This is a genomic window from Gluconacetobacter aggeris (assembly GCF_014174395.1).
Taxonomy (GTDB): Bacteria; Pseudomonadota; Alphaproteobacteria; order Acetobacterales; family Acetobacteraceae; genus Gluconacetobacter; species Gluconacetobacter aggeris.
The window spans coordinates 1-56,090 of the sequence record NZ_JABEQD010000017.1; the positions used below are offsets into that span (position 1 = coordinate 1).

At 66.5% G+C, this 56,090-nt stretch carries 55 protein-coding genes (1 of these 55 running past the window's edge); 26 read left to right on the forward strand and 29 right to left on the reverse strand.

Annotation, left to right across the window (positions count from 1 at the left end; all coding sequences use genetic code 11):
* Window positions 1–1,935 precede the first annotated feature (1,935 nt).
* The 4 genes from HLH36_RS17330 (at window position 1,936) to spt (ending at window position 6,515) form a co-directional block, all read left to right on the forward strand.
* Window positions 1,936–3,069, forward strand: coding sequence for a sensor domain-containing protein (locus HLH36_RS17330; RefSeq protein ID WP_182987608.1), 1,134 nt, complete (start codon window positions 1,936–1,938; stop codon window positions 3,067–3,069).
* Window positions 3,070–3,135: 66 nt separating this feature from the next.
* Window positions 3,136–4,872, forward strand: coding sequence for a fatty acyl-AMP ligase (locus HLH36_RS17335; protein WP_182987551.1), 1,737 nt, complete (start codon window positions 3,136–3,138; stop codon window positions 4,870–4,872).
* 190 nt (window positions 4,873–5,062) lie between these two features.
* A complete protein-coding gene (locus HLH36_RS17340) occupies window positions 5,063–5,314 on the forward strand; it encodes an acyl carrier protein (protein WP_182950899.1) in 252 nt (83 codons plus the stop codon).
* Window positions 5,315–5,318: 4 nt separating this feature from the next.
* Window positions 5,319–6,515 (forward strand): serine palmitoyltransferase, encoded by a 1,197-nt coding sequence (gene spt, locus HLH36_RS17345; RefSeq protein ID WP_182987552.1) that lies wholly within the window; start codon window positions 5,319–5,321, stop codon window positions 6,513–6,515.
* A gap of 54 nt (window positions 6,516–6,569) precedes the next feature.
* Here spt and HLH36_RS17350 read toward each other — a convergent pair whose 3' ends face one another.
* Together HLH36_RS17350 and HLH36_RS17355 are read right to left on the reverse strand one after the other, a co-directional pair.
* Window positions 6,570–7,529, reverse strand: coding sequence for a hypothetical protein (locus HLH36_RS17350; protein WP_182987553.1), 960 nt, complete (start codon window positions 7,527–7,529; stop codon window positions 6,570–6,572).
* A 5-nt stretch (window positions 7,530–7,534) separates the two neighbouring features.
* Window positions 7,535–8,506, reverse strand: coding sequence for a diacylglycerol kinase family protein (locus HLH36_RS17355; RefSeq protein WP_182987554.1), 972 nt, complete (start codon window positions 8,504–8,506; stop codon window positions 7,535–7,537).
* Window positions 8,507–8,627: 121 nt separating this feature from the next.
* On the opposite strand from HLH36_RS17355, the gene HLH36_RS17360 reads away from it, so the two are divergent.
* From HLH36_RS17360 to HLH36_RS17385, 6 genes are all read left to right on the forward strand, one after another.
* Window positions 8,628–9,524 carry a metallophosphoesterase family protein gene (locus HLH36_RS17360; RefSeq protein ID WP_182987555.1) on the forward strand — a complete coding sequence of 299 codons (897 nt, stop codon included), beginning with the start codon at window positions 8,628–8,630 and terminating at the stop codon, window positions 9,522–9,524.
* Between the two features lie 25 nt (window positions 9,525–9,549).
* On the forward strand, window positions 9,550–10,746 hold the full coding sequence (locus tag HLH36_RS17365; RefSeq protein ID WP_182987556.1) for an LptF/LptG family permease: 1,197 nt from the start codon (window positions 9,550–9,552) through the stop codon (window positions 10,744–10,746).
* Window positions 10,743–11,849, forward strand: coding sequence for an LptF/LptG family permease (locus HLH36_RS17370; protein WP_182987557.1), 1,107 nt, complete (start codon window positions 10,743–10,745; stop codon window positions 11,847–11,849). The genes HLH36_RS17365 and HLH36_RS17370 overlap by 4 nt, the downstream gene beginning before the upstream one ends.
* Complete coding sequence (locus HLH36_RS17375; RefSeq protein WP_182987558.1) at window positions 11,846–12,628, forward strand: sterol desaturase family protein; 783 nt, start codon at window positions 11,846–11,848, stop codon at window positions 12,626–12,628. Before HLH36_RS17370 ends, HLH36_RS17375 begins: the two co-directional genes overlap by 4 nt.
* A gap of 74 nt (window positions 12,629–12,702) precedes the next feature.
* A complete protein-coding gene (locus HLH36_RS17380; RefSeq protein WP_182987609.1) occupies window positions 12,703–13,413 on the forward strand; it encodes an NTP transferase domain-containing protein in 711 nt (236 codons plus the stop codon).
* A 159-nt stretch (window positions 13,414–13,572) separates the two neighbouring features.
* Window positions 13,573–14,658 (forward strand): glycosyltransferase family 4 protein, encoded by a 1,086-nt coding sequence (locus tag HLH36_RS17385; RefSeq protein ID WP_182987559.1) that lies wholly within the window; start codon window positions 13,573–13,575, stop codon window positions 14,656–14,658.
* Between the two features lie 3 nt (window positions 14,659–14,661).
* On the opposite strand, the gene HLH36_RS17390 is transcribed toward HLH36_RS17385, so the two are convergent.
* Window positions 14,662–15,573 (reverse strand): glucosamine inositolphosphorylceramide transferase family protein, encoded by a 912-nt coding sequence (locus HLH36_RS17390; protein WP_182987560.1) that lies wholly within the window; start codon window positions 15,571–15,573, stop codon window positions 14,662–14,664.
* A 120-nt stretch (window positions 15,574–15,693) separates the two neighbouring features.
* Here HLH36_RS17390 and HLH36_RS17395 point away from each other — a divergent pair, with 120 nt between their 5' ends.
* The 3 genes from HLH36_RS17395 to HLH36_RS17405 all read left to right on the forward strand — a co-directional run bounded on the left by HLH36_RS17395 (window position 15,694) and on the right by HLH36_RS17405 (window position 17,942).
* Complete coding sequence (locus tag HLH36_RS17395; RefSeq protein ID WP_182987561.1) at window positions 15,694–16,191, forward strand: MmcB family DNA repair protein; 498 nt, start codon at window positions 15,694–15,696, stop codon at window positions 16,189–16,191.
* Between the two features lie 41 nt (window positions 16,192–16,232).
* Window positions 16,233–17,024: an inositol monophosphatase family protein gene (locus HLH36_RS17400; protein ID WP_182987562.1), complete on the forward strand. Its 792-nt coding sequence runs from the start codon at window positions 16,233–16,235 to the stop codon at window positions 17,022–17,024.
* 93 nt (window positions 17,025–17,117) lie between these two features.
* Window positions 17,118–17,942: a lipid-binding SYLF domain-containing protein gene (locus HLH36_RS17405; protein WP_182987563.1), complete on the forward strand. Its 825-nt coding sequence runs from the start codon at window positions 17,118–17,120 to the stop codon at window positions 17,940–17,942.
* Between the two features lie 2 nt (window positions 17,943–17,944).
* Here HLH36_RS17405 and mltG read toward each other — a convergent pair whose 3' ends face one another.
* The 11 genes from mltG to HLH36_RS17460 form a co-directional block, all read right to left on the reverse strand.
* The gene (mltG, locus tag HLH36_RS17410) at window positions 17,945–18,937 is read right to left on the reverse strand and encodes an endolytic transglycosylase MltG (RefSeq protein WP_182987564.1); all 993 of its coding nucleotides are present in this window, start codon (window positions 18,935–18,937) and stop codon (window positions 17,945–17,947) included.
* Between the two features lie 103 nt (window positions 18,938–19,040).
* Window positions 19,041–20,327 carry a beta-ketoacyl-ACP synthase II gene (gene fabF, locus HLH36_RS17415; protein ID WP_182987565.1) on the reverse strand — a complete coding sequence of 429 codons (1,287 nt, stop codon included), beginning with the start codon at window positions 20,325–20,327 and terminating at the stop codon, window positions 19,041–19,043.
* Window positions 20,328–20,375: 48 nt separating this feature from the next.
* Window positions 20,376–20,615, reverse strand: coding sequence for an acyl carrier protein (locus tag HLH36_RS17420; RefSeq protein WP_012227163.1), 240 nt, complete (start codon window positions 20,613–20,615; stop codon window positions 20,376–20,378).
* A 276-nt stretch (window positions 20,616–20,891) separates the two neighbouring features.
* Entirely contained in the window at window positions 20,892–21,641 is a 750-nt protein-coding gene (gene fabG, locus HLH36_RS17425) for a 3-oxoacyl-[acyl-carrier-protein] reductase (RefSeq protein ID WP_182963986.1), read from the reverse strand.
* A 43-nt stretch (window positions 21,642–21,684) separates the two neighbouring features.
* On the reverse strand, window positions 21,685–22,656 hold the full coding sequence (fabD, locus tag HLH36_RS17430; RefSeq protein ID WP_182987566.1) for an ACP S-malonyltransferase: 972 nt from the start codon (window positions 22,654–22,656) through the stop codon (window positions 21,685–21,687).
* A gap of 68 nt (window positions 22,657–22,724) precedes the next feature.
* Window positions 22,725–23,255 (reverse strand): ElyC/SanA/YdcF family protein, encoded by a 531-nt coding sequence (locus tag HLH36_RS17435; RefSeq protein WP_182963988.1) that lies wholly within the window; start codon window positions 23,253–23,255, stop codon window positions 22,725–22,727.
* Window positions 23,252–24,136, reverse strand: a complete 885-nt coding sequence (locus HLH36_RS17440) for a hypothetical protein (protein ID WP_182987567.1) — start codon at window positions 24,134–24,136, stop codon at window positions 23,252–23,254. Before HLH36_RS17440 ends, HLH36_RS17435 begins: the two co-directional genes overlap by 4 nt.
* A gap of 4 nt (window positions 24,137–24,140) precedes the next feature.
* Entirely contained in the window at window positions 24,141–24,899 is a 759-nt protein-coding gene (locus HLH36_RS17445) for a glycine betaine ABC transporter substrate-binding protein (protein ID WP_182987568.1), read from the reverse strand.
* 118 nt (window positions 24,900–25,017) lie between these two features.
* Window positions 25,018–27,135, reverse strand: a complete 2,118-nt coding sequence (locus tag HLH36_RS17450; protein ID WP_182987569.1) for a M13 family metallopeptidase — start codon at window positions 27,133–27,135, stop codon at window positions 25,018–25,020.
* Between the two features lie 45 nt (window positions 27,136–27,180).
* Window positions 27,181–27,801: a Dabb family protein gene (locus tag HLH36_RS17455; protein WP_246377012.1), complete on the reverse strand. Its 621-nt coding sequence runs from the start codon at window positions 27,799–27,801 to the stop codon at window positions 27,181–27,183.
* Between the two features lie 27 nt (window positions 27,802–27,828).
* Window positions 27,829–28,653, reverse strand: a complete 825-nt coding sequence (locus HLH36_RS17460) for an acyl-ACP desaturase (RefSeq protein WP_182987570.1) — start codon at window positions 28,651–28,653, stop codon at window positions 27,829–27,831.
* Window positions 28,654–28,867: 214 nt separating this feature from the next.
* Between HLH36_RS17460 and sucC the strand changes: the two genes are divergently transcribed.
* Window positions 28,868–30,070: an ADP-forming succinate--CoA ligase subunit beta gene (gene sucC / locus HLH36_RS17465; protein ID WP_182987571.1), complete on the forward strand. Its 1,203-nt coding sequence runs from the start codon at window positions 28,868–28,870 to the stop codon at window positions 30,068–30,070.
* Entirely contained in the window at window positions 30,070–30,951 is an 882-nt protein-coding gene (gene sucD / locus HLH36_RS17470; protein WP_182987572.1) for a succinate--CoA ligase subunit alpha, read from the forward strand. The genes sucC and sucD overlap by 1 nt, the downstream gene beginning before the upstream one ends.
* A gap of 607 nt (window positions 30,952–31,558) precedes the next feature.
* Here the strand turns inward: sucD and HLH36_RS17475 are convergent.
* Window positions 31,559–32,116, reverse strand: coding sequence for a hypothetical protein (locus tag HLH36_RS17475; RefSeq protein ID WP_182987573.1), 558 nt, complete (start codon window positions 32,114–32,116; stop codon window positions 31,559–31,561).
* A gap of 350 nt (window positions 32,117–32,466) precedes the next feature.
* Here HLH36_RS17475 and HLH36_RS17480 point away from each other — a divergent pair, with 350 nt between their 5' ends.
* Genes HLH36_RS17480 through HLH36_RS17490 form a run of 3 tightly spaced genes read left to right on the forward strand, consistent with a single transcriptional unit; the run spans window position 32,467 to window position 34,405 of the window.
* Window positions 32,467–33,105, forward strand: coding sequence for a GNAT family N-acetyltransferase (locus HLH36_RS17480; RefSeq protein ID WP_182987574.1), 639 nt, complete (start codon window positions 32,467–32,469; stop codon window positions 33,103–33,105).
* On the forward strand, window positions 33,102–33,980 hold the full coding sequence (locus HLH36_RS17485; protein ID WP_182987575.1) for a carbon-nitrogen hydrolase family protein: 879 nt from the start codon (window positions 33,102–33,104) through the stop codon (window positions 33,978–33,980). Before HLH36_RS17480 ends, HLH36_RS17485 begins: the two co-directional genes overlap by 4 nt.
* Window positions 33,981–33,988: 8 nt before the next feature.
* Window positions 33,989–34,405 carry a ketosteroid isomerase-related protein gene (locus HLH36_RS17490; protein ID WP_182987576.1) on the forward strand — a complete coding sequence of 139 codons (417 nt, stop codon included), beginning with the start codon at window positions 33,989–33,991 and terminating at the stop codon, window positions 34,403–34,405.
* Between the two features lie 65 nt (window positions 34,406–34,470).
* Here the strand turns inward: HLH36_RS17490 and HLH36_RS17495 are convergent, their stop codons facing one another.
* Window positions 34,471–35,145, reverse strand: a complete 675-nt coding sequence (locus HLH36_RS17495) for a TetR/AcrR family transcriptional regulator (RefSeq protein WP_182987577.1) — start codon at window positions 35,143–35,145, stop codon at window positions 34,471–34,473.
* 271 nt (window positions 35,146–35,416) lie between these two features.
* Here HLH36_RS17495 and bioB point away from each other — a divergent pair, with 271 nt between their 5' ends.
* Window positions 35,417–36,427 (forward strand): biotin synthase BioB, encoded by a 1,011-nt coding sequence (gene bioB / locus HLH36_RS17500; RefSeq protein ID WP_182987578.1) that lies wholly within the window; start codon window positions 35,417–35,419, stop codon window positions 36,425–36,427.
* A gap of 19 nt (window positions 36,428–36,446) precedes the next feature.
* Here bioB and HLH36_RS17505 read toward each other — a convergent pair whose 3' ends face one another.
* Window positions 36,447–36,935 carry an OsmC family protein gene (locus HLH36_RS17505; RefSeq protein ID WP_182987579.1) on the reverse strand — a complete coding sequence of 163 codons (489 nt, stop codon included), beginning with the start codon at window positions 36,933–36,935 and terminating at the stop codon, window positions 36,447–36,449.
* Between the two features lie 126 nt (window positions 36,936–37,061).
* Between HLH36_RS17505 and queE the strand changes: the two genes are divergently transcribed.
* Genes queE through HLH36_RS17525 form a run of 4 tightly spaced genes read left to right on the forward strand, consistent with a single transcriptional unit; the run spans window position 37,062 to window position 40,445 of the window.
* Window positions 37,062–37,697, forward strand: coding sequence for a 7-carboxy-7-deazaguanine synthase (gene queE / locus HLH36_RS17510; protein ID WP_182987580.1), 636 nt, complete (start codon window positions 37,062–37,064; stop codon window positions 37,695–37,697).
* Between the two features lies 1 nt (window position 37,698).
* Window positions 37,699–38,436 carry a 7-cyano-7-deazaguanine synthase QueC gene (gene queC / locus HLH36_RS17515; RefSeq protein WP_182987581.1) on the forward strand — a complete coding sequence of 246 codons (738 nt, stop codon included), beginning with the start codon at window positions 37,699–37,701 and terminating at the stop codon, window positions 38,434–38,436.
* Window positions 38,429–38,956 carry a 6-pyruvoyl trahydropterin synthase family protein gene (locus HLH36_RS17520; RefSeq protein WP_182987582.1) on the forward strand — a complete coding sequence of 176 codons (528 nt, stop codon included), beginning with the start codon at window positions 38,429–38,431 and terminating at the stop codon, window positions 38,954–38,956. The genes queC and HLH36_RS17520 overlap by 8 nt, the downstream gene beginning before the upstream one ends.
* Before the next feature lie 7 nt (window positions 38,957–38,963).
* The gene (locus tag HLH36_RS17525; protein WP_182987583.1) at window positions 38,964–40,445 is read left to right on the forward strand and encodes a SulP family inorganic anion transporter; all 1,482 of its coding nucleotides are present in this window, start codon (window positions 38,964–38,966) and stop codon (window positions 40,443–40,445) included.
* An 81-nt stretch (window positions 40,446–40,526) separates the two neighbouring features.
* Here HLH36_RS17525 and HLH36_RS17530 read toward each other — a convergent pair whose 3' ends face one another.
* The 10 genes from HLH36_RS17530 to HLH36_RS17575 form a co-directional block, all read right to left on the reverse strand.
* Window positions 40,527–41,372 carry a hypothetical protein gene (locus tag HLH36_RS17530; protein ID WP_246377013.1) on the reverse strand — a complete coding sequence of 282 codons (846 nt, stop codon included), beginning with the start codon at window positions 41,370–41,372 and terminating at the stop codon, window positions 40,527–40,529.
* Window positions 41,369–42,325, reverse strand: a complete 957-nt coding sequence (locus HLH36_RS17535; RefSeq protein WP_182987584.1) for an MlaD family protein — start codon at window positions 42,323–42,325, stop codon at window positions 41,369–41,371. Before HLH36_RS17535 ends, HLH36_RS17530 begins: the two co-directional genes overlap by 4 nt.
* Window positions 42,325–43,020: an ABC transporter ATP-binding protein gene (locus tag HLH36_RS17540; protein WP_182987585.1), complete on the reverse strand. Its 696-nt coding sequence runs from the start codon at window positions 43,018–43,020 to the stop codon at window positions 42,325–42,327. Before HLH36_RS17540 ends, HLH36_RS17535 begins: the two co-directional genes overlap by 1 nt.
* Before the next feature lie 3 nt (window positions 43,021–43,023).
* Window positions 43,024–43,893, reverse strand: a complete 870-nt coding sequence (locus tag HLH36_RS17545) for an MlaE family ABC transporter permease (protein ID WP_182987586.1) — start codon at window positions 43,891–43,893, stop codon at window positions 43,024–43,026.
* Window positions 43,890–46,211: an adenylate/guanylate cyclase domain-containing protein gene (locus tag HLH36_RS17550; RefSeq protein ID WP_182987587.1), complete on the reverse strand. Its 2,322-nt coding sequence runs from the start codon at window positions 46,209–46,211 to the stop codon at window positions 43,890–43,892. Before HLH36_RS17550 ends, HLH36_RS17545 begins: the two co-directional genes overlap by 4 nt.
* A gap of 108 nt (window positions 46,212–46,319) precedes the next feature.
* Window positions 46,320–47,000, reverse strand: a complete 681-nt coding sequence (gene dnaQ, locus HLH36_RS17555) for a DNA polymerase III subunit epsilon (RefSeq protein WP_182987588.1) — start codon at window positions 46,998–47,000, stop codon at window positions 46,320–46,322.
* Window positions 46,997–47,623, reverse strand: a complete 627-nt coding sequence (coaE, locus tag HLH36_RS17560) for a dephospho-CoA kinase (protein ID WP_182987612.1) — start codon at window positions 47,621–47,623, stop codon at window positions 46,997–46,999. The genes dnaQ and coaE overlap by 4 nt, the downstream gene beginning before the upstream one ends.
* Window positions 47,624–47,625: 2 nt before the next feature.
* Window positions 47,626–48,534 carry a shikimate dehydrogenase gene (locus tag HLH36_RS17565; RefSeq protein WP_182987589.1) on the reverse strand — a complete coding sequence of 303 codons (909 nt, stop codon included), beginning with the start codon at window positions 48,532–48,534 and terminating at the stop codon, window positions 47,626–47,628.
* A gap of 7 nt (window positions 48,535–48,541) precedes the next feature.
* Entirely contained in the window at window positions 48,542–49,318 is a 777-nt protein-coding gene (locus HLH36_RS17570; protein ID WP_182987590.1) for an N-formylglutamate amidohydrolase, read from the reverse strand.
* 74 nt (window positions 49,319–49,392) lie between these two features.
* Window positions 49,393–49,980 carry a TlpA family protein disulfide reductase gene (locus HLH36_RS17575; RefSeq protein ID WP_182987591.1) on the reverse strand — a complete coding sequence of 196 codons (588 nt, stop codon included), beginning with the start codon at window positions 49,978–49,980 and terminating at the stop codon, window positions 49,393–49,395.
* Window positions 49,981–49,983: 3 nt separating this feature from the next.
* Here HLH36_RS17575 and argH point away from each other — a divergent pair, with 3 nt between their 5' ends.
* Both argH and HLH36_RS17585 read left to right on the forward strand, forming a co-directional pair.
* The gene (argH, locus tag HLH36_RS17580; RefSeq protein WP_182987592.1) at window positions 49,984–51,414 is read left to right on the forward strand and encodes an argininosuccinate lyase; all 1,431 of its coding nucleotides are present in this window, start codon (window positions 49,984–49,986) and stop codon (window positions 51,412–51,414) included.
* Window positions 51,411–51,563 carry a hypothetical protein gene (locus HLH36_RS17585; RefSeq protein WP_182987593.1) on the forward strand — a complete coding sequence of 51 codons (153 nt, stop codon included), beginning with the start codon at window positions 51,411–51,413 and terminating at the stop codon, window positions 51,561–51,563. Before argH ends, HLH36_RS17585 begins: the two co-directional genes overlap by 4 nt.
* A gap of 197 nt (window positions 51,564–51,760) precedes the next feature.
* Here the strand turns inward: HLH36_RS17585 and HLH36_RS17590 are convergent, their stop codons facing one another.
* Window positions 51,761–54,601: a DUF4175 domain-containing protein gene (locus HLH36_RS17590; RefSeq protein ID WP_182987594.1), complete on the reverse strand. Its 2,841-nt coding sequence runs from the start codon at window positions 54,599–54,601 to the stop codon at window positions 51,761–51,763.
* A gap of 7 nt (window positions 54,602–54,608) precedes the next feature.
* Entirely contained in the window at window positions 54,609–55,967 is a 1,359-nt protein-coding gene (lysA, locus tag HLH36_RS17595) for a diaminopimelate decarboxylase (protein ID WP_182987595.1), read from the reverse strand.
* A 118-nt stretch (window positions 55,968–56,085) separates the two neighbouring features.
* Here lysA and HLH36_RS17600 point away from each other — a divergent pair, with 118 nt between their 5' ends.
* Window positions 56,086–56,090, forward strand: the 5' end (the start) of a protein-coding gene (locus tag HLH36_RS17600; RefSeq protein WP_220792906.1) for a cytidine deaminase. 400 nt of this gene lie beyond the right edge of the window; only the first 5 of its 405 coding nucleotides appear in the window; the start codon lies at window positions 56,086–56,088; the stop codon falls past the right edge of the window.

Consider the following 56,090-nt stretch of genomic DNA (forward strand, 5'->3'; position numbering starts at 1 on the left):
AAACTCGAAAGCTATAAAAACGCATAAATCAAAGAAATATGCCCCACAGCGTCCAAGCAGGCTCAATCAAACCCAGGCTAAACCCAGATAAAACCAACCCCTAACAACCCATTCTCACAGGCCGTCAGAACGCCGCCAACATATCCCTTCCATTCCATTATTCTATTGTCAAAGAACAACTTCTAATCCCATCCGCCCCCAGAAGGGCCAAAGAAACTAGCAGGTCCAAACCACCAGGTCAAGAACCTCAGCCCCGGCGGTGAACAGCGATCTACACCCCACCCCTAATACCGTCAACACAGGAGTTCAAAAAAAATCAAAAAAGTTGCTCGGGCCGACGAAATATCCCGGAAAACCGCCATTCCTGATTTAGCCTCTCCAGATCGGCAGGACCTGTCCTGCCACTGCAAAGAGTGATTTTGCATCGCCGCCACCTTTCATATTCTTACTCCGCCGCCTTATCTGAGCAGGCGCCGGCCGCTTTCACGCGGCCTTCTTCATCCACATCGATAAAGCAGGCTCTATCTTCTCGTGTCCGCCGCTTCACCGAACCAATCGCCCCCCAACGAACGACGCGGCCTTCGGCGCGCATTCCGCAATCTGGGGGTTTTGCTTGGCGGAAGGGCCCTCAATGCTCCGCTCAGTTTGCTGCATGCTTCCCTCGCCATCCACCTGCTGGGCAGTTACGGCTTCGGCCTGGTGGTCATGCTTTACGCCTTCGCCCGCACTATCGGCGATCTGGTGGATTTTCAGTCATGGCAGACCCTGCTGCAGTATGGCTTTCGCCCCTTGGGCGATAGGGATCTGCCGCGCTTCCATCGCGTCCTGCGCTTCAGTCTGACCCTGGATCTGATCGGAGGCATCGCAGGCTGCGTGATCGCTGTCATTGCCAGCCTGACGATGGGGCAGATCCTGGGCTGGCCGCCGGTCCTGCACCCTATCGGCACATTCTACAGCCTAACCCCCTTGTTCATGGCCGCCGCCACGCCGACGGGCGTGCTGCGTATCCTCAATCGCTTCGATCTGCTGGCCCTGCAGGGCAGCACGGCGACGCTCGTGCGTCTGCTTGGGACATTGGCCCTGCCGATGATCGGCCTCTCTTTCGAACATCTGGCACTGGTCTGGATGCTGGCCGAGATCCTGTCCTTTACGCTGCTGTTCGGCCTGGCATGGCATGAACTGCACAAGAGGGAACTGATGGCAGGCTTCTGGACAGGGATGGCAGACATCATCCCTGATCTGATGAAAGGCAGAATCGCCATCGACTTTCCCGGGATCTGGCGCTTTGCCTTCATCACCAACGCCAACGCCACCCTGTCCCTGGTCTTCAGCCATGTGACGACACTGATCGTCGGCAGCGTGCTCGGCCCCGTCAGCGCCGGCTATTATCGTATTGCCAGCCAGATCGCCGCCGGCATCGCCAAGCCTGGAACGATGATGCAGCAGACCCTCTATCCCGAAATGGCCTCCCTGTGGCGGGAGGGCGCGACCGAACGGATGTACCGTCTGGCATGGCAGTCAAGCCTGGCAGCCGGAGGGATCGGATGCCTGCTGATAGCCTTTGCGCTCCTGCTGGGACGCCCGCTGCTGGGGCTGGTCATAGGCACACAGGACCAGGCGGCCGTCAGCATCATGCTGTGGATGCTCGGTGCCGAGATCGTGGCGATTTGCGGCCTGCCGCTGGAGCCGTTGCTAATGACATTCCGCCGTGCGGGCGCCGTTGTGATCGCACGCTGTGTGGATGTCGTTTTCTTCCTGCCGGCTCTGATGATTCTGATCCATTTCTATGGACTGGAAGGCGTAGGCCCGGCCAATGTCGGTGGAGCGATTGTCCTGGTTCTCATGCAACTGGCCATGGCATTGCATGCACGCCGAACGCTGACGCCCAACACCGCCTCCCCCAGCGCATCCAACCCCGGGGCAGGCCTGATCCCAATGCGTATCGTCTTTCCCTATATCGCCCAGCTCCACCAAATCGCCCATTCCCTGCCGGTCGCTCTGGAAATCGCGCGCCGATATCCAGAGATCGCGGTCCATATCGCCTGCCTGACAGACGAGCAGGAAGCCTATATACGGCGCCTGGCCAGCCTCTATCCGGATTCGCAGGTCGCTTATGAACGGCTGACCCTGCCCGGACCTTTATGGCGGCAATTGACTCGTCGCGGGCCCAGCGTCCTGACCAAACTGGCAACCCTGCTTTTCAACAAGAATTATTTCGAGACATTTCAGGCGATTGTCGTTCCCGAGCGCACATCTCTCTATCTGCGCAGGATCGGGCTGCGCGCACCCCGCCTGATCTGGACCCGACACGGTGCCGGAGACCGCGCAGTGGGTTTTGCCCGGGATGTCCGACATTTCGATTTTATCCTGATGGCAGGAAGAAAGCTGGAAAATCGCCTTCTGACCCAGGGCTCGCTGCGCCCCGGACATTACGTCACAGGGGTCTATGCCAAATTCGATCTCGTGCGCCTGATGCATAGCACCGCCCCACCATTGTTTGGCAACAGGCGCCCGACAGTCCTCTATAATCCGCATTTCAATCCCAAGCTGACATCATGGTATAAGTTGGGTACTCAAGTTCTCGACTATTTTGCCAATCAGGACCGATACAATCTTGTTTTCGCGCCGCATTACCGGCTGTTTGACGCACATCGCGACAAAGCTGCGAGCATCCTGCGCGCCTATAAGGGAATACCGCACATGCTCATCGATCCGGGCAGCACCAGGAGCGTCGACATGACCTATACCATGGGTGCCGACCTCTATCTGGGCGATGTCAGCAGCCAGGTGGCCGAATTTCTGATCAACCCGCGTCCCTGCCTGTTTCTTGACGCGCATGAGACGAAATGGCACGACAATCCCGACTATCTGTTCTGGTCCCTGGGGCCGGTGATCGACACGGCGGCCAGCCTTGGCCAGGCCCTGGATGGCGCTGTTGCCGAGCACCCGGATTTCCTTGACCGGCAGAAATCGTATATACGCGAGACCTTCGGCCTGGCGGATATCGGGCCAACGGCGCCGATTGGCGCGGATGCCATCGTAGAATTCCTCCGAAAGGCGCGTTCGTGAGCGCCTTCGCCATCGCTTTGAACCTGCCTTGATTACATGCTCCAGGTGGAAGATTCGTTACCTGAAATGACACTCTCTCCGACTCCGACAGATTCCGGTCAGACGCGACGCCTCGGCGATTTTGCCACGTTTCCGGAAGCTCTGGATTACGCTGCCCTCGGGGAAGCGGGATTCAACATTTATTCCGGTCGTGGCCAACTGCTGGAGTCCCTCCCCTACCGCACACTGCGCGAACAGGCGCTGGATGTTGCGCGACGGCTGCTGACACTGGGGCTGCGCCCGGGTGAGCGGGTCGCAATCGTCGCGGAAAGCGATGGCGATTTCGCCCGAATCTTTTTCGGCTGCCAATATGCAGGGCTGGTACCGGCACCGTTGCCGCTGCCAGTCGCGTTCGGCGGACGCGAAGGCTATGTGACAACCCTACGCGGCATGATCGAGAGCGCCGGCGCCGTCGCCGTCATCGTGCCCGACATCATTGCCGGCTGGACGGGCGAAATCGTCGAAGGCTTCGATCTGCGTTTCGGCGGGCGTCCGGCCGACCTGATGGCCCTGCCGGTCGGTCCGGTCGCGCTGCCGACCGTCTCCCCCGACGATCTGTCCTATCTCCAATTCTCCTCGGGCAGCACCCGCTTTCCGATGGGGGTCGCCGTCACCCAGCAATCAGGCATGGCAAACGCCCGCGCAATCGCCCGCGACGGCCTGAAGGTCCGCGAAACGGGCGACCGGTGCGTGTCATGGCTGCCGCTGTATCATGACATGGGCCTCGTTGGCTTCTTCCTCACACCGGTCACCTGCCAGTTGACCGTCGATATGCTGCCAACGCGCGAATTCGCCCGTCGTCCCCATGTCTGGCTGGATCTGATCAGCCGCAATCGCGGCACCATTTCCTACAGCCCCTCCTTCGGTTTCGAATTGTGCGCGCGCCGTGCCTCGACGGTCACGCTCGAACTGTCGTGCTGGCGTGTCGCGGGAATCGGTGGCGACATGATCCGTCACCATATTCTCGAGGAATTTGCCGAACGCTTCGCGGCGTCCGGATTCGACGGGCGGGCGTTTACAGCCAGCTACGGCATGGCCGAGGCCACGCTGGCCATCAGCTTCGTGCCGCTCCATAGCGGCATCCAGACCGATACGGTCGATCTGCGTTTCCTGGAGACGCAAGGGGTGGCACGCCCCTCAAACGACCCTTCGCATGCTCTGAGAACATTCACCCTATGCGGCAAGGTTCTGCCCGAGCATGAGCTGGAGGTTCGCGACCCTGCGGGGCGGCCCCTGCCGGACCGCAAGGTCGGCACCATTTTCGTCCGTGGCCCCAGCCTCATGCGCGGCTATTTCAACCAGCCCCAGGAAACCCAGCGCGTTCTGGATGCCAGTGGCTGGCTGAATACCGGCGATCTCGGCTACATGATTGACGGGCAGGTGGTCGTGACCGGCCGCGCCAAGGATCTGATCATCATCAACGGTCGCAATATCTGGCCGCAGGACCTGGAATGGTCCGCCGAAACCGAAATCGGTGCCCTGCGCAGCCGCGATGTCGCCGTCTTCTCGATCGACCAGGAGAAGGGCGAAAAGGTCGTGGCCCTGATCCAGTGCCGCGCGTCCACCCCCGAGGCCCGCGAAACCCTGCGCAATGAAGCTGCCAGCCTGTTCCGCCGCCAGCATGGGGTCGATGTCTCCGTGATCCTGGTCCCACCCCATACGCTGCCGCAGACTTCGTCGGGCAAACTGACCCGCGCACGGGCCAAGGCCATGCTGCTGTCGGGCGCCTTCGATGCCGTCAGCGAGACCGCATCGGTCGCATGATTCGCTGGGGCCCGCCTCGCGGCAGGCCCCAGCTTCAATACTGGCCAATCGACCGGATTTCGATATAAGGACATCCTCTTTGTTGAGAGGGGGCGCAAGCAGTCCGCCGGGCTGCTCCGCTCCCCGATATGGCAGGCGGGGTTCGGGCACGTCACATGGGGACGGCTCCCGCAATAAGGATGCATTTATAATGAGTGAAACGGTCGCGGACGTCTCTGCCCTGATCATCCAGACGCTGCTGGCGAATCCCAAGGTTCCCCGTGACATCAGCGGCAGCAGCAAGATCGTCGAGGATTTGGCCTTCGATTCACTCGCGGTCATGAATTTCGTTATGGAAATCGAGGATTCCCTCGACGTATCCGTTCCGCTCGACCGGCTTGCCGACATCCGCACCATCGACGACCTGGCCAACTGCATCGTGTCGCTGAAGCAGGGCGACTGACTCCATGTCGATCTTCACCAAATACGAGCCGCTGGCCCGTTCGCTGGCGGCCGTGACCAATGGCGGAGGCCGCAACCCGTTTTCCGTCGTGATCGACCACCCCGTGTCCTCGACCGTGGGCGTGATCGAAGGGCGTGAGACCCTGCTGTTCGGCACCAACAATTATCTGGGCCTCAGCCAGAGCGAAGCGGCGATCGATGCCGCGATCGGCACAGTGCGTACCCACGGGGTCGGCACCACCGGATCGCGCATCGCCAATGGCACCCAGGGCCTGCACCGCCAGTTGGAAGAACGTATCGCCGCTTTCTTCCGCCGTCGGCATTGCATGGTATTCTCGACGGGCTACCAGGCGAATCTGGGCATGATCTCGGCCTTGGCCGGCAAGGACGATTATCTGCTGCTGGATGCCGACAGCCACGCCAGCATCTACGACGGCAGCCGGCTCAGCCAGGCGCAGGTCATCCGCTTCCGCCATAACGACCCCGAGGACCTGCACAAGCGCCTGCGCCGCCTGGACGGCACGCCGGGCGCCAAGCTGATCGTCGTCGAAGGCATCTACTCAATGATGGGCGACGTGGTGCCGATGGCCGAGTTCGCGGCAGTGAAGCGCGAAACCGGCGCCTGGCTGCTGGCGGACGAGGCCCATTCCGTCGGCGTCATGGGCGAACACGGGCGCGGCGTCGCCGAAGCCTGCGGGGTCGAGGACGATGTCGATTTCGTCGTCGGCACCTTCTCCAAGAGCCTGGGCACGGTCGGCGGCTACTGCGTTTCGGACCAGGACGGGCTGGACCTGATCCGGCTATGCTCACGGCCCTATATGTTCACCGCGTCGCTTCCGCCGGACGTCATTGCCGCCACCATGGCAGCATTGAGCGAGTTGGAGCGGCGGCCGGAGCTGCGGCACAGGCTGATGGACAATGCCCAGCGCCTGCATGCCGGCCTGAACGCGATCGGCCTGCGCACCGGTCCGCAGGCCAGCCCCGTCGTATCGGTGGTGCTGGACGAGGTCGCCCAGGCGGTACAGTTCTGGAACCGGCTCCTGGATCTGGGCGTGTATGTCAATCTCAGCCTGCCGCCCGCAACCCCCGACCAGCACCCGCTGCTACGCACCTCGGTGATGGCAACGCATGACGCGGCGCAGATCGACCAGGCCATCGAAATCTTCGCCACGGTAGCCCGCGAAATGGGAGCCGGCCGCTAAACGCCCAGCCCCGTCCCCGTCGTCCTCAGGCGACGGGGAAGCCCCCGACGCTCTTCAGCGCCGGAATATCCCAGTCCCCTTCAGCCGCCAGAGCAGCCGGGGCAGACAGATCAGCGGATGTCTGGCCTCGAACGGGGTCAGCGCAAGGTCGAACCCACTATGCCGGCGCACCTTCCAAGCGATGTAGCGCGCACCGCCGGCGAAGGTGAAGGCGGCCTTGAACAGGCGTGCCGCATTCAACGGGCGCCCCAGATCGGCCCGAATCCGCCATTGACGACCCGCCCGTGCGCGCGCTTCGGCCGATACTGCCGGACACAGCATGTCGCCCTCCCGCACGAACGAAAGGCCGGATGCAGCCCAGGCGGCCGGCAGCAGCATGTCGAAGCGCGCCCCCAGATCGCCGGCCAGCAGCGTGGTGGGACGATCCCCTCCTTCGACCCGCAATTCCGCGGCATAGGTCCGGCGGAACAGGCTTTCCCAATAGGCCTGCGCCGTTCCGCTCTCAGGGCCCAGCAGGGCCGCCCACCAGGCGGCCACGGCCACGGCGCGGATCAGGCAGCCCAGAATCGCGTCGGCCGCCGCCGCGTCGCGCACCCAGACCAGTCGCGCCGGCTGGCAGAAGCGTGCCCAGATCGTGGTGTCCAGATTGCCGCGCGCCGTCAGCGCCCGGAACTGCGCGACGGTCAGGATGGCGACCTTGGCCCGGACATATCGGCCATCGATGGTGCGCTCATGATATTCCACATTGGGCGGCAGCAGCGCATTCGCCTCGCGCGCCGCCCTGCTGCGCGGCCAGTCGGCCTGCCGGTCCAGCACGACGTAGAAATCGAGAATGCCCTCCGGGTCCACCTGCCGCAGACCAGACCCATAGAACAGTACCCCCAGTACTGGCGCATCCCCGACCAATTCGCCGACAAACGCCGTCACCGCCGGTTCCACCGGCCGAACCAGTTCGTCCGTCAGAATGCGGGCGACCCGCCCGGCGGCGAGAAGATCGTATCGCACGTCATCCATGAGGATCAGGCATTCCGGATAAAATCGAAAGCCGGCCCCGCCGACAGATAGGTCTGCCCATCCGGGCCGGAATCCAGGATTTCGCCATCCAGCACAAAGTCGCCTTCCAGTTTCAGGGCCAGACGACCGGTACGGCCACGCCGGTAGGATGGCGAATGATCCAGCCATGCGGCGGGCCGCCCGCGCAGTAACGACCATGTCGCGGAAAGCAGATGTTCGGGAAAGGCTGCGACGCTGAGATAAGACAGGCCATGCCCTTCGCGCGACGCAAAAGGCCACATGCCTCCGGGCAGGCATGCCAGCGTGGAGGCGAGGAACAGGAAACTGTCCGCCGTCCGCGGCACCTCGTCCCCGACCGCAAGCGTCACGGGATCGCCGGCCAGCCATTTACGGCGGGTCGAGCGGAAAACAAGCCGCCCCAGCGAGGACGCGATCGCGATCCCCACCGCGAGATCATGCGAAAAGCGGTTCAGGATGACCGGCCGATGAGCAATACGGATTCCGCGCGTAAAGGCCGCGGCACCATGGAACATCCCAAGCACGGCCGGACGCGCCGGATCGGACCAGCGAACGGCCAGCACGTCGCGCCGCAGGATGCGACGCCGCAGGGCGCCTCCGCCGGCCAGGACGCTCAACCGTTCAAGCGCCGCCTTGCCGCGCAGACCGAACCCCACATCGGCGGCGATCAGATTGGTATTCCCCGACGGCAGCACGGCAAGTGCCGGCAACGCGTCCGCCGGATAGCATTGGTGAATGGCGGACATGACATCGCTGACGGTGCCATCCCCCCCGTCGATCGCAACTACCCCGACTTCGCGTCGGGCCAGTTCGGTCACGATCTCGACCACGGCAGGCTTGGACGCCGAATGGAAGAACAGCGGCCCCAACGCCTGTGACGCTCGCCGACGGAACGAGCCGTCTTCACGGCCATTGCGGCGGCTGCGCGGGTTGTGGATCAGGGCGAACCGCTCGCTCACTCCCTATCGACCTTTCTCTGTGGCACCGACATTCTTAGGGTCATAAGCCGCGTTCCCGGCATTATTGCAAGATCGTGAACCCCCGCGGGACATGGAGGCCGACGACAGTGCGGAGGAAACCATGAACGACATTACCCTGGCCCATCTGTCCGATCTGCACCTTGCACATGATGGGCTGCGGTTTCCGGCATGGGCCCTGCTGAACAAGCGCATGACCAGCCAGCTCTCCTGGCGGCGAAAGCGCCGTTTCCTGCATGTCGACACCGTCCTGGAATCCCTGGTCGCCGACATCCGCGCCATGACACCGGATGCCGTGGCCCTGACGGGGGACCTCACCAATATGGGCCTTCCGGTGGAATGCCGGCGCGCGGCTTCATGGGTGTCGGCACGCCTGCCCCAGCAAACGGCGATCATCCCCGGCAATCACGACATGCTGGTGCGCGCGCCCTGGAGCACCACGCTGGGGCTCTGGAAACCCTGGATGGCGGCCCGGCCGGATGATTTTCCCTTTGTCCGACGGATCGGCCCGCTCGCGCTGATCGGCGTCAATTCCGCCTGCCCCACCCCCTGGTTTTCCGCCGCCGGGCGGATCGGGGCGGCACAGGCCGCCCGCCTGACCGACATACTGCATGAAACCGGCCGCGAGGGCGCCTTCCGCGTGGTCATGATCCATCATCCACCGGTTCCCGGCATCGTGTCCCGCCGCAAGGCACTGCTGGATAGCGGCCTGTTCGCCACCGCCATTGCGCGGGCGGGGGCCGAACTGGTCCTGCACGGCCACAGCCATCGCTCCGGCCTGTCCTCCCTGCCCGGCCCCACGGCGACGGTGCCCGTGCTGGGGATTGCCTCGGCCTCGATGCTGGCCCGGGGCCAGGAGCGCATGGCCGCATGGCACCATATCCGCATCGCCGGCACCGGGCGCGGCTATGCCGCCGAAATCCGCCGCCGGCTGGTCGCGCCGGGCCAACCGGTCCGGGAGTTGCCGCCCTGGCGCTTCGATGTCTATCGCCTCCCCTAGGCGATGCTTGTATGTGTGGGCCGACATGATGCGCGCGCCTCGCCCTTCCGCCTTGCTGCAAAGGATCACGCCGGGAACCCTCGACCGTTATCTGGTGCGGCAGATGGCACCGCCTTTCCTGATCTCGCTGGCCGTGGTGATGACAGCGCTGCTGCTGGAACGGCTGCTGGTCCTTCTGAACGTGCTGGCAGCGGATGGCGGCACGCTCAAGATCTTCGCCGGACTCCTGGCCGACCTCATCCCCCATTATCTGGGCCTGGCCCTGCCGGCAGCGATCTGCGTCAGCGTCTTTTCGGTCGTACGGCGGATGAGCCAGAACAACGAGATCGACGCCCTGATGGCCAGCGGCATCTCGCTGCTGCGGATCGCGCGCCCCTTCGTCATGATGGGCTCGATCATGGGCCTGGTGGGGTTCAGCCTCTATGGCTTCATCCAGCCTTATGCCCGCTACGATTTTCGGCAGGCGATGTATTTGGCCGCCCATGCGGGCTGGGGCCCCCATCTGCAAAGCGGGATGTTCGCTATCCCCGCCGACACGCTGATGCTGACTGCGGACAGGGTCGACGGGGCCGGCACGCGCCTGTACCACGTCTTCATCCGCGACCGGAGCAGCGGGCTGGAACGCGACATTTCCGCCGAGAGCGGAACCTTGCGGATCGCCGACGACCGAACCTCGGTCCGGCTCGACCTGGCACATGGGATCATCGTCACCGACCGGCGGGACGCAGCACCGACCCTGGTGCAGTTCGACACCACCACGCGTATCTTCCAGACCGTCTCGCAGGCCCACGCCTTCCGCCACCGCGGCAATGACGAGCGGGAACTGACCCTGCTTGAACTGCTGCGGGGCATGCATACCGGCGATCCGGCAATCCGCCGGCCCCATCTGGTGGCCGAACTCCATTTCCGCCTAGCCCGCGCCCTGGCCATTCCTTTTATCCCGATCCTGGCCTGTGCGCTTGCGGGCGTCGCCAAGCGCCAGCGGCACAATCTGGGTCTGGCCATCGCCGCCATCAGCCTGGTCGGCTTCGATCACGCGCTGCAACTGGGCCTGAGCCTGGTCGCCAGCCGCTCGATGTCACCCTGGCTCGTCATATGGGGGCCATTCTTCCTGTTCTGCGGCGCCTGCGTCTGGCTGATCGTGCATCGGACCGGATCGGCGGGAAGCGGCCGGATCTGGCGGCGCCCCTTCACCCGGCTGTCGGCCAGCCCCTCGTCATGAGTACGTCGTCCCCCTCGCCGACGCGCAACGTACTGATCGGCTACCTGACGCGCGAACTGATCGGGCGCATCCTGACGACGGCGGCCATCCTGCTGGCGCTGATGGAGATCCTGGCGCTGCTGGAACAATTGACGCCGATCCTGGAACGGCACCAGGGCGCGCGCGGCATCGCTTATTTCATGATGCTGCACGCCCCCATGCTGGTGGGGGGCACCCTGCCGCTGGCGGTGCTGATCGGCTCTCTGGTCCTGCTGGTACAGATGACAACCGGCAGCGAGATCGCGATCCTGCGTGCCGCCGGCCTGACCACTCCCGGCCTGATCCGCCTGATGCTGCCCGCGATCCTCACACTGGGCGTGGTCGGGGCCCTGGTCGACGACCAGATCACGCCGCGCTCGGAACTGGCGCTGGCAAGCTGGTGGAACCGCACCGATCCCCATCCCGAAACCGGGCACGGCTTCTGGTTCCGCGCCGGTACGACACTGGCCGATATCGGCTATGTCGCCCATGGCGGCACGACCGTCACCCATGTCGACCTGTACCAGCGGGGGCCGAACGGCCGCCTGCTCCGCACCATTCATCTCGACACGCTTCGCTATGCGGACGGTACATGGACCGACAATGGCGGACGCAGCCTCGAACCGACCGGTGCCACCGTCCGTACGGCCACGCTGTCCCCCGCTCCGGCGCTGGCGCATGACTGGCCTGCCGGGATTCGCCCCGCCGACATGATCAGGCTGTCGATGGATACGCCCCCACTTTCGGCCACCACCATCATCGCGATCCTGCACGGCCGCATGCCCGCGTCCCAGCCGCCGGCGGTCCTCCGAACTGCATTGCTGGCACGGGTGCTCATACCCCTCAGCTTCGCGGTAATGCTATTATTGGCCTTGCCGGTGGTCTATATCCCACCTCGAAGCGGAACACGCAGTTGGCTGCCCGTCTGGTGCCTGGGGGCCGGCCTGCTGTTCGTGGTCTTCCAGGGCATGCTGCGGGCACTGGGCAACGCCGGCACGCTGCCCGCCCCGGCGGCAACCCTGCCCGGCATCGTGATCTTCACGCTCGCCGTCTGTGCCCTGGTGTTGAGGATTGAAGAGAGATGATCGGCACGACCTTACGCAACACGAATCTTCGCACCGGCCGAAGCTTCGACCTGGGAAAAATGAATCTCCGCCAGTTGTGGATCGCCTACCTCACTTACCCGACGATCCTGCTCTATATCGTTCTGGCCGTGATCAGCTTCGTGGTGCTGGCATGGCAGTTCCCCGGCGTCGGGCCGGCTCTGGTCGCCGCTGGTGCCGTCGTCGCGGTCTATCCGCTGGCGTGGTACATGATCCATCGCTTCATCCTGCACGGCCGCTTCCTCTACCGAATGAAATGGACGGCCACTCTGTGGAAGCGCATCCATTTCGACCATCATCAGGACCCGCATCTGCTGGATGTGCTGTTCGGCTCGCCGCTGAATACCATCCCCACCATCGCCATCATCACATTGCCGATCGGCTACCTGATCGGCAATGTCGGTGGTGCCGCGGCGGCAATGGGCACCGGGCTGGTCATCACCTGTATCTATGAATTCTTCCACTGCATCCAGCACCTGAACTACAAGCCGCGGATGCGCTGGATTCAGAAGATGAAGCAGCGCCATGTCCTGCATCACTTCCATGACGAAGACGGCAATTACGGCATCACCAGCTTCGTCGTCGACCGAGTCTTCGGCACCTATTACGTCGATGCCCGCGCCCGGCCGCGCAGCGCGCATGTCTTCAACCTGGGTTACGATCTGGAAGAAGCCGGCCGCTATCCCTGGGTGATGGAACAGACCGGCGCGCCACCGCGCGACCGGCCGGACGGGGCGACACCGCAGCGGGACGCGGCGTGACGTCCGACACCCCGCCGGCCGCCCCCCTGACCGTCCTGGTCCTCGCCGGCACCCGTGCCGGTGCCGAGGACCCGATGGCCAGCGCCGCCAACGTATCGCACAAGGCGATCCTCCCCGTGGCCGGCCGGCCGATGATCGCGCGGGTGATCGACGCCCTCGCCGCCACCCCCCGCATCGGCCGCATCGTCATCAGTATCGAAACCCCCGGCATTCTGACGGGCCTCGAACTGAACCATGCAGTAGATTTCCTGCCGCCCGCCGCCGGCCCCAGCGCCAGCGTGATGGAGGCCCTGCGCGCACTCGGCACCCCGCTGCTGGTCACTACCGCCGACCATGCGCTGTTGCGCCCGGAATGGATCGACGCCTTCCTCGACTCCGTCGACGCACAGTGCGACATGGCCGCCGCCGTCGCCATGGAGGCCGATATCGCGCGCGACGTCCCAGGCACGAAACGCACGATGATCCGTCTGGCCGATGGCGCCTTTTCCGGCTGCAACCTGTTCCTGTTCCGCACGCCGGCGTCGATCGGCGTGGTGCAGCTATGGCAGCGGATCGAACAGGAACGCAAACGGCCGCTGCGCATGGCGCGCCTGCTGGGGATCAGCACCCTGCTGCGCTACGTGACTGACGGCCTGACCCGCGCGGCCCTGTGCGCAAGGGTCGGCAGCCTGAGCCAGGCCTCGGTCAGGCTGGTCGCCCTGCCCGACGGCCGCGCCGCCGTGGATGTCGACAAACCCGCCGACCTGCTCCTGGTGGAATCCCTGCTCCGGCCCCCCTCCGAATGAAGGACGCATCCCTGTTCTTTTTTAAAAAAAAGAACCAAAAAACGTTTGATTCCTTGAGGGAAATCCTGCGGGCATCGTCGGACACCAAACGGATAAAAGTCTTTTTGCTTCTTTTTCTTCAGAAAAAGAAGAAAGAGACCACACGGTTCGCATAACTCCATGCGCATCGCCTACATCATCAACTCGCTGGAAGGAGGGGGCGCTGCCTTCCCCGTGCCCGACATCACCGGCGTCCTGCGCCGCGCCGGGCACGAGGTGGCCATCTTCGCGCTGCTCCGCCGCGACGGCCGGGCCCTGCCGGCAATGCAGGCAGCCGGTCTCCCGGTCGAAATCTGTCCCGAAGGACAACGCGACCACCTGGCGGCCCTGCGCTGGCTGGACCGCCAGATCGGAGGCTGGCACCCGGACCTGATCTGGACGTCCCTGACCCGGGCCACCGTGATAGGACAGATGGTGGGGCTGAAGCGCCGCCTCCCCGTCGTCAGTTGGCAGCATTCCGCCGGCCTGAGCCCCGCCAACACCCGCCTGCTGCGCAGCCTGCGGAGACTGAGCCGAATCTGGGTCGCCGATTCCAGCTGCGTGCTGGATTTCATGCGCCACCGGCTGCGGATTCCGGCAAACCACGCCGCATTGTGGCCAATCTTCCGCGCCGATCCCACCTGCCCGCCCGCCCGCGCCTGGCAAGCCGGCGAAATCGTACGGATCGGCTCGCTGGGTCGGCTGCACCCGGTCAAGGGCTATGACGTCCTGTGTCACGCCCTGGCACTGCTGAAGGACGACCTGTCCCTGCCGCCCTTTCAGGTCACCATCGCCGGTGAAGGCGACGCACGCCCCCAACTCGAAAGCCTGATCCGGGAACATGGTCTGACCACGCTGCGCCTGGCAGGATTCACCAGCGCGGTAGCCGACTTCCTCTCCAGCCAGCACGGCTACGTCCAGCCCTCATTGCATGAAGGGCTGTGCATCGGCGTGCATCAGGCCATGCAGGCGGGCCTGGCCCCCGTCGCCTCCGCGGTCGGCGAGATCCGCTACACCGTACAGGACGGCGTGTCCGGACTGCTGGTTCCCCCCGCCGATCCCACCGCCCTGGCCGAGGCCCTGGCAAGGATGTTCCGCCAGCCCCAAGCCATGGCCACCATGGGCCAGGCCGCACGAACTCACGTGCTGGACCTGTTCGCCCCCGAACGGTTCGACGCCGCTGGCGAGGCTATCCTGGCCCGGATCACGGCCCCCCGGCGCGGCTGAGGCTTATCGGCCCCTGCCGGTCCTCCGCCGACTCAGACGATCCAGTTCGATCGCGATCCGGCGCGGTGAGCGGCTGATCCGCTTCGCATCCACCAGCGTCACCTCCCCGGCGGCGGACAAGGTATGCAGGCCATCGGTAAAAGGCTTCCAATCCGCCGCCGCGACGATGGGGGCCCCGGCCCGGGCGGCAAAGCGCTCCGGCCCCAGTTCGGTGATCGTCACGGGCACGATCGCCCCGCCATACGTGCCCGTGCAATCCTGGGTCGGCAGCACCACCCGCCCATCGACCAGGATCGGCGTGCCCCCCGGCCGCGCACTGCGACGATCCCGCCGCACCGGATTGCCGGGATGCAGATGCCACGGGCCGCGCAGCGCGTCGGCCCAGGCGACATGCAGCAGGCTCTGCTTGTCTTCCGCCGACCCGCTGGATGGGCTGTAGAACATCCACCACCTGCCATCGATCCGCACCGGCGAGGCATCGATCGCCGCTTCGGGAAAGGCGAAATCGGGGACCTTCTCCCAGCGATCGGGAAAGGAGACGGCGCGATACAATGTCAGCCGACCGGACCGATAGGCTTCGGGCAGCAGATAGATCTCATCCCCCTCCGCGATCACCACCGGATAGGACAGATGCCACGGCTCGGACAGCGCCGACCGCGCATCCAGAAGGCGCATCGCCCGATCGAAGACGAAAACGTCGATCCGGCCGATCCGGTCGCGATAATCATAGACCTCGGCAAACAGATACAGCCGATCATCCCGCCACACCCCGAACGGATCGGCCAGAAAACGGAACGGCCCGAGATCCGGCAGCCAGGTCACCGGCAATCCGTCAACGCCGCCACGCGCCAGGATTTCGGGCAGCGCATAGGGCAGAATGCCCGTCCGCCAGATATCGGTGCGCAGGATGCCCATGCCGCTCCCCATGCTGCAAGGCCGCCCCATGACGGCCGCCGAGCGGTCTATCCCATCAGGCCGCGTTCGCAAACCTCCGCGACCGTGACGCGCCGACCCACCCGTGGCATGGTGCGCGGGATGCCCATCGACCCCATCCAGAACCAGATCGCCATCCGCCGCGCGGTCAATCATCTCTGCGGCCAGATGGGCTGGGCGGCCCTGAACGAACTGATCCTGCCGGACGGGCGCCGGGCGGATGTCATGGCCCTGCGGCCCGACAACGGATTCGTCTGCATCGAAATCAAATCCGGCCCACGCGACTTTCTGACCGACCGGAAATGGGCCTGCTATCGCGATTGGTGCGACCAGCTTTTCTTCGCCGTCGATCGCACTTTTCCTCTTTCCCTGCTGCCCGAGGCGACCGGGATCATGGTCGCCGATACCGATACCATCCCCGACGGCCTGAACGTGATTGCCGAAGCCGCCATCCTGCGGCCACCGGCCACGACCGCCCTGCCGTCCGCCCGGCGGCGGAAGCTGACATGGCTGTTCGCCACCCAGGCAGCCGCACGGCTGGCCCGTCTGGATGACCCCGCCATCACGGCTGCCCTGCGGATGGCAGGGCGGGCCGAATGATCGCGCTCCGCCCCATCCAACCAATCCTGAAAGGTTTTCCGATGTCCGATGCCGCCATCCTGCGCCGGTTCGAGGCCGCGCGCTCCATCGTCCGTGACGCGGCCGATCTGGCCATGGCGATGCGTCCGCCGCCGGGCGGCCCCTCGGGCAAGCAGAAAAGCGCCCAGGACTGGCTGACCGAAGCCGACGGCGCGGTCGAGGCCCTGATTTCCGAACGGATCGGCGCCCTGTTCCCCGAGGACGGATTCCAGGGCGAGGAAGAAGGACGCACCCGCACCGGCCGCCTGCGCTGGGTGGTCGACCCCATCGACGGCACATCCAACTACGCGCGCGGCCGTCCGCGCTGGTGCGTCTCGCTGGGCCTGATGGATGGCGACCAGCCGGTCGCCGGCATCATCCACGCCCCGGCCCTGAACGAGATCTATACCGCCGTGCGGGGCCATGGTGCCTTCCTCAACGGCCGGCCGATCCAGGCCTCGCCGGTGACGGATACAAGGTCCGCGATGGTCGAGATGGGGTGGAGCAACAAGGTCCCGGACGGCGTCTATGCGGCCAAGATGGCCGCGATCCTGGATCTGGGCGCCATGCCACGCTCCGGCGGCTCCGGCGCGCTCGCCCTGGCCGATATCGCGTGTGGCCGGCAGGACGGCTATCTGGAGATGGTCATCAACCTGTGGGACGTCGCGGCAGCACTGGTCCTGCTGGAGGAGGCCGGGGCCCGCTTCTCCCCCTTCCTGCGGGATGGCGGGCTGGATGGCGGCATCACCCTGCTTGCGACGGCACCGGGAATCGCCGACGATCTGGCCGCGGCACTCGCAGTACCGCTGGACTGATCGGCCGCCGCCAGCCATGGTTACGCCATAAAAATCCGGCAGGAGTGGGCGTGGGTCGATGGCCCACCACACGCCCAGCCGAACATACGGAGCATGCCTTTGCGAGACGGTCTTTCCCGCACAACCCTGGCCCTGGCGGCCATTGCGCTGGCATTGCCGGCGGCGCCGGCCCTGGCTGCGGGCGAACGGCAGCAGGCCCTGGTCGACCGCGCAACCCTGACGGTGCGCGAGATGTTCAGCGGCGCCGGCCCGAACAGCAAGATCACCCGCTACATGACGCAGGCCCGCGCGGTGATGGTCTGCCCGTCCATCTTCCGCATGTCGATCGGCTTCGGCGGTGCGGGCGGCGGCTGCGCCCTGCTGTCGCGCGACGCGCGCGGATCGTGGTCCGACCCGGCCTTCTACACGCTCAGTTCGGCCAATGTCGGAATCCAGCTCGGCATGCAGGATTCCCAGATGATGTTCTTCGTCATGACCGATCGCGGCCTGCAAGCCCTGCTGGACAGCCAGTTCCAGTTCGGCGCCAACGCCGCCGCCTCGTTCGCGACCATGGGTTCGGGAATCGAGAGCGGCACGGCGGGCGAACGCAATACCGACATCATGGCGCTGCAGAAATCCAAGGGTCTGTTTGCCGGCGCGGCGCTAGGCGGTTCGAAACTGACGGTCAACAGCGGCGCGAATCGCGCCTATTACAACCAGATCGTCGGCCCCGAGGACATCGTCGTCTCGATGCGGGTCAACAATCCCGGTGCCGACCCCCTGCGCGCCGCACTCAGCGAAGTGCAGGCCAGGGCCACGGCCGGCGCGCCTTCCATGCCGCCCCCGGCCTATGCCCAGCCCGGCGCAGGCGGCGAGCCGTCACAGGTCAACGTCCCTGCATCCGGCCCCGTCAGCAGCCAGCCTCTTTCTCCCCCCTGAGGTCACTTGCCCGGGGCCTGGCGCGCACGCCAGGCCCCGACATTGCGATTATGCTCCGCCAGACTGCTGGCGAACGCATGCCCCCCGCTGCCATCGGCAACAAAATACAGCGCATCGCTGTCGGCAGGATGCGCCACCGCATCCAGCGAGGCCCGGCCGGGCGAACAGATCGGCCCGGCCGGCAGGCCCGGCAGCGTATATGTATTGTAGACACCCGGCGCTTCCAGTTCAGCCCGCGTCAGGGCATGGCCCAGCGGCCCGGCGCCCCGATTGATTCCATAAACCACGGTCGGATCGGATTGCAGCCGCATGCCAAGGCGCAGCCGGTTGATGAAGACGCGAGCCACCAACGGGCGCTCGCCCGCAATCGCGGTCTCACGCTCCACCATCGAGGCAAGGACAAGCAACGTCCGCCGATCGGGAATTTCCGGCACGGGGGTCCGACCACGCCAGACCGCATCCAGCGCCGCCTCCATCGCCGCCTGCATTCGCCCCAGCAGGACAGCGCGCGGCGTTCCCCATTCATAATCGTAAGTCTGCGGCAGGACAGCACCCTCGGCCGGCGGCGAAAGCGGCGGGCCAGACAGCACCGGCGCGCGGTCGATCAGTTCCGCCACCTGAAGGGCGGAAAGGCCCTCGGCCACCGTCAGCCAATGCACCACCGGCTTGCCATGGCGCAGCACGAACAGCACGTCGCGAAGCGAAGCATGGGCCGGAAACGCTAGTTCCGCCGCATGCAGGACACCATCATGGCGCGTAAGATGAACGGCGACGCGAAACAGCAGGCTGCCGACACGGCCCGGCGCGATCACGCCTTCATGCTGCAAGGTTGCCGCCGTGCTGGCCAGGCCGCCACGGGGAACGACCACCGCGCGGGATTCGGGCGCCGGTCCCGGCACGCCATATTGCCACCATCCCCAGGCGGCAATGCCCCCGCCTGCCGCGCAGATTACCAGCAGCAGACTCAGGCTGAAAATCAGAAGACGCTTGAGCATGATGCTCTTCTTCCGCGTCACGATGTCAAAGACAAGAACCCCGGACGCGGATCAGGCCGGCAGCCCGATCCGTCTGTCCGGGCCAGACCGGCCCGGAAGCAGGTCAGACGCCGCGTACGATGATGCTGGCGTTGGTGCCGCCGAAGCCGAAGCTGTTCGACAGGGCAATGTCGATCTTACGGCGCTGGGCCTCATGCGCCACCCGGTCGATCACGCTTTCGGTGGACGGATTGTCCAGGTTCAGCGTCGGCGGCGCGACCTTGTCACGGATCGCCAGGATCGAGAAAATGGCCTCGACGGCGCCGGCGGCACCCAGCAGATGACCGATGGCCGATTTGGTCGACGACATCGCAACCTGGCTCGCGGCATCGCCGAACAGACGCTCGACCGCCTGCAATTCCAGATCGTCCGCCATGGTCGACGTCCCATGGGCGTTCACATAACCGATGTCGGAGACCGAAATACCGGCGCTGCGCACAGCCGCCTGCATGGCACGATACGCACCCTCATGCCCTTCGGCCGGCGCGGTGATGTGGTAGGCGTCGCCGGACATGCCATATCCGATGATCTCGCCATAGATCTTGGCGCCGCGCGCCTTCGCGTGCTCATATTCTTCCAGCACCACGATGCCGGCACCTTCGCCCATGACGAAGCCGTCGCGATCGCGGTCCCAGGGGCGCGAGGCCTTTTCCGGCGTGTCATTGAACGCGGTGGACAGCGCACGCGCCGAACTGAAGCCGGCGATTCCCAACGGGCAGACAGCCGCTTCGGCGCCGCCCGCGACCATCACGTCGGCATCGCCGAGCATGATCAGGCGCGACGCATCGCCGATCGCATGCACACCGGTGGCACACGCGGTCACGACCGAATGGTTGGGGCCCTTGAAGCCGTATTTGATCGAAACATGGCCGGAGACCAGGTTGATCAGCGCCGATGGAATAAAGAAGGGCGACAGGCGGCGGGCCCGTCCCTCATGCACCGTGATCGACGCATCATAAATCGTCTGCAGGCCACCGATGCCCGAACCGATCATCACGCCGGTCCGGCACCGATCTTCCTCGGATTCGGGCTTCCACCCGGAATCCTCGACCGCCTCGGTCGCCGCGACAAGGCCCAGATGGATGAAGCGATCCATCTTCTTCTGGTCCTTGACCGGGACCCAGTCGGACAGGGTCAGGCCGCCCGCCTCGGTCGGCCCCGCCGGCACCTCGCCGGCGACATGCGCCGGCAGGTCCGATGGATCGAACGAGGCGATCCGGCCGATCCCGCTTTCGCCGGCGATCAGGCGCGACCAGTTATGTTCGAGCCCGAGCCCGAGCGGGCTGACAATGCCCATACCGGTAACAACAACGCGTCGATGTCCCGACGCTCCTCCGGCAGATTGTATCAACCCGCACCGCTCCCTGATCACAAAATCCGACGTTCGGTAATAGCAGCCTCAGGCGGCCTTCTGCTTCTCGATGTAGTCGATCGCGTCCTTCACGGTGGCGATCTTCTCAGCCGCATCTTCCGGGATCTCGACGCTGAAAGCCTCTTCGAAAGCCATCACCAGCTCGACCGTGTCCAGGCTGTCCGCGCCCAGATCGTCGATGAAGGAGGCCTCCGGCGTCACCTTGCTTTCCTCGACACCGAGGTGCTCGACCACAATCTTCTTAACCTTGTCAGCGATTTCGCTCATCTGTCTTCGCTTCCTGTCTGCCCCAATGAGATACGGGCGGTTCGAAATTCATTCGTCCTGTCTGACGTCCCGCGAAGCGGAACCGCCGGACCATGCCCAGCCCGCTTCCGGACGAAGCAGCGGCGGATTAGCACGGTTCCCCGGCAATAGCCAAGGCGGCGGATCTTCTTTCCGTCACAATCCGCTGCCAAACCCCGAAACAGGCCCCGCAAAATCGGATTGTTGTCCGCCATATCCCTGCCTGCGTCCAGCGGAATCAGCATGCTCCCCCGGCGATCAGGGCATCGCCATCCCGCCGTTGACGTTCAGCGTCGTACCCGTGATCCAGCCGGCCTCGTCCGACGCCAGATAGGCGACGGATGCTGCGATATCCTCGGGCTTCCCCATGCGGCCCAGCGGAATGCCGCCCAGCAGCTTCTCGCGCTGCCCTTCCGAGAGCACATCGGTCATCGCGGTCTGGACGAAGCCCGGCGCCACGACATTGACGGTCACGCCGCGCGACCCGGCTTCCTGCGCCAGGGACTTGGTCATGCCGATCATGCCCGCCTTGGCAGCCGCATAATTCGCCTGGCCGGCATTGCCGGTCACACCGACGATCGAGGCGATGCTCACGATTCGCCCGGCCCGGCGGCGCAGCATGCCCTTCAGCACGGCGCGGCACAGGCGGAAGGGCGCCGCCAGATCCACCTCAAGGACGCGGTTCCAGTCCTCGTCCTTCATGCGAATCGCCAGCCCGTCACGCGTCAGGCCGGCATTGTTGACCAGGATGTCCAGCGGCGCGCCTGCCGCGACCTCGGCGGCCGAGACCAGCGCATCGGCCGCGGCCGGGTCGGACAGGTCGGCGGGGCACACATGGACCCGCTCGCCATCCGGCGCGATCTCGGCCGCCACCGCGGCCAGCACGGCCTCACGCGTGCCGGAAAGCACCACCCGCGCCCCCTGGGCATGCAGGGTCCGCGCAATCGCGGCGCCGATCCCCCCCGATGCGCCCGTCACCAGCGCGGTCTTGCCATCCAACCTGAACATCAGCCCGTCCTTGCCTGAAAAACCACTTATCGCCGCCCCGCCATCAGAGAGAGGCGAGGAACGCCTCGATATCCGCCGGGGTGCCGACCGAGCGTGTCGCCGCTTCGGGCGCGATGCGCCGGACCAGCCCTGACAGTACCTTGCCGGCTCCCAGTTCCACAAAACTGTCGACGCCCATCGCCGCCATCGCCTCGACACTCTCGCGCCAGCGCACGGTGCCGGTCACCTGGCGCACCAGCAGGTCGCGAATCGCCTGCGGGTCGGTCACCTTCGCCGCCGAGACATTGGCCACCAGCGGCACTACCGGCGCGGCGATTTCGGCCCGTTCCAGCGCCTCACCCATCGCATCGGCGGCCGGCGCCATCAGCGAGCAGTGGAACGGCGCCGACACCGGCAGCACCACCGCCCGCTTCACCCCACGCGCCTTGGCGACCGCGATCGCGCGCTCGATAGCCGTCGCCCGGCCCGAAATGACGATCTGCCCGCCGCCATTATCATTGGCGACCTCGATGATCTCGCTCCGATCCGGCTCGCCCTCGACGCGCAGGATCGCGGCCTCGGCGCAGATTGCGCGCGCCTGCTCAAGATCCACGCCGATCAGCGCGGCCATGCCGCCTTCACCCGCCGGCACCGCCTTCTGCATCGCCGTGCCGCGCAGGCGCAGCAGGCGCGCCGTCTGGGCAATCCCCAGTGACCGCGCCGCCGCCAGCGCCGAATACTCACCCAGCGAATGACCGGCCACCAGCGCGGCCGCGCGCTTCAGTTCCAGCCCGCCTTCCTTCTCCAGCACCCGCAGCACCGCCAGCGACACCGCCATCAGGGCAGGCTGCGTATTTTCGGTGCGGGTCAGCTCCTCCATCGGCCCTTCGAACATCAGGGTCGAGAGCTTCTGCTCCAGCGCATCATCGACTTCTTCGAACACTTCGCGCGCCGGGGCAAAGGCAGCGGCCAGTTCGGCCCCCATCCCAACGGACTGGCTACCCTGACCGGGGAAGATGAAGGCGTGAACGGTCATGCTGTCCTCATTATCCAAAAGAAATCTCGCGTTCCGGTCCGCGAGATGCCGACAGGATACGGCGCCTGTCAATCGCGGGGCACGCCATCCCGGCGACGGCACAGCAGCAGCAGGACATCCCACGGCAGGGCCGGGACCTCACGCAGGCGCCAGAACCACCGGCGCGCCAGGCGCCGGGCGGCCGGCACGGACGGCGGCGGCACCCGCATCACCCGCCAGCCGGCCAACCGCATCAGTACCAGGCAACGCGGCAGGTGGTAGGCGCTGCTGGCAACCGCAACGGGGCCGCGATAGCCACGCGCCCGCAGCAGCGCGGAACAGGCCAGCACCGAATCCAGCGTATCGCGCGCCGTCGCCTCGATCATGATCGCCGTGTCGGGAATACCCGCCCGACGCAGCAGGTCCGCCATCACAGGCGCTTCGGCCGGGCGCCCATCCAGGCTGCCGCCGGTCGGCACGAACAGCGGTTCCGCGCACATCCGCCCGAAGGCGGCCGCGGCCGCCACCCGGCGACGCAATGTCGGCGTGGGCGTGCCATCGGGACGCACCGCCGCCCCGAAGATCACGATGGCCAGCGGCGCATCCGGCCGCCCGGTCACGGTGGCGCCTGAAGCAGAAGCCGGCTCAGCCCCGCGAACGTGGCAAACATCGTCCGCCAGACCTGCCGGAACTGATCGGCTTCCACGCCCCGATTGTCCAGAATCGCCATCAGGTCCCCAACCGTGCGCCTGCCATCGATCAGCGGCAGCAGCCCGCGCGATTGCGACGGCACCGGCACCAGCACCACACGGTCACCCAGACGAACCGGCAGGCGGTTATCCGGCCGCATAAGCCGTGAAAGGGCGAACCCGTCCCCGCCATGCAGAACCGGCACCGAATCCCGATCCATCGGATCGGCCCGCCACACCCGATCTCCCGCCCGGCGGACATAAGCCACATGGAACGCCCGCTCCCCCGCCCGCGATTCGGCCAGGCAGGCCCGGGCGCGATCAGGCAGGAAATCAAGATCGGTACAAAGCGCTGGCTCCGCATCAAGCAGCGCGGGGTCGTATTCCAGCGGCGCCATCAGGCAGACAGGCGCCAATCCGGCCGCCGCCAGCAGGTCGAACAGTCCCGCGACATCGTAGCCGCCGCCACGCCCATCCGACGCGGCGACCACGATCCGCATCCCGCCGCCGGGCGCCAGCAGGTCGGCCAGGGCTCCCAGCCGCGCCCGCGGGGCCGCATCCGCGCTCAGGTCGCAATCGATATAGTCGTGAACAGAATGCACGGGCTGCGCACCGGGCGCGAGAAAGGCAACCGCACCGGGCCGTCCTCCGGCACTGAAGGCCTCGGCCAGCCGGGCCGCAACGGCGGCGTCGTCCCCGGCAACCAGCACGCGCAACGGGCATGAACGCGGCCGCATGGCCCCGAACAGCCAGTAATCGGCTTCGCTCAGGTCGCCGGCCGTTCCAACGGTCAGATAATCGGCATGCTCCATGGACCTAGCGGGGCAGAAGCTTTCCGCGCTGCCAGGCCTCGGCAGCCTCGTCGGCACTCATGCCGTCGCAACGCACGGCATATTCCAGCGCGCTCACCACCTTGTGGCCCAGCATCAGCTCGTCCAGCTCGTCCAGCAGGTCGGAATCCAGTTCCGCACGCGCCTCCCGGCGCACCAGCATCCGCGCGGCCTGCTCGCCGGCCAGCACGTTCCTGGGGTCTTCCAGCGGCCGCAGCCGGCCGCCATGATGCAGGAAATGCGGCTGCCACAGCGGTAGGATCGACGCCTCGCCGGCTTCGATCGCCTTCGCCGCATGCTGATAGGCGTCCTCATCGGGACGGGCCTCGATGGTAAAGCCGCGCTCCGTCAGCCCATAGGCCCCCACGCCGAGCCGTACCCGTTCGAGAGCCGATTCCGGCGCCACGATATTGCGGTTGACCGCCCCGTCATCGCGTCCCAGATCGGCAATCGAGGCCACATCCGGCGCGCACCCTTCGGGCATGAACCAGCCGAAGACGGGCTTGTACAATTCTCCGAGCACATCCATGCCCAGCGACCGGTCCAGCCACCGGGCATCGACATCGGGCAGCCATGCGGACACGAACAGGTCGATCCCGCCGGCCTTCATCGCGGCCGTCAGTTCGTCCTGGCCGCCGGTGACATATTCGACCTCCAGGTCATAGGCTTCCAGCACACGCACCACCGCCGCCGCGGCTACCGCATGCAGGATGGTTTCCGGATGGCCAAGCGTCACCGTCGTCATCACACCTCTCCCCGATCACGAGGTGGTTTCCAGCAGGTGGCACCCGTTTGCGCAAGGGGCGGAACGACAAAAACCGTCCCTGCATGCCCCCTGCTCCCGGCGTACGAGGCTTCCGCCGTTACCAGATCTTCACCCGGTCCTCGGGCTTCAGATACAGCGTGTCGCCCGGCTTGACGTTCCAGGCCTTGTACCACGCGTCGATATTGTGCATGGGGATATTGACCCGCGCCTGCGGCGGCGAATGCGGGTCCGTCATCACCCGCTGGCGCGCGATGTCGTCACGCAGCTTCTGCCGCCAGACCTGCGCCCAGCCCAGGAACACGCGCTGGTCCCCGGTCAGGCCGCCGATCACCGGGGCCGGCTTGCCGTGCAGCGAGGCATGATAGGCATCCAGCGCCAGGGTCAGCCCGCCGAGGTCGGCAATGTTCTCGCCCATCGTCAGCTTGCCGTTCACATGCACGCCCGGCAGCACCTCGAACGCGTCGTACTGCTTGCCGAAACGATCGGCCAGCTTGTTGAAACGGGCCTCGTCATCCTTCGTCCACCATTCCTTCAGGCGGCCCAGATAGTCGAACTTGCGCCCCTCATCGTCGAAGGAATGCGTCATCTCATGGCCGATCACACCACCGATCGCACCATAATTGATCGCCGGGTCAGCCTTGGGGTTGAAGAAGGGCGGCTGCAGGATCGCGGCCGGGAACACGACCTCGTTGAACAGCGGGTTGTTGTAGGCATTGACCGTCTGCGGGGTCATGTCCCACTCGTCACGATCGACCGGGTGGCCCAGATGCCCCAGCCAGTAGCGCCATTCGAAGCCAACGGCGCGCCCGGCATTGCCATAGACATCCCCCTGCTTGACGACGAGCGTCGCATAATCCCGCCAGCGCTTGGGGTAGCCGATCTGGATGGTGAAATGATCCAGCTTCTGTAGGGCTGCCGCACGCGTCTCCGGGCCCATCCACGCATTATGCTGCAGCCGCACGCGGAAAGCCGCCTTCAGCTCGGTGGTCAGCGACTCCATCATCCGCCGGTATTCCGGCGGGAAATAGCGCGCGACATAGGTCTGGCCCAGTGCCATGCCCATCGCATTGCCGGTGGCGGTCACGCCGCGTTTCCACCGGTCGGGCAATTGCGGCTGGCCGCCCAGCGTCTTGTCGTTGAAGTCGAACGATGCCTGGACGAAGGCCTTGGGCAGATAATGCGCTGCATTGTCCACCAGGTGGAAGGCCAGCCAGGCCCTCAGCGTATCCAGGGGGGTTTCCGACGCAATGCGGGCCTCGCCGATGATGGCATCGGGCTCGCCGACGATCAGCGTGCCCGATTTCACGATCGTCTCGGGCAGTTCGGCGCCGGTCAGATAGGCCGCCCAGTCGAAGCCCGGCGCACGCTTGGCCAGGTCGACGACCGTGATGGGGTTATAGATCTTGTCGGGATCGCGCAGGTCCTGCCGCGCCCAGTGGACCTGCGCCAGCCGCGTTTCGAATGCCACGATGGCCTGGGCCTGCCGCGCGGCATCCGGCCAGCCGATCAGGGTCAGGGCCTGCTGGACATAAGCCTGATAGGCGGTCTTCTTCGCCGCCAGTTCAGGCTTCAGATAATAATCCCGATCCGGCATGCCCAGGCCTGCCTGGTCCAGCATCAGCGCGTAGACGGTCGGGTCCTTGGCGTCCGGCTGGATACCCAGCCCGAACAGCGAATACTGGAATCCCGTCTGGGCGCGCCCCAGCAGGGTGGCGAAGGCGGTCCGGTCGCTCACCGCGCGCACGGCATCGAGGTCCGGCGCCAGCGGCCGGGTGCCCTGGGCCTCGATCCCCTTCTCGTCCATGAAGGTCGCATAGAAGGTGCCCAGCTTCTGGTCGACCGTCGCGGGCTCGGCCACCGGATGGGCAGACAGGTCGTTCAGAATGCCCTGCACACGCTTGCGCGACAGTTCGTGCAGCATGTTGAACGGCCCATAGGCCGTCATGTCGGGCGGGATGACGATGTCGTGCACCGCGTGGCCGTTGGCGTAGCCAAAGAAATTGTTGCCCGGCGCGATCGACAGATCCCGTCCGGCCACGTCGAAGCCCCAGGCCCCGTAGGACGGCGCGTCGGTCCCGTCGGCAACCTTCGCCGCCACGGCCGGTTCGGCCGCCCGCGTCCCGCCGCTCCAACTCGCCGCCATCAGCAGCGCGGCGCTGCACAACCATGCGCGCCGCGCCGAACCGCTCCGCCCATATCGCCTGGAATCCGACATCCCGTTTCTCTTCATTCTATTACGAACGGGATACAGTATGACGGTTTATTTGCGGTGCCCAGCCCGCGATCCAGCGGTTTTCACAGGCTCCGGCGGACGCGCCAGCGCCGCCACGCGATAATCGAATGCCATGATGCCCGCCAGGTACGGCGCCGCGAACGCCTTGAAGGCATCATGCGCGGGATCGAAGAAGCCCGGCTGGGTCACGACCGGCCGGCCGACATAGTAATTCCGGTCCCCTTCCGAGCGGAAACTGACCAGGAACCCCATCTGGTACCCCTCATCCACGCCCTCGCCACCGTTCTGGAAACCGGTCTCGATCGATTCGACCACCGGGCGGCCGTCGGGACGGTGGGAATCGGCCGCCAGCTCCAGGAAACGCCGGGCGATCTCGGCCTTCTGAAACGGCGTCACATCCTTGAGGAAGCGGAACAGCACCACATGCCGGACCAGCCCCGGCCGAAAGGCGGGCGCGGTAAAGGCCGCGACCCCCACCTGGGCCAGGTCCTGCTGTACCGCGACGGCGGCGGCATCGGGGGGCAGCGGCGCTGCGGGCGATGTCGCGATCGGCAGGGAATAAGGCTGGGCCAGCACAGCCTCCGCCGGGCATAACGCCGCCACGGTCAGGCCGAGGCTCGCGGCCGCGATCATTTTGCGCACCAACATCGTCACTCCCTCCAGGTTCCTGTCCCGTCAGGCCAAGGCCGCCTGACGCGCGAATTTCTTCTGCCGTATGCGAATGAGATGATACACGCCCCGCGCGACCAGTTCATGCACCCAGCCATGCGGCGTGATCCCGATGGTCTTCAGGACCATGCCGGTGACGCGCACGGTGTGCCTGGGCTGATAATAGCGCATTGCCCGCGCCATATAGGCCGCAATGCACCGGCCATGGTCGTAAGGAATGCCGGCCGGCTCGTTGGTGGTGTGGTAGGCCGAGGCCAGCTCGTCGTCCTCGCTCTCCGTCACCCGGCCCAGCGCGATGCGCATACGCTGCCACACACCCAGCTTCTCGCGCTTCAGGTAACGGTTCATGTGATCGTAGAACAGCTTGAAATGCCTGTATTCGTCCGCTGCGATCTGCCGACAGATCGCCTTCAGCAGCGGCTCCTCCGTCGCATCGGCCAGCGCGGTGTAGAAGGACGACGTCCCGGTCTCCACCATGCAGCGCGCAATCAGTTCCCCGGTGCGCGACCCGCGAATGGACCGGTCGACCTCCAGTTCCAGCTTGTACGATGTCCGGTAGCGTTCGAACGCCTGCGGATAATCCCATGACGGATCGGCCAGCATCGCCCACCGCCCCAGGGCGTCGCCATGCTGCACTTCCTCGATTGCCCAATTGTCCGCCGCCTCGCGGAAGGCCGGGTCATCGAAGAACACATTGTTCAGATAGAGCGCATAATCCACGCCGTTCCGTTCGACGACCGACGCCGCCTTGACCAGCTGGACGATGTCGGGATCGACACGGGCCGGATCGAAACTGTCCCAGTCCATCTGCTCAATGCGCCAGTGTTTCATCGTGCTCCGTCTTTCATGCCGTCCTGCCCCGTTTCCCTCTTTCCCGCCCTTCCGTGCAGAAGGGCATATACGAAGCCTGAACAAGTCCTTTTCAGCTTGTGAGATGGCATAAACCGTCCAATTATGCCATGCAGACGATCGCTGGCGCATACGCGACCGGCGCACCGCCCGGCTTCCCCCTGGCGCAATGACAACAAACGCGGATCATAACCGTATGAACATACACGAATATCAGGCGAAAGCCCTCTTGAAGGGATTCGGCATGCCCGTGCTGGACGGGCGGGTCGTCCGTTCACCCGACGAGGCCCTGGTGGCCGCCCGCGCGATCGGCGGCCCGATCGTGGTCGTCAAGGCGCAGATCCACGCCGGCGGCCGTGGCGCCGGCCATTTCGCCGATGATCCCGGCGGCAAGGGCGGCGTCCGCCTGGCCCGCACCCCCGACGATGCGCAGCAGGCCGCCGTCGCGATGCTGGACAGCACCCTCGTCACCCGCCAGACCGGTCCGGCCGGCCGCATCGTCCGCCGCCTCTATATCGAGGCCGGCTGCGAGATCGCGCGCGAGCTCTATCTCTCCCTGCTGGTCGATCGCGCCACCGGCCGCATCGTCATCGTCGCGTCGCAGGATGGCGGCATGGCGATCGAGGACGTCGCCGCCGCCACGCCCGAACGCATCCTGAAGGAATCGATCGACCCCGCCACCGGCCTGTCCGACTACCAGGCCCGCACCCTCGCGGCCCGGCTGGACCTGCACGGCCGCTCGATCCGCGCCTTCACCACCGTCCTGCGCGCGGCCTACGAGGCCTTCGTGTCGCTGGACGCCGCGATCGTCGAGATCAATCCGCTGGTCGTCACCGGCTCGGGCGACCTGGTGGCGCTCGACGCCAAGATGAGCTTCGACGACAACGCGCTGTTCCGCCATCCGGAACTGGAGGAGCTGCGCGACGAGAACGAGGAAGACCCCCGCGAGCGCGAGGCCGCGCGCCACGGCCTGGCCTATGTCGGGCTGGACGGCACCATCGGCTGCATGGTCAACGGCGCCGGCCTGGCCATGGCGACCATGGACATCATCAAGATGGAGGGTGAGGAACCGGCCAATTTCCTCGATGTCGGCGGCGGCGCCACGCGCGAGCGGGTGGCGGCGGCGTTCCGCATCGTGCTGTCCGACCAGAAGGTGCGCGGCATCCTGGTGAACATCTTCGGCGGCATCATGCGCTGCGACATCATCGCCGAAGCCATCGTCGCCGCCTCGCACGAGACGGGCCTGCGCGTGCCGCTGGTGGTCCGCCTGGCCGGCACCAATGTCGAACGCGGGCAGGAGATCCTGTCCCACTCCGGCCTGAAGATCATCCCGGCCAACGATCTGGGCGACGCGGCGCGCAAGATCGTCGCAGCCGTGCGCGCGGAAGGAGTCGCCTGATGTCCATCCTGGTCCATAGCGATACCCGCGTCATCACCCAGGGCTTCACCGGCGCCCAGGGCACCTTCCATTCCGAACAGGCCCTGGCCTACGGCACCCGACTGGTCGGCGGCGTCACCCCCGGCCGGGGCGGCGAGACCCATCTCGGCCTGCCGGTCTTCGATACGGTGGCCCAGGCCTGCGCGGCCACGCGGGTCGATGCCAGCGTCATCTACGTGCCGCCCGCCGGCGCCGCCGATGCGATCCTCGAGGCAATCGCCGCCGGCGTGCCCCTGATCGTCTGCATCACCGAAGGCATTCCTGTGCTGGACATGGTGCGCGTGCAGCAGGTGCTGCACCGGTCCGACAGCCTGCTGATCGGCCCCAACTGCCCCGGCATCATCACCCCCGGCGAGTGCAAGATCGGCATCATGCCCGGCGCGATCCACCGCCCCGGCAAGGTGGGCATCGTCTCGCGCTCCGGCACCCTGACCTACGAGGCCGTGGCCCAGACCACAGCGGTCGGGCTGGGGCAGAGCACCTGCGTCGGCATCGGCGGCGATCCGGTCAAGGGGATGGATTTCATCGATGTGCTGGAACGCTTCATCGCGGACCCCGACACCGATTCGATCATCATGATCGGCGAAATCGGCGGCACGTCGGAAATCGACGGCGCGACGCTGATTCGCGACAGCGGGACCCGCAAGCCGGTCGTGGGCTTCATCGCCGGGGCTACCGCCCCGCCGGGGCGTCGCATGGGCCATGCCGGCGCGGTCATCACCGGCGGGCACGAAACGGCCGCCGCCAAGATCGAGGCCCTGCGCGACGCCGGCATCCACGTCTCCGCCAGCCCGGCCCTGCTGGGTCAGACCCTGCTGGACGTGCTGACGGGCCACGCCTGACACATCCCCCCGGTCCGCCCCTCGGGGCGGACCGATCAGGCCTCCCGCAGACCGCGCGATGTCGCATTGACGACCAGAACATGCCCCCGACATGCTCCCCGATCACGATCTCCAGGTCCGGAAACCGCAATCTCAGCCGCTCGTGAGGCGCCAGAAGCCGTTCCCGCGAACGGTTGATCAGGGCATCATGACCGCATCAAGCCCGTTGCGTTCGAAGAGGGCATTCATCGCCTGAGGTGTGCGGGCATGCGCGACCGGATGCCCCACCAGGCCGAAAGGCTTCGTGTCCCACCAATCATCATCAGCCCTCCGGACATTCTTCACGCAGGGAACGTCGGATATTCAGACACCGAACCGTCCGGCCAGCAAAGCCAGCCATATTTTCCGCACTCGATCCGACGCCGGGACCAGTAACAGCACATCGTCATCGCGATAATGATGCGCGCTGCCGCCCCGTCCGAGAACCTGTATTTCACCTGAAAGGGCGGGCCTTGCCGCCAAAGCCGCCTAAATCCGCGGAGCAGCCAGATCCGCCAATCCGCACCCCATCTCCGCATTGAGGGACCGCGCGGCCAAAGAGAATGGAAGCCAGTAAAGATCTATTCCGTCACGGAGCGGATAGCTGCACCTGTGCCAGACGAATATGCGCCTCACCAAGCTCACCCTTGCGGATCATATTCTTCACTGTCGCCACGGATACGGCAGGCGACTTCATCTTGGAGCGGGGATTCGTCTCGTTGTCGTCCTCGATAAAGGCATTGGTTGACGGATCGAGATAGCCATAGGCACAGAGATACGGGTTACGCACGTCGGCCATGACGGCTACGACATGATAACGCGTCCTCCCGACCCAGTCCTCGGCGATCGAGCTCTGATCGACGCCAGGGTAATTAAAAGTCACTCCGATGGAATGGAAATAATCAAAAATACCGCCCATGAGAGCGTTTACCAGACGAATCTTCTTCGGATTGAATTCAAACCCGTAGTAGAAATAATCCTGATAGATCGTTTTTTCTTTTGGAAGAGAATTCTTGTTAACCAATCCCAGGATGCTCTGCATCGTGGAGGGGGTGGGCTTTATCCTGAGCGGCCGATCACGAAAAATCATGGCGCCCCGATGGTTGTAAAAGATCGGGATAATAATGTGTTTCGGATCACTACTCATAGAATCGCCTCCCAGGATACGAAATATCAGACTTTTCCCATCCCGGGCAATGGCCTGACCCCTGAGGATATCTTCGCTGACCGGCCTGTGAAGTGTAAAGAGACCAACGAGAGCCCATGCCTTTCCATCGGCACGAACCTAAAACGAATCACCCGTCCTGTGGCCCTGCGAATTGCCTTCCCCGACCCGCTCGCCCATCCCTTGACGCTCCGCCGGCGGCCTTATATTCAACATCCGGTGATTTAATGTACGCAAGGAAGCGCCGCATGCAGCAGGCGCTCGACGCCACCCTGGCGCCGATTTCCTCGTCGCGGCCCGGCTGGGAAAGCAACTGAAAAGGATCAGCCAGAATGCGCGTGACGATCGAAACATTGACAGGCGAGCGCATCATCCCGGTCCTTCCGGATCTCGCCCGCCTGCGCATCGGCGTCTTCCGCGACTGGCCCTATCTGTATGACGGAGACGTGGCCTACGAGGAAAAATACCTCCAATTCTATGTCCGCAGCGAAGGGGCAGCCGTCATCATCGCCCGCGACGGCGACAGCGTGGTCGGTGCCTCCACCTGCCTGCCGATGCGGGACGAACAGGAGGCCATTCGCGCGCCTTTCGAAACACGGGGCCTGAGCACGGACGATTTCTTCTATTTCGGCGAGTCCGTGCTTCTCGATGCCTATCGCGGCCAGGGGCTGGGCGTACGCTTCTTCGAAGAGCGCGAACGCCATGCTCTCACGACGAGCCTGGCCAATTTCGCGACCTTCTGCTCGGTGCGCCGTCCGGACGATCATCCGGCCCGCCCGCCCGGCGCCACCACGCTGCACGCCTTCTGGGCCCGACGCGGCTTCCGCCCCCTGCCCGGCGTGACGTGCGAACTGGACTGGAAAGAGCCGGGTCACGCCGAAGAAACGCCCCACACGCTCGATTTCTTCATCAAATCGCTTCGCGGCGCACCGATCCCCGCCAGCCTCGAGATGCAGGAGCATGATGCATGAACAAACCAATCCGACTGGGCGTGCTGGCCTGGGAAGTGGCACGCAATCACACGATCGAGGATTACGCCCGCCATCTGGACGCCCTGGTGGCAGAAGCCGCGCCGCACGCGGACCTGCTGCTGATGCCGGAATATTCCTGCATGGAAGCCGCCGCCGCACTGACCGACCGGCCCGATCCGGCGGCGGAACTGGCGGCCGTCTGCCGGTGCAGCGACGCCATCCTGAACATCATGCGCGAGACGGCACAGCGCCATAAGGTCTGGCTGATGCCCGGCACCCTCCCCCGGCCCGAGGCCGCAGGGGTGCGCAACCGCGCCCCCCTCATCGCCCCGGACGGTCAGGTCGCCTTCCAGGACAAACACGTCATGACCCGGTTCGAGAATGAATCCTGGGGCGTGCGCGCGGGCAATCCGCCCGGCGTGTTCGAAACCCCGTGGGGCCTGATCGGCACCTCGGTCTGCTATGATTCGGAATTTCCGATGCTGGCACGCGCCCAGATCGAGGCCGAGGCCTGGCTGATCCTGGTGCCCACCTGCACCGATTCCATGCATGGCTTCAACCGGGTACGGATTTCGGCGCAGGCCCGCGCGTTGGAAAACCAGTGCTTCGTCGCGGTCTCGCCGACCGTGGGCGACGCGCCCTGGCTGGCCACGCTGGACGAGAACCATGGCTGCGCCGGGGTTTACGGCCCGGTCGATCGCGGTTTCCCGGCCGACGGCATCATGGCGGAAGGCAAGCTGGACCAGGGCGGGTGGATCTTCACGACACTCGACCCGGCCACACTGGACGCGGTGCGCGAAAACGGCGCCGTGCGCAACTGCCGCGACTGGCCGGTCACGGTTCCCGTCGCCCGCCGCATCCCCTTCTCAGCTTAGGAAAACCCATGTCAGCCGAACAGACCCAGGCGCTGATCCACGCCTATTACGACGCCTTCAATCGCGAGGATATCCCGGCCGTCCTCGACCTGCTGACCGAGGATGTCGTCCATGACATCAACCAGGGCGGGCAGGAGACCGGCCGCCCCCAATTCGAAGCCTTCCTGCGGCGCATGGAAGGCTTCTATCGCGAGGCGTCGAAGGATCTCGTGATCATGACGACACCGGACGGCACGCGCGCCGCGGCGGAATTCATCGTCCATGGCACCTATCTGAAGACCGAACAGGGCCTTCCCCCGGCAACAGGCCAGACCTATGCCCTGCCGGTCGGTGCCTTCTTCCAGATCCGGGGCAGCAAGATCGCGCGCGTCACCAACTATTACAATCTTCCGCTATGGACGAAACAGATCAACGCGGCATCCTGATCGTCCCCGGCCTGGCGGCGCAACGCGCGGCGGCTCGCCGCCAGACCGCATTTTCGGTCGGGTTCTCAGGCCGCCAGTATCATCGGCAATACGTCCGAGATCAGCCGGCGCGACAATTCCGCCTCGTCCCCTTTCGAAAGCCCCCGCCGGCGCATCATCAGCAACGGCAGCATCACGGCCCCCATGACCATCATCAGGGTCAGTTCGGGCGATCCGTCATGGCGCAGCAGCCCGTCCGCCCGGGCCTCCTGCAACAAGGGCAGCATCGCGTCCTGGTATGGTTCCCAGATTTCACGCATGATATATTCCTGCCGTTCCCCAGGCTGGCTCATCTCGTCGGAGAGAAATTTCGCCAGTTCGGGAATATCGCAATTGGCCGTGATGAAACGCGTCAGTCCTTCGCGCACCCGTTCTTCGGTGGGCCCCGATGCGCCATGCAATTCCTCGATCGACCGGCGCGCAGCGGCCAGGCGTAGCGCAATCTCGTCCACCACCGCCTTCCACAGGGCGAATTTCGAGCCGAAATGATGGGAAATCAGCGCGGGATCGACGCCTGCCTCATCCGCGATCTCCCGCAGCCCCGTTCCGTCATAACCCTTCCGCGAAAACCCATGCAGGGCCGCGCCGAGCATGGCGTCGCGCGCCGCGGGCGTTCCCTTCGCCGGGCGTCCCCTGCGTCGACTGAGCGGAGTATGATGGAACGGCACCAGATCGTCCTTGTTCAGTGTCGAGCCGTCCATCCTAGCATCGCCGGAGCGCGCTTTCTATTCGTTCGCCCAGGAAAACGGGGCATGGCCACTGGCCGCCCCATTCATTCAACGGTCAACGATTTTTTTCTGCAAGGCCCTGCCTGCCCTCCTGGACAATCGAAACAAGCCCTGACAAGCCGACATGGGTGACATACCCCTCGCTTCTGTGGCACAGCGTTGTCCCTTCGAGGCTGTTTCAAAAGCCCCGCCGGCTGGGCTTTCGAAACAGCCTCCTATCGCCAACAGTCCAGGAACCCGCCCGATGCCCGATGGTCTCATGCCGGCCGCATCGCCCGCTTTCGCCGATCCGTCCCTTCCGCCGGTGCGCACCGACTGGACGCGCGACGAAATCGCGGCGCTGATCGCCCTGCCCTTCCCCGAGCTGCTGTTCCGGGCCCAGAGCGTGCATCGCGCCCGCTTCGACCCCACCGAGGTGCAGATCTCCACCCTGCTCTCGATCAAGACCGGCGGCTGCCCGGAAGATTGCGCCTATTGCCCGCAGAGCGCGATGCATGAGGATGGCGGCGTCAAGGCCAGCCGCCTGATGGCGGTGGAAGCCGTGCTGAAGGAAGCCCGCGCCGCGCGCGATGCCGGGGCCGCGCGCTTCTGCATGGGCGCCGCCTGGCGCTCGCCCAAGGATCATGATCTTGAGACGGTCTGCGCCATGGTCGAGGGCGTGAAGGCCCTGGGCCTGGAAAGCTGCGTCACCCTGGGCATGCTCGATGCCCGCCAGGCCCAGCGCCTGCGCGATGCCGGGCTGGACTACTACAACCATAATCTCGACACCTCGCCCGAGCATTACGGCAACATCATCTCCACCCGCACCTATCAGGACCGGCTGGACACGCTGGCCAATGTCCGTGATGCCGGGATCAATGTCTGCTGCGGCGGCATCGTCGGCATGGGCGAGGACGAAAGCGACCGCGCCGGCCTGATCGCCAGCCTGGCCAGCCTGCCCAGACACCCCGAGAGCGTGCCGATCAATCTGCTGGTGCGCGTGGCCGGCACCCCGCTGGCCGAGGCCGAGGCGGTCGACCCGATCGATTTCGTGCGCATCATCGCCGCCGCCCGCATCGCCATGCCCGCCAGCCGCGTCCGCCTGGCCGCCGGGCGCGAGGACATGACGGACGAAGCCCAGACCCTGTGCTTCCTGGCCGGCGCCAACTCGATCTTCTACGGCGAGAAACTGCTGACCACCCCCAACCCCGAAGCCAGCCGCGACGCCCGCCTGCTGGCCCGCCTGGGCATGCATACCAGCCTCGTCCAGGCCTGACAGGCCAGGCCGCCGGCGATCACCGATCGACCGGCGGCTCCCTGACGATCACGGGCGCATTGCGCACCGGAAAATTCACGGATCGCGCGATAAAGCACAGGCCATGAGCCTTCTCATGCAACGCCCTGGCCGCTTCCACATCCGACCCGGCCGAAACCGTCACACGGGGGCGCAACGTGACGGAGGTGAACTGCCCGCCCCCGTCCGCCTCTTCGACCATGCAGCCTGCCGCATCGTCTTCATACGCCGTCACCACGATACCGGCCTGCGCGCATAGGCCCAGAAACCACAGCTTGTGGCAGGCGGACAGCGACGCGACCAGCAACTCCTCCGGATTCCATCGGTCGGGATCGCCCCGAAAGGCAGGATCGGACGATCCCGCAATGACAGGTTTGCCCTCCGCGACAATATCGTGGGCACGTTCATATCCACGATAGTTCCGCGTTCCAGCACCGGTATTGCCGGTCCAGCGCACCGTGACCGCGTAGTGATGCGTCTTGTCCGCCATATGGCGTGTCCTTTCATGCTTCAAGGCCGTCTCCGCCACCGCGAAAACCGCCCCCCTCCATATCGTGCGACGCGGCGCCATGATTTAACGCTTGCGTCCGGGCACCGCCTGTCCGAAATCACCCCCATGGCCTATATGATCAAGGAGATGTTCGCGACCCTCCAGGGTGAGGGCGCGTATGCCGGCCGCGCCGCCGTGTTCTGCCGTTTCGCCGGATGCAATCTCTGGTCGGGGCGGGAGGCCGATCGCGCGGGCGCGACCTGTCGTTTCTGCGACACAGATTTCGTCGGCACCGACGGCGAAGGCGGTGGCCGTTTCGCCGATGCCGCCTCCCTGGCCGACGCCATCGCCGCGACCTGGGCCGCACCAGGCCGCGACCACGCCTTCGTCGTCTTCACAGGCGGCGAGCCGCTGCTCCAACTCGATGCAAAGCTGATCGCGGCGGTACACGCGCGCGGCTTCGAAATCGCCATCGAGACCAACGGCACCCTGGCCGCCCCCGAGGGCATCGACTGGATCTGCGTCAGCCCCAAGGAAGGTGCCGCGCTGGTCCAGCGCAGCGGCCACGAACTGAAACTGGTCTACCCCCAGCCCGGCCTGCCGCCCGAAGCGGTGGCCGATCTGGACTTCCAGCAATTCTGGCTCCAGCCGATGGACGGCCCCGACCAGGCCCGCAATACCCGGCAGGCCGTCGCCTATTGCCGCACCCACCCACGCTGGCGCCTGTCCCTGCAGACCCACAAGCTGATCGGGATTCCCTGATATGGCCGCATCGCTGACCCCCGCCGACCCGCAACAGGAAAGCGCGATCGTGCTGTTCTCCGGCGGCCAGGATTCCGCGACCTGCCTGGCGTGGGCATTGTCGCGCTTCGGCCGGGTCGAAACACTGGGCTTCGCCTACGGCCAGCGCCACGCGGTGGAACTGGAATGCCGCGATACGTTGCGCGCGGGCATGGCGGCGCACGATCCCGCCTGGGCGGCCCGGCTGGGGGAGGACCATACGCTGGCGCTCGACGCGCTAGGCGCGGTCTCCGACACCGCGCTGACCCGCGACGCCGCCATCACGATGAACGAGAACGGCCTGCCCAGCACCTTCGTGCCCGGCCGCAACCTCATCTTCCTGACCTTCGCCGCCGCCCTGGCCGCCCGCCGGGGCGCGCGGCACATCATCGGCGGCATGTGCGAGACCGATTATTCCGGCTACCCCGACTGCCGCGACGACACGATCAAGGCCATGCAGGTGGCGCTGAACCTGGGCATGGCCAGCCGGCTGGTCCTGCATACGCCACTGATGTGGATCGACAAGGCCGATACCTGGCGCCTGGCCGAGAGCCTGGGCGGTCCAGAGCTGGTCGCGCTGATCAACCGCGAGAGTCATAGCTGCTATCTGGGCACGCGCGAGACGATGCACCCGTGGGGCCATGGCTGCGGCACCTGCCCCGCCTGCGACCTGCGCCGCGCCGGGTGGGAGCGCTACATGGCGGGTCGCGCCGATGCTTGATCTGGTCTTCACCCGCCGCTTCTCCATGGGCCACCGGCTGATCCACGGCGCCAGCGAAAGCTGCGCCCTGCCCCATGGCCACAACGAATTCGTCGCCGTGCGCCTGCGCCCCACCGCGCCCCGCCCGCTGGACGGGTCCGGCAACATGGTCGTCTCCTTCCAGCGCGCCAAGTCGCGCTGGCACCGTTTCGTGGACGAACGGCTGGACCATGCCCTGCAACTGGCCGAGGACGACCCGCTGCTGGCCTGGTTCCGCGCGCACGAGCCCGAACGTGCCCGCCGCATCGTGGTCACCCCGGGCGACCCGACCACCGAACTGATGGCCTGCCTGATGATGGCCAAGCTGAACGCGCTGCTGGACGACGATGGCGGCCTGCTGCGCTGCGCCGAGATCACCTTGCAGGAAACCCCGACCAACACCGTCCGCTACGAGGGCGACCCGCTGGAGGCGCTCCCGACCCCGCGCCCCGCGACCGACTGCTGGTGGCGGCGCGCCGACGACAGCATTGCCGATGCCTGAAGCACCGATGGCCGCATCACCCCTCGCCGGTTTCGCCCGCTACCGCGCCGAATGGCTGGCCAATCCGGTGCGCGAAATCCTGGCCGGCATGGTCGGCACCTTCGCCCTGATCCCCGAAGTCATCGCCTTCTCCTTCGCCGCCGGGGTCGACCCGGAGGTCGGGCTCTACGCATCGTTCGTCATCAGCGTCGTCATCGCCATCGCCGGCGGCCGCCCGGCGATGATCTCCGGCGCCGCCGGCTCGGTCGCGCTGGTGGCGGCGGCGCTGGTGCGCGCGCACGGCGTGCAATACCTGCTGGCCGCCACCCTGCTGGCCGGCCTGTTGCAGATGCTGGCCGGCGCGGCACGACTGCACCTGCTGATGCGCTACGTCTCCCGCCCGGTCCGCACCGGCTTCGTCAACGCGCTGGCCATCCTGATCTTCTCGGCGCAACTGCCGCACATGCTCCATGTGACATGGCACACCTACGCCATGATCGCGCTGGGCCTGGCCATCATCTACGGCATGCCGCGCCTGTTCACCGCCATCCCCTCGCCCCTGGTCTGCATCCTGGCACTCACGACCGTCGCCACCCTGTGGCCCATGCCGGTGCACACGGTGGCCGATCTGGGCCGCCTGCCCGACAGCCTGCCGCATCTGGTCTGGCCGCAAGTGCCCTTGTCCCTGTCCACGCTGGAAATCATCCTGCCCTTCGCCGCCGCCATGGCGATGGTCGGCCTGCTGGAATCGATGATGACCGCCAGCGTGGTGGACGACATGACCGAAACCCACAGCAGCAAGCGCACGGAATGCGTCGGGCTCGGGCTGGCCAACCTTGCCGCCGGCCTGTTCGGCGGCATCGCCGGCTGCGGCATGATCGGCCAGACGGTGGGCAATCTGCGCTATGGCGGGCGCGGCCGGCTGTCGACCTTCGTCGCCGGGGCGTTCCTGCTGCTGATGATGGTGGCGCTCCGGCCGTGGGTGGCCCGGGTGCCGGTCGCCGCCCTGGTGGCGATCATGATCATGGTCTCGGCCAGCACCTTCTCCTGGTCGTCGCTGCGGGACCTGCGCACCCACCCGCGCGGGGCCAGCCTGGTCATGCTGGCAACCGTGGCGGTGGTGGTGGCAACCCACAATCTGGCGGCGGGCGTGCTGGTGGGCGTGCTGCTCAGCGGCCTGTTCTTCGCCGCCAGCGTCTCACGCCTGGTCACCGTCGAAGCGCACTACGACGCCGCCGGCGACACCCGCACCTACAGCGTGACGGGCCAGATCTTCTTCGCCTCGGCCGACCTGTTCGCCGAGGGGTTCGATACGCGCGACACCGCCCGCCATATCCGCATCGACCTGCGCCACGCCCATTTCTGGGACATCACGGCCGTCGGCACCCTGCGCGACATCGTCGCACGCATGGAAAGCCATGGCCTGACCGTCGAACTTCTGGGCCTCAACAGCGCCAGCGCCACACTGATCGATCGCCATTCAGATCTCAGCGTCGCGCCCCAGACCTGAGAAGCGGGCTATGAATGCGGGCTGGCCGCGGCTGCTCACCAGCCCACATTTCCAGTCCGGTTCCGTGAGGCACCACACGCCTCAGCTCGGCGGGGCCGGCTCCGCAAACGGGTCCGGCGCCCCGGTGACGATCGGCGCGCTGGCCGATTGCGCGTGCTGGCTCTGCGCGGCCTGAAGCGACAGAGCCGCAGCCCCACCGGAATCACCTGCCCGCCCCGCCGCGCGGGCGGCCAGGGTCAGCGCCCGCGCCATGCCGCGATAATCCACAAGCTGGCGCCGCAGATCGGCGGCATGAACAGCCAGTTCCCGCGCCGCGACCGGGTCCTGGGCCAGCCTCAGCCGGGCCTGCAATTCATCCTCGTCCGCCTGCCATTTGGCCGGCACGGGGTGCGGGTGCGCCAGATGCGCCACCGCCTGCGCCAGCGTCGCCCTGTCGCCCCGCGCGTCCGCGATCAATCCGGTCAGCAGACTGGCCTGTTCGGCAATCGCCGGATCGGGGCTCGCCATCGCACCGGCGGCCAGCGGCACCGCCTCGTCATCCCGCGACAGGCGGTGCAGGGCGGCCGCCTGCGTCAGGTCCAGCCCGGCATCGGTGCCCAGACGCCCCCGCACCGCCATTGCGGCACGCGTGGCCGCAATGGTGGAGAGCGCATCGGCCGGGCGACCCTGCGCCAGTTGCACCACCGCCAGATTATACCCCGCATCGCCGATCGCCCCGGCATCGTCCCGCGCCAGCGCGCGCGTGCCCGCCAGCCGGTACTGCGCTTCCGCGACCGTCAACCGGTCCAGCCCCGCCGATTGATGCCCCACATCCATCGCCTGTTCCAGCACCGCATCGCCGGCCGGCGCCGCCTTGCCGCCGCACCCGGCCAGCACCGGCATGGCCAGCACCAGCAGCAGGGCAGCCCGCCCGCATCCACCCATCATGGCGCGATCCTCCCGGCCGGCAGGCGGTTCGAGGGCGGCACCTTCGCCCCGCCGCCACCCAACAGCCACAGGCTGCGCAGTTGGTCCGTCAGCTTCTGCAGGCTGGCGGCAGTCGTCTGCGCCTGCGTCAGCAACACCGGCAGTTCGGCCGATGTCTCCTGCAGGTTGCGGGTGATCGCGGGCATGCTCGGGCTCGCCTTGCGCAGGTCGGCGGACATGGCACGGACATTGGCCATGCTGGCATCGGCCTTCGCCATGACCCCGGACAATTGCCGCTCGATCGGCGTCAACCGGGTGACGGCATCGTTCAGGGATGCGACCAGCGTCTCGGCCTCGCGCACCAGCTTGTCGTTGGTCATCAGTTGCCCGGCAGAACCCTTGCCGGCATGCAGGTCGGTAATCGTGGCATCCAGCATCGACATCATGTGCTGCGCACTGTCCAGCACCGGCAGGACGCGCGCACGGATATCGGCAAAGGTCTGGGTAACCATGTCGGCCGGATTGGGTGCGGGGTGCGCTGTCAGCACCGCGTAATGCCAGTCCATCGGCTGCCCGGTGCCACGCGTGATGTCGATATAGTTCGCCCCGGCCACCACGAACCGCCGCCGGATGGTGGCGGTACTGTCGCGGCGGATGAAAGGCTCGATATCCGGATCGATATCCGCAACCGCATACATGCCGCCCGCCGGATTGATGCGGATGCGCCGGATGGTGCCGGCACGAATGCCCACCACCTCGACGTCGTCTCCCGGCGACAGGCCGCTGACGCCGCCATCGGGCAGGACGATCTGCAACCGGCCGGCCGGTGTCAGCCAGTTATGCAGGATGCCCGCCTCGATCACGGCGGCCGAACAGATCAGCAGCGCCAGCAGCACCAGCAGCCCGACCCATTCGTCGGCATATCGCACGCGCACCAGTTGCCGTGTCAGGCCCTTCACTTGATCCTTGGCCATCAGCCCCCCCGCACCGGGAAAAGGCCTTCATCGAGAAGGCGCAAATGAACATTCACCGCCGGCCGGTAATCGGCCCAGGTCGCGGCATGGCGCACGAACCACATCACGGCAGCCCCCCGGTCACGGGCCGCAGTGATCGCCTCCAGAAACGCCACCGTCGCATCGGGCGGCAGCATGTCGGAAATGTCTTCCAGCACCAGCAGGTCAGGCCGGCCCAGAAAAGCCCGCACACAGGCTGCCCGCGCCAGATCGGACACGGACAGGCGCCCCGGACTGGTCACGGGCAGGCCCGGAAAACCGAAGATCATGCCAAGCTTCATCGCATCCGCCACCACGTCGCCGGTCGGACGGGTGGTATGATGCAGTTGCTGGAGGATGATGTTCTGGTGCGTGCCGAACAGGTCCAGCCATGACCCGCGCCGGGTGATCCGCCCGATTCGTCCACGCAGGGCATAAAGCTGCCGGTCCCCCAGTTCCATCCAGTCCAGCCCCATGAACCGTACGCTGCCCGATGCCAGGGCGACCATGCCGCTGCACAGGTCGGCAAACAGCGTAGCCCGCGTGAAATCCCGGCATTCGATGACGGCGCAATCACCGGGCATCAGCCGCAGGTCGACCGGCACCGGGGCCATGCCGCTTTCGTCGAATGAAGGCTGTGCGGCGCGAATGTCCAGAATCGGTCCATCTTGCGCCATGGCTCAGCCCCCCATGCTGAACAGGATATTGACGACCAGCACCGTCATGATCCCCCGCGCGAACCCGCGCGGCATCAGCGTCGCGATCGTGTCGTCCGCATCCACCAGCAGCCCGGTCATGCAGGCCCCCAACCCGACGAAGAAGCCGACCAGGATGAATTTCAGCGGAATGACCAGGAAATCCCACGATGACATCGCCATCAGCACATTGGCGAAGAACGTCCACACCGAGGTCGTGATCACACCCGCCGAGTGGGTAATGATGAAGCCCATCAGCAGCGATATGGTGGCGAACAGGATACCCAGCGTAAAGCCGCCGACCATGAACGCGAAGGTACGCGGCAGGACCAGCAGCAGGAACGGGTCCATACCCTGCGCCTGCAACGCCCGGATCTGCCCCCCCAGCGTCAGGATGCCGATCTCCGTCAGGACCAGCATCCCGCTACGCCCCAGCAGGATGATTCCGACCAGTACCGGCGAGATCTCGCGCACCAGCACCGACACCAGGATCGAGCCGGTCATCTGCGCCATACCGGCAAAACCAAGCCAGTAGACCGCCTGCGACACCACCATCAGACCCGCCAGCGTGGCGGTGACCATCGTACTCAACAGCCCGCCGCCTACCACCTGGCGCAGGCACTGGCGGAATTCCTCGCGCACGGTCCGCCGCCAGGAATTGGGGCGCACGCTCTCGCGCACTACCCCCCAGGCCGCGCCCACCAGCGCCAGCACGAACCGCACCTGATGGCGCGTCAGACGGCCGACCCACGCCAGCACCGGACGAACGCGCCCCAGGATCGACATCAGCCAACCCGACCGACTGTCCGGCGGGCTGTCCCCCGGCGCGTCGGATGGTACCGGCGCGGCCGTCATCGCCGCCCCGCCAGCACGTACGTGCGCGTCATGCCCGCATGCGGCACGAAGAAACGCCCCCGTTCACGGAACAGGAACCGCCCGCGCAGGATCTGATAAACCTCCTCCGACACCTGGATAGTGCCGACATCGGGCGCGCCCTGGGCCATCATCTCGGCCATGCCGATGGCATCGCCCCACAGGTTGAAAACCTTCGGGTCCTCGCCCAGCAGGCCGCCGAAAACCGGTCCGACATCGATCCCCATGCGAAAGACCGGGTCCAGATCCGCGCGCGACAGGATCGACAGCGACGCCTCGCGCATCACCAGCGCCGCATTCGCCATCCGTTCGGCCGCACCGGGGTCGGGGGTATGCGAACAGCCTGCCACGCAGACCAGCCGATGGCCCAGCATCTTGATCGAATACAGGCCGTAATCCCGCGCCACGGTCTGAAGCTGGACCGCCAGCGCCTCGACCAGCGCGATGATTCGCGCCGGATCGTCACGCGACGAGGTGATGATGTCGGCAAAGGTAATCACCATCACCGCCACGGCCGGGAACAGCCCTTCCACCACGCCGCCCTGCCCATCATGCTGGGTACTGCCCGGCGGAATCAGGAATCCGTCACCCAGCGAATGCTCGGCTTCCTCGGCCGGCGGCCCGGCCAGTTCTTCGGCTGCCGCCGTCACGGCACTGTAATGCTGGGCGGAGAATCGCGCCGCCACGACGCCCGCGATCATGGCCACGAAATGCGATACCAGACCGGCACGCGACGCATCCTCCAGCGTGATCATCCCGACCGGCCCCGAAGCCCCCAGGATCGGCGCCAGGAACAGGCTGCGACTGCCGAAGGTCCGCATGAACAGCCGATAAAAACTGACAGTCCGCTCATCGGACCCTGCATCGGGCACCGTGATCGCATCGCCATGCGCCACCAGGTCGAAGAAGGCCTGAAGATCGTTGCGCGACAGTTCGAAACCGCCCGAATGGGCATCATGGCGCGAATCATAGGAATCGACGCACAGCAGCGTGGCCCCGTCATGCATCAGGCGCCACACCGATGCCCGCCGGGCCGACGCCATCTCCGCCAGCCCGCGCGTCAGGATCAGCGCCTCGTCGGTCGGGTCGAACAGCGCCGGATAGCTGGCCACCGTGCGGAGCATCTGGCTCTCACGCCCCGAGATCGCGCGCAGTCCCTCCAACTCCGCCGACACGCGATCGGTCCGCCGCCCCTGGCGGAACAGCAACGCCCCCAGCACGGCCGCAAGGGCGACGATCAGCAGCGAGAACATCAAGTTCTGCCGGCCGTCCACCATCGCGAAATTCGCAAAATCGCTTTCCGGCGCAACCAGGATCAACACCCATTTCTTCGCCGTCGACGGCAGGGGCGCCGCCATGGTGACGAAGTTGCGCTTGCGGCTGCGGATCGAATGCGGACCATAGCCCTGCACGCGATAGACATCGAACGCCTGCGCCAGCACCGGGTAGCTCCGGGGGTCGAGCACCATCTTCGCCGGGTCCCAGTTCGCCTTCTTCGCCACGTCCAGCATGTGCCGGCCGGCCAGAAGATGCCCGTCCTGGTCGAGGATCAGCGCATGGCCGCTCTTGCCGATCTGCAGCGAATCCAGAAAATTCGTCAGCTCGTTCATCGACAGGTTGACGGCAAAGACGAACCGGCGGCCATCCTGCCCCTGATAGGCGATCGAGGCCGTAATGATCATCTGGCCCGTCTGGGTGATCAGATAGGGCGCCGACCAGTACAGCTTGCCGGATTCGGTCGCCCCCCTGAACCAGTCGCGGGTCCGCGGGTCGTAATCACCGGTCGGATTGCTCTCGTTGCGCAACACTCCGCCCTTCTCGTCGTAGAACTGATGGACGAACTGCGCCCCCGCCTCCTCGCCGGTCAGTTGCGTCGTCTCCAGCCCCTTGCCCTTGGGGTCGCGCTCGATCAGGTCGAAATGTCCCTCGGAATCGGCCAGGTAGAAGGAATGGACCTGCGGCACGTGCCGCAGCATGCTGCCGCCATAGGAATTGAAGATCTTGATGATCGCCGTCTGCGACCCATGCTCCAGCATGTCGCGCGCGATCACCGTCCCCGCCGTGGCCGGCCCCAGATAATCGCCCACTTCCTGCGCGATATAATTCTGCTCGCTGACCAGCAGGTCATGGGTCAGCGCCAGCGCCCCGGATCGGATCGACCGGTACGAATGCAGGGCGATCCCGCCGATGACCGCAACCACCAGCACGACGCCGAAGATGGGAACACCGACATGCAGCAGAAACCGCCTGACCTGGTCCGAACGGGCATCGGCGGGGTCCACGATTTCGTCAGCGTTCAATGATCTCTTCCCGGTCTGTTGGCCCAGAGCGCACAACGGCTGCTCCACCAGGATAGGCTACCGTCAACACAAAAACCAACCCGCCAGATGCGTGTCTGCCATCCACGGTCACGCAAACCAGATCGGCTCCTTGAGCTTTTCCAGAAAACGGCTGTGCGCCGCCAGTTCCTCAGGTGACGGCACGATCGGCCGGGGCGTGCGACCGATCACGCGCTCGTAGCTGTACGCGGCCGGGCCGCCTCCCCCATCCTCGACCATCAGGCCCAACCCGCGCTGCCGGCCCCCCATCAGTTCCAGATAGACCTCGGCCAGCAGGCGGCAATCGAGCAGCGCGTTATGCGTGGTGCGCGCCGACAGGTCGATCGAGAAACGCCGGCACAGCGCGTCCAGGCTGTTGGGCAGGCCGGGATAGCGTTCGCGCGCGATATCCAGCGTATCGACCATCCGGTCCAGCGACAGCACCGGCCGGCCGGCACGCTCCAGCTCCGCGTTCAGGAAGCCGAAATCGAAGCGCGCATTATGCGCGATCATCTCGTCCTGTCCGATAAAAGTCAGGAATTCGTCTGCGATTTCATGAAACCGCGGCTTGCCTTCCAGATCCGCCAGCGTAAAGCCGTGAACCTTCGTCGCTTCCTCCGGAATGTCCCGCTCCGGATGGATCAGCACCCGGAAATGTTCCCCGGTCGGTAGATCGTCGATCAGTTCCAGGGCAGCGATCTCGATCACCCGGTCCCCTTTCTTCGGGTCCAGACCGGTGGTTTCGGTATCGAACAGGATCGATCGCTTCATGGCGTTTTTCCTTCCGCGCGCAGCCGCATGCCATCTTCCGCGCGCAGCCGCGCGACCAGCCGCCGCACCCGGCGCATGGTATCATTCCGCGACAGGCCGGTGCGGATCACATCGTCCGCCCGGCGCCGCTTCTCCCGATCGGGCATCTGGCGCGCGATCACCGCCGCCACTTCGGCCGGCGCCATGCCCCGCCGCCTGGCCACCCGATAGGCCTGCACCTCCGGCGGCGCCGAAACCACGGCCACCCGGTCGCACAACCTGTCGCCCCCGGTTTCGAACAGCAACGGCACATCCAGCACCGCCCAGGAATGGCCCGCCCGCCGCGCCCGCGCCAGAAAACGGTCGCGCTCCTGCCGCACCATGGGGTGAATGATGCGCTCCAGCCCCTTCAGGACCGCCCGATCGGCGACGGCCGCACGCCGCAGCACTGCGCGATCCAGCATCCCATCCCGCACCGATCCGGGCACCAGCCGCCCGATCGCCGGCAGCGCCCTGCCACCCGGCGCCTGCAACGCATGAACCGCCGCATCGGCATCGAACACCGGAAAGCCGGCCCGCCGCAGCATCCGCGCCACCGTCGACTTGCCCATCCCGATCCCGCCGGTCAGGCCGAGAATGCGCATCGTCACCGCGCGAGGTCGGCGTCGAACAGCGCCTGGATCTCGGCATCGACCGCCGGATCGACACCGAACCAGCATTTGAAGCCCAGCCGCGCCTGATGCAGCAGCATGCCGGTACCGTCCACAACCCGCAGTCCCCGCGACACCGCGGCCGTCAGCAGCGGCGTCATGCGCGGCACATAAACAATGTCCGACACCACCATGTCATCCGGCGCACGCGTCAGGTCGGGCGTAAACACATCACCCGGCCCGCCATGCATGCCCAGCGACGTGGTGTTCACCAGCAGCGCGTGACCCGGCAGATGGTCCGTCCAGCCCGCCCAGTCGATCACCGAAACCGGCGCCGGCCCCTCCACCGACAGCGCCTCCGCCAGCGCCACGGCCCGGGTGGTGGTGCGGTTGGCGACCGAGACCGCCACGCCGCGATCCAGCAGGCTGGCGGCAACTGCCCGAGCAGCCCCCCCGGCTCCCAGCAGCAGCACCGGCCCGCGCGTCACATCCACGCCCTTCGCCTCCAGGCTGGCAACGAATCCGTCGCCATCGGTCGAATGGGCTTCGATCGTCCCATCCTGCGCAAAGACCAGCGTATTGACCGACCCGGAACGCACGGCCGAGCGATGCAGCCGGTCGGCGATCGCGAACGCCGCCTCCTTGTGCGGAATGGTCACGTTCGCTCCCCGGAATCCGGCTGCACGCAGACCATGCACCGCAACCTCGAACGCGCCCGGCCGCACCGGCAGCGGCACATAGGCGCCATCGATGCCATACCGGGCCAGCCAGAAATTATGCAGCAGCGGCGAGCGCGAATGGGCCACCGGCCAGCCGATCACCCCGGCCAGCCCGGTCGTCCCGCGAATCGTCAGCCGGCCGGGCTCGACCCGCGCCGAAGAAGAAGCATCCGTCACGTCACTCATACCGCACTCACGCCGTGTATCGCGCCCAGGCCAGCGGCAGCAGCCGCGCCAGCCGGTCAGCCCATTCCCGCTGTCCCGCCGCATCGGCCACCAGATCCTGCCGGATCTCCAGTTCCACGTGCGGCAGGCCACGCGCCTCGGCATGGAACGGCACCGTATGGTCGCTGGTATCGGTCAGCGCATAGGGCTCGTTGTCGCCGACCACCAGACCAGGCTCCAGCTCCAGCAGATCCTTCAGGATCAGGCCGAAACGCGGTCCATGATTATGCAGGATGCCCGCATGCCAGGGCCGCGCGATGCCATCCATCTCGGGCGTGAAACTGTGCAGCGACACCAGCACCGTCGGCTGCCCCGCTTCCTGCCGTGAATCCAGTTCCTCGGTGATCCGCTCATGATAGGGCCGGAAAATCCGCTCCACCCGTTCCGTCACCGCCGCCGCGTCCAGTTCCGCATTCCCCGGCACCGGCGTTCCGTCGCTGGTCCGCACGATCGAGGTCGGGTGTCCCGGCGCGCGATTGCAGTCGATCACCAGGCGCGAATAAGCCTGCTCGATCAGGATCGTCTCCAACCGCTCGGCCAGCAGGCGCCCCATCCCGGCCATGCCGATATCCCAGGCGATATGCCGGTCCCATTCGGCTGCCGGCACGCCCAGATCGCCCAGCCGGGCCGGCACGGCCCGCCCGGCATGGTCGCTGACCAGAACGAAGGGCGACGGGCCCGTCCGGCCATGCACCCGCACCGGCTGCGGATCGCCCGCACCCAGCAGCGGTTCGTTCTGCCCCATCGTCTCGTCCCTCTTCTGATACCCGATCCCGCCGGTTCTACCCTGCGCCCCAGCATCACGAAAGGCGTCGCATCTCACCCATCGGCCAACGCATGCAGGCGGCCCGGCGCCGATGCAGGGTCCCAGCGCACCGGGCCGACGATCCGCAGAACCTCGCGCCCCGCCCGGTCGATCACCAGCGTCACCGGCACCCCGTCCTCGCGCAGCGCGGTGGGGATCTGCATATGCGGGTCAGAGAATATCCGCAGCCCCTCGATCGCATGGCTGCGATAGAATCGCCGTACCAGATCCACTCCGCCATGATCGATCGAAACCGGCAGCACCGCGATATCGCCCTCGGGCGAGACCTGCCGCGCCAGCGCCGCCAGCGCCGGCATCTCCGCGACGCAGGGCTGGCACCATGTCGCCCACAGATTCAGCACCACGATCCGGCCATGCCAGTCGGCCAGATGCCGCGTGCTCCCACCTTCATCCAGAAAGCTCAGGTCCGGCAGCGCGCGCGGCGCGGTCGTGCGACGCGCCGGCAGATCCACCGGCACGGCCCCCTCGGCCCGCGCCGGCGGCGCAAGGATGGAATTGCACCCGGCCCATGCGGCCAGTAGGGTGCCGCCATCTGCGAGCAACGCTCGCCGACCGACGGTTTTCGACAGGATCTGGGGCATGGCATGTCTGTGAACGAAGAACATGCGACCGACAATGACTCCGCACGGGCGAATGTCCAGTGGGGTGGTCGGTTCGCGGGCGGCCCATCGGCCATCATGCAGGACATCAACGCCTCGATCGGCTTCGACAAGGCCCTGTGGCGGCAGGATATCGCCGGCTCGCTGGCCCACGCCGCAATGCTGGCCAGAACCGGCATCATCAGCGCCGAGGACGAAGCCGAGATCCGTCGCGGCCTGACCGGAATCGGCGAAGAGATCGCCGCCGGCCAGTTCGATTTCAGCCCCCGGCTGGAAGACATCCACATGAATATCGAGGCCCGCCTGTCCGAGCGGATCGGCGAGGCCGGCAAGCGCCTGCATACCGCGCGCTCGCGCAACGATCAGGTGGCCACCGATTTCCGCCTCTGGGTGCGCGACGCCATCGACGGGCTGGACGGGCAGATCGCCTCCCTGATGCGCGCTCTCTCCCGGCGCGCCCGCGAACACGCGGCCGACCCGATGCCGGGCTTCACCCACCTGCAGACCGCCCAGCCCGTCACCTTCGGCCACCATCTGATGGCCTATGTGGAAATGCTGGCCCGCGATCGCGGCCGCCTGGCCGACACCCGCCGCCGCCTGAACGAATGTCCGCTGGGCTCCGCCGCCCTGGCCGGTACCTCCTTCCCGATCGACCGGCGCATGACGGCGCGGGCGCTGGGCTTCGACCGCCCCACCGCCAACTCGCTCGATGCCGTGTCCGATCGCGATTTCGCGCTGGAATATCTGTCGGCGCTGTCGATCATGGCCATGCACCTGTCACGCCTGTCGGAGGAAATCGTGATCTGGTGCTCGGCACCGTTCGCCTTCATCCGCCTGTCCGACGCCTTCACCACCGGCTCCTCGATCATGCCGCAGAAGCGCAACCCCGACGCGGCGGAATTGGTGCGCGCCAAGATCGGCCGCATCACGGGCGCGCTGGTCGGGCTGCTGACGGTGATGAAGGGCCTGCCGCTGGCCTATGCCAAGGACATGCAGGAAGACAAGGAACCCGTCTTCGCCGCCACCGATGCCGCGGCCCTGTCGCTGGCGGCCTGCGACGGCATGATCCGGGACCTCAAGCCCAATACCGATCGCATGCGCGCCTATGCCGGCTCCGGCTTCTCCACCGCCACCGACCTCGCGGATTGGCTGGTGCGGGTGCTCAAACTGCCCTTCCGTACCGCCCACCACGTCACCGGCCGCCTGGTCGCACTGGCCGAAAGCCGCGGCGTGGACCTCTCGGACCTGTCGCTGGCCGACATGCAGGCCGAAGAGCCCGGCATCTCGCAGGACATTTTCTCGGTCCTCACCGTCGAGGCCTCGCTCGCCTCGCGCACCAGCGAGGGCGGCACCGCTCCCGACAATGTCCGCGCCCAGGCCGAACGCTGGCTGGCCGCGTTAGGCGACACGCCATGATCCGGCGCATCGTGCGTCCCGTCGGCACCATGCTGGGCCTCGCCCTGCTGCTGACGGGCCTCGCGGCCTGCGGCAAGAAGGGCTCGCCCTCCGCCCCCGGCCCGGCCTCGCATTTGACGTATCCCCGCACCTACCCCATGCCCGACTGAGTTTGTGGCCGTAAACGCGCGCTGGTGGCGATCCGGCGCGCGTCCGCTGTGCGCCGGTGCTCACGACCATCAAGGCCGTGCCGCTTCGCGGCACTCTCGCTCACCAGCCCGCGTTTCCGACCACAAACTGACCGCCTCACGCCGACCGATGACGATCTGGCGTTCGCGGCCTGTTGGCCGCTCCGCTTCGATGCGTTTCAGAACGGTTTCAGCAGGCGGTCCAGATATTCCAGTTCCTCGCGCGGGCGGGTGCGGTCGGAATCGCGGCGGCGCAGTTCCTGCTCGATCTCGCGGGCTCGCTCGCGCGATACGGCGTCGGGCACATGGGTGTCGGCATCCATGCCTTCCTTGCCTTCACCCGTCCGCCGGCCCAGCGGATCGCGATCGCCCTTCTGGTCTTCCTGCGCGCTTTCCCCGGAATCATCGCCATCACCCGGCTTGCCGCCACCCGAACCATTCGAGAAACCCGGCAGGAAGCTGGTCATTCCCCCGCCGCCCGATCCCTTCATGGCCTGACGCATCTGCTGGTCGCCCTTCTGCAGATCGGCCAGGGCCTTGCGCTGCGCCGCCGCCGCCGCCGCATCGTCGCCACCCGCCAGGGCCGTACGTGCGTTCTTGATCGACTGCCCCGCATCGGCGAAACCGGACGGCGCATCCTTCCCCGTCAACCCCTTGAATTCGCGCCCCAGCTCGTCCAGCGCCCGCCCCAGCGCGTGCTGCACGGCCCGGTCGTCCCGTCGCGCCGTCTCGTCACCCGGTGCGTCCCCGCCATGCGGCTCCGGACCAGCCGACGACGGGCCATTCGCCCCCTCCGCCGAAGCGCTCCCCTGCGGCGGAGGCGGGCCACCCGGCTGGCCGCCATGCCCCGGCTGCTCGTCCTGCATGCCCGGCAACGGCCGCAGGCCAAGGCGCCGCATCAATTCGGCCGCCGGCATCGTCGCCAGATCACCATCCGAATCCGGCGCCTCTTCCTCCTGCCGCGCACGCCGCTCGGCTTCGGCCTTCTCGCGGGCGCGCTGCTCGCGGTCCAGGCGTGCCTGGCTGTGGTCCAGCAATCCGGACTGGCGGCCAATCAGGTCCCGCAGCGCTTCCTGCTGTTCGGCGGCCTGCTGGCGCGCCATCATCTGGGCGGCCAGATTTGCCAGATCCTGCGGCGAGGCCGTGCGCATATGTTCCAGCATGTCTTCCATACGCTGCATCATCTGCATCGCATCGGCGGACCGACCCTCCTTCGCCGCATCCTGCATCTGCTGCATCATCTTCGAGAGCGCCCGGTCCCCATCCTGGGTCATCCCGGGCAGGTCCGGGATGGCGGTATGCGATTGCAGCGCCTGCTGGGCCAGCGCCTGCATCCGGCGGGAAATTGCCTGACGCAACGCCTCCATCCGCCGCTGCAATTCGCTCTGCTCGGCGGGCGACTGGCCCTGCGCGCCCAATGCCCGCATGCGGTTCAACTGCGCGGTCACGGCATCCTGCGCCGCGCGCACATCCAGCGCCGCCTGCGCACCGGCCCGCCCGCCATGCCGGATATCCTCGATCTCCAGCGCCAGATACCACAGCCGCGCCACCACCTGGTCAAGCGCCGCCTGCGGCTTCACATCGGTGCTTTCCAGCAGGTCGGCGGCCGATGCCAGATTCAGCAGCATGCCCGCATCGGCCTGGAACGGATCAGGCATCTCGCCCAGCGCCGCCAGATCGGCGGCACCATCGGCCAGTTCCTCCCGCCCCAGCGCCAACCGGCGCCTGATGTCCAGCACCGCCTTTGCCACCGGGCTCGTGAATTTGCGCGCGCCGAGACGGAACCGCGCCTCCGGGCTCGTACCCCGCTGCCCGCTGGTGCTGGTCGCCACCAGCCGGCCCACAACCTCCTCGCCGGCCCACGGATCGGCCGACAGATCGGGGGTGGCAACACCGGTCGCATCACGCGGCTGGCCATCAAGCGGGATCGGCACGCGCAATACCCGCGTGGCCGCCGCTCCCTTGCCCTGCTGCGCCAACCGCAGCTCGGCGTGCAACGATGCGATGCCATAGGCCTGCTTCGCAGCATAAGGCAGCCGCGTGCGCCATTCGCCCGGCGAGGCGCCGGGCCGCGCACCCCACGCAATCGTCGGTGCCGCATCGGGCAGAACCGTGACGGTCCAGTCGCTGAAGGTCCGCCCCCGCCCGCGCAGGGCCAGCGTCGCGCTGCCCAGCAGCCTGACCTCCGCCGACCAGCTTCCCGGCCCCAGCGCACGGAACCGGTCATCCGCCACCGCCGGCCCCGACGCCATCGCGGCCACACGCAAGCTCGGCCGCCCCCGCAGATCCGTCACGCTGACGCTCAGCACCGATCCCTGCGGCACCGTCGCCCGACCGGCGCGCTCATCCAGAAATACCGGCGCGCCGGGCGCATAGGCCGGCGGCGTGATCCAGGCCTGAATATGCGGCCGCGCCGCACCCGGATCGTCCAACCCCGGCCAGAAGGCGGCCGCCAGCCGTCCCGGCACTTCCGGCCCAGCCCAGCCCAACGCCGCCAGCAGCGCGACCGGAAGAACGATACCCAGCCGCCACGGATCATGCGCCCCTGCCCACAGGCGTGGCCACCCGGCGCGCAGCCGCCCGATAGCCAGCCCCGTGCGCCACTGATGCGCGGCCCACAATCCCGCCTGCTCCGCCCCGCCAGCCGCCGGATGGTCGGCCAGCGTCTGTAGCGGACGATGGGCAAGGCCGGACGCACGCTCGATCCGCCGGTCGATATCGTCCGGCGTCGGGCCCGTCACCCGCCGCCCCCGCCAGATGATCCACCCCACGCAGGCACCGGCCAGCAGGACCAGAATCGCCCCGCGCGACAGGTCGGACAGAGCCTGCGGCGCCCCCAGCATGCCCAAGATCACATAGGCAACCAACACCCCCAGCACCGGCAGCAGGACGGGCCGGATCGCCTCGATCCACAGGACGAGCCGCGCCCGATGCCGCGCAGCCGCCAGACGGACCGCAAACGGCACGATGGAAGCCGCCGGCGCCCCGTCGCCCCGCAGGGATGTGGACCCGCCCGCCATGCCGGGCTCAGCCGCCCGCCGGAACGGGCGTCACCCAGTCGGGAATCCGGTCCGCCGCCCACAGGCCCTCGACCGGCTGGCGCTCGCGGATCACCGACCACCGCCCGCCATCGACCAGCACCTGCGCGGCCAACGGCCGGCCGTTATAGGTGGAGCTCATGACCGCGCCATACGCCCCGGTATCCAGCAATGCGACCCGCGCCCCTTCTTCCAGACGCGGCAGGGCCCGGCCATCCGCAAAGGAATCCGCACTTTCGCAAACCGGCCCGACCACGTTCACCGCCTCCACCGGCCGCGTCGCATCGCGGGCCGAAACCGGCAGAATGCCATGCCAGGCTTCATAGAGGCTGGGCCGCATCAGATCGTTCATCGCCGCATCCAGGATCAGGAAGGACGGCAACCCGTCCTCGCCCGCCTTGCGCAGGATCACCCGCGACAGCAGCAGCCCGGCGGGGCCCGCCAGCCAGCGCCCCGGCTCGATGGCCAGCCGCACGTCCAGATCGCCCAGCTCGGCGCGGATCGCGCCCGCCAATGCCTCCGGCGCCCCCTCGGCCTCATCGCGATAGCAGATGCCCAGGCCCCCGCCGCAATCCACCAGGCTGACCGGCAGGCCACGCGCCCGCACGGTGCGCACCAGATCCGCCACCCGGGCGAACGCGGCCCGATAGGGCGCCATCGCGACGATCTGGCTGCCGATATGCACCGAGAATCCCAGCGGCTTCAGCCCCGGCAGCCCCGCCGCACGTTCATACAGCGCGGCGGCACGGGCATAGGCGATGCCGAACTTGTTGGTCGACAGCCCGGTGGTGATCTTTTCATGCGTGCCGGCATCCACATCCGGATTCACCCGCAGCGTGATCGGCGCCACCCGGCCCGAGGACGCGGCGACGGCGGAGAGAATGTCCAGTTCCTCGGCACTCTCAACCGCGATATGGCCAATCCCCTCGGCCAGGGCCAGCGCCATTTCCTCGCGCGTCTTGCCGACACCCGAAAAGACGATCCGCGCCGCCGGCACTCCGGCCGCGCGGGCCCGGCGCAACTCGCCGCCACTGACCACGTCGGCGCCGGCCCCTTCCGCCGCCAGAATCCGCAGCACGGCCAGATGATCGTTCGCCTTCACCGCGAAATGGATCGACGGCGTCAGCCCCGCACCGCGCATCGCCTTCTCCAGCAGGCGATAGCGCGCCCGCAGGGTCCCCGCCCCCATCACCCAGGTCGGGGTGCCGACCGCGTCGGCAATCGCGTTCAGCGGCACGTCCTCCAGCATCAGGCCGTCAAGGGCATGCATCGACAGATGCGGTCGCGCGGCCAGCAGGTCGGCGACGGTCGGGTCCTGCTCGGCAGGCGAAGGGGGGCAATCCAGCATGCACCGAGAATACCGGGACGGCGCCCCGGTTCCAAGCGCCACAGGCCCCCGATGCTGTTCTTTCGCCATACGATCCGATAGAGCATTCATCAGGCTGGACAAACCCAGGGAGGCCGCCATGTC

Bases quoted from the DNA above. Each gene is read 5' to 3' on its own strand.
- HLH36_RS17330 (WP_182987608.1), top strand. From the start codon at position 1,936: ATGCGTATCGTCTTTCCCTATATCGCCCAGCTCCACCAAATCGCCCAT.
- HLH36_RS17335 (WP_182987551.1), top strand. From the start codon at position 3,136: ATGACACTCTCTCCGACTCCGACAGATTCCGGTCAGACGCGACGCCTC.
- HLH36_RS17340 (WP_182950899.1), top strand. From the start codon at position 5,063: ATGAGTGAAACGGTCGCGGACGTCTCTGCCCTGATCATCCAGACGCTG.
- spt (WP_182987552.1), top strand. From the start codon at position 5,319: ATGTCGATCTTCACCAAATACGAGCCGCTGGCCCGTTCGCTGGCGGCC.
- HLH36_RS17350 (WP_182987553.1), bottom strand. From the start codon at position 7,529: ATGGATGACGTGCGATACGATCTTCTCGCCGCCGGGCGGGTCGCCCGC.
- HLH36_RS17360 (WP_182987555.1), top strand. From the start codon at position 8,628: ATGAACGACATTACCCTGGCCCATCTGTCCGATCTGCACCTTGCACAT.
- HLH36_RS17365 (WP_182987556.1), top strand. From the start codon at position 9,550: ATGATGCGCGCGCCTCGCCCTTCCGCCTTGCTGCAAAGGATCACGCCG.
- HLH36_RS17370 (WP_182987557.1), top strand. From the start codon at position 10,743: ATGAGTACGTCGTCCCCCTCGCCGACGCGCAACGTACTGATCGGCTAC.
- HLH36_RS17375 (WP_182987558.1), top strand. From the start codon at position 11,846: ATGATCGGCACGACCTTACGCAACACGAATCTTCGCACCGGCCGAAGC.
- HLH36_RS17380 (WP_182987609.1), top strand. From the start codon at position 12,703: ATGGCCAGCGCCGCCAACGTATCGCACAAGGCGATCCTCCCCGTGGCC.
- HLH36_RS17385 (WP_182987559.1), top strand. From the start codon at position 13,573: ATGCGCATCGCCTACATCATCAACTCGCTGGAAGGAGGGGGCGCTGCC.
- HLH36_RS17390 (WP_182987560.1), bottom strand. From the start codon at position 15,573: ATGGGCATCCTGCGCACCGATATCTGGCGGACGGGCATTCTGCCCTAT.
- HLH36_RS17395 (WP_182987561.1), top strand. From the start codon at position 15,694: ATGCCCATCGACCCCATCCAGAACCAGATCGCCATCCGCCGCGCGGTC.
- HLH36_RS17400 (WP_182987562.1), top strand. From the start codon at position 16,233: ATGTCCGATGCCGCCATCCTGCGCCGGTTCGAGGCCGCGCGCTCCATC.
- HLH36_RS17405 (WP_182987563.1), top strand. From the start codon at position 17,118: ATGCCTTTGCGAGACGGTCTTTCCCGCACAACCCTGGCCCTGGCGGCC.
- mltG (WP_182987564.1), bottom strand. From the start codon at position 18,937: ATGCTCAAGCGTCTTCTGATTTTCAGCCTGAGTCTGCTGCTGGTAATC.
- HLH36_RS17420 (WP_012227163.1), bottom strand. From the start codon at position 20,615: ATGAGCGAAATCGCTGACAAGGTTAAGAAGATTGTGGTCGAGCACCTC.
- fabG (WP_182963986.1), bottom strand. From the start codon at position 21,641: ATGTTCAGGTTGGATGGCAAGACCGCGCTGGTGACGGGCGCATCGGGG.
- fabD (WP_182987566.1), bottom strand. From the start codon at position 22,656: ATGACCGTTCACGCCTTCATCTTCCCCGGTCAGGGTAGCCAGTCCGTT.
- HLH36_RS17440 (WP_182987567.1), bottom strand. From the start codon at position 24,136: ATGGAGCATGCCGATTATCTGACCGTTGGAACGGCCGGCGACCTGAGC.
- HLH36_RS17445 (WP_182987568.1), bottom strand. From the start codon at position 24,899: ATGACGACGGTGACGCTTGGCCATCCGGAAACCATCCTGCATGCGGTA.
- HLH36_RS17450 (WP_182987569.1), bottom strand. From the start codon at position 27,135: ATGTCGGATTCCAGGCGATATGGGCGGAGCGGTTCGGCGCGGCGCGCA.
- HLH36_RS17455 (WP_246377012.1), bottom strand. From the start codon at position 27,801: ATGTTGGTGCGCAAAATGATCGCGGCCGCGAGCCTCGGCCTGACCGTG.
- HLH36_RS17460 (WP_182987570.1), bottom strand. From the start codon at position 28,653: ATGAAACACTGGCGCATTGAGCAGATGGACTGGGACAGTTTCGATCCG.
- sucC (WP_182987571.1), top strand. From the start codon at position 28,868: ATGAACATACACGAATATCAGGCGAAAGCCCTCTTGAAGGGATTCGGC.
- sucD (WP_182987572.1), top strand. From the start codon at position 30,070: ATGTCCATCCTGGTCCATAGCGATACCCGCGTCATCACCCAGGGCTTC.
- HLH36_RS17475 (WP_182987573.1), bottom strand. From the start codon at position 32,116: ATGAGTAGTGATCCGAAACACATTATTATCCCGATCTTTTACAACCAT.
- HLH36_RS17480 (WP_182987574.1), top strand. From the start codon at position 32,467: ATGCGCGTGACGATCGAAACATTGACAGGCGAGCGCATCATCCCGGTC.
- HLH36_RS17485 (WP_182987575.1), top strand. From the start codon at position 33,102: ATGAACAAACCAATCCGACTGGGCGTGCTGGCCTGGGAAGTGGCACGC.
- HLH36_RS17490 (WP_182987576.1), top strand. From the start codon at position 33,989: ATGTCAGCCGAACAGACCCAGGCGCTGATCCACGCCTATTACGACGCC.
- HLH36_RS17495 (WP_182987577.1), bottom strand. From the start codon at position 35,145: ATGGACGGCTCGACACTGAACAAGGACGATCTGGTGCCGTTCCATCAT.
- bioB (WP_182987578.1), top strand. From the start codon at position 35,417: ATGCCCGATGGTCTCATGCCGGCCGCATCGCCCGCTTTCGCCGATCCG.
- HLH36_RS17505 (WP_182987579.1), bottom strand. From the start codon at position 36,935: ATGGCGGACAAGACGCATCACTACGCGGTCACGGTGCGCTGGACCGGC.
- queE (WP_182987580.1), top strand. From the start codon at position 37,062: ATGGCCTATATGATCAAGGAGATGTTCGCGACCCTCCAGGGTGAGGGC.
- queC (WP_182987581.1), top strand. From the start codon at position 37,699: ATGGCCGCATCGCTGACCCCCGCCGACCCGCAACAGGAAAGCGCGATC.
- HLH36_RS17520 (WP_182987582.1), top strand. From the start codon at position 38,429: ATGCTTGATCTGGTCTTCACCCGCCGCTTCTCCATGGGCCACCGGCTG.
- HLH36_RS17525 (WP_182987583.1), top strand. From the start codon at position 38,964: ATGGCCGCATCACCCCTCGCCGGTTTCGCCCGCTACCGCGCCGAATGG.
- HLH36_RS17530 (WP_246377013.1), bottom strand. From the start codon at position 41,372: ATGATGGGTGGATGCGGGCGGGCTGCCCTGCTGCTGGTGCTGGCCATG.
- HLH36_RS17535 (WP_182987584.1), bottom strand. From the start codon at position 42,325: ATGGCCAAGGATCAAGTGAAGGGCCTGACACGGCAACTGGTGCGCGTG.
- HLH36_RS17540 (WP_182987585.1), bottom strand. From the start codon at position 43,020: ATGGCGCAAGATGGACCGATTCTGGACATTCGCGCCGCACAGCCTTCA.
- HLH36_RS17545 (WP_182987586.1), bottom strand. From the start codon at position 43,893: ATGACGGCCGCGCCGGTACCATCCGACGCGCCGGGGGACAGCCCGCCG.
- dnaQ (WP_182987588.1), bottom strand. From the start codon at position 47,000: ATGAAGCGATCGATCCTGTTCGATACCGAAACCACCGGTCTGGACCCG.
- coaE (WP_182987612.1), bottom strand. From the start codon at position 47,623: ATGCGCATTCTCGGCCTGACCGGCGGGATCGGGATGGGCAAGTCGACG.
- HLH36_RS17565 (WP_182987589.1), bottom strand. From the start codon at position 48,534: ATGAGTGACGTGACGGATGCTTCTTCTTCGGCGCGGGTCGAGCCCGGC.
- HLH36_RS17570 (WP_182987590.1), bottom strand. From the start codon at position 49,318: ATGGGGCAGAACGAACCGCTGCTGGGTGCGGGCGATCCGCAGCCGGTG.
- HLH36_RS17575 (WP_182987591.1), bottom strand. From the start codon at position 49,980: ATGCCCCAGATCCTGTCGAAAACCGTCGGTCGGCGAGCGTTGCTCGCA.
- argH (WP_182987592.1), top strand. From the start codon at position 49,984: ATGTCTGTGAACGAAGAACATGCGACCGACAATGACTCCGCACGGGCG.
- HLH36_RS17585 (WP_182987593.1), top strand. From the start codon at position 51,411: ATGATCCGGCGCATCGTGCGTCCCGTCGGCACCATGCTGGGCCTCGCC.
- HLH36_RS17590 (WP_182987594.1), bottom strand. From the start codon at position 54,601: ATGGCGGGCGGGTCCACATCCCTGCGGGGCGACGGGGCGCCGGCGGCT.
- lysA (WP_182987595.1), bottom strand. From the start codon at position 55,967: ATGCTGGATTGCCCCCCTTCGCCTGCCGAGCAGGACCCGACCGTCGCC.